Raw genomic sequence first — 57,671 nt, 5'->3', positions numbered from 1 at the left:
GAAAGACGTCCACGTGATAGGTGGGAAAGCGCTTGAGCAAGGCTTGAACGCCTGGCGACAACCGGTCGGCGTACTGGGCCATGTTCTTGCCCGTAATGGTGTAAAGCGGCTTTTCGTCCTTGAACGGATCGGGAATCAAGCCGCTCTTCGGATCGAAGTCGGCGGGTGCGGTAGTCAGTCCGCCGTTGTACGCCGGGATCGTGCCGTCCGCACTAGCCTGCTTCTCGGCACCGAACTCCGTTAGCGATGTGCCCAATGCCTTGGCCTCCTCTTCAGAGACAGCCGCCAGTGCAGTCGCTGAATGCAAGGCGATGACCATCACGCCCGCCACGAATCCAAATTCCTTCTTCATCATCTCTCCTCCAACGTGTTTTCTTAAAACGAACTCTGCAGTGTGAGCGAAACCCAATTACGGTCGTTGTTGCCGTACAGTCCGTTGCCACTGGAATAGAAAGGCAAGCCGCTTGGCGTATACGAGATTCGATTGGCGTGAGCGTGGTATCCGTTGTAGGCGAGTGCCACCGTCGTCTTCTGCCGGATCGTGGCCTGCAAGCCGATCGAATAAGAGTTGGTCCCCTGTCCGTTCGGTGCCGTGCCGACCTGCGAGTTATTACCGTAGATACCGAATACGTCTGAAATCGGCATGCTTAAATCGACGCCCGGAAAAACCTGCAGCCATTGGGGCTGGAACAGGATCGACGCCGCCACGTAATTGCGGGTCGAACAGCCATCCCATTTACTGCCGGTGCTGCACCCCGCGTAGCCCCCGCCGTTGTACAGGGCCTGATTCGCGGTAACCGACAAAAGCCGGGTATAGGCCAACTCGGCCGTCAGCGTGCCGGTATTCCAGAGGGCCGATCTCGACAAAGGGAAAATTGCATTGGCGATCAGATTCAGCGTATTTCCCTTTGCGCCTTCCGGTTCAGAAGGAACCATCGGGTTCGGGGAGCTGTTCAGTGCGGTGTTTTTGCGGAATGACGCTTCGAAGCCGGTGCCGACATTACCAATCGTCGTATCGAGAGAATATCCGAACAGTTGGACACCCCGGTTGTACGAGAGATGGTAATCGGTGGGAATTCCGCCGGCGCCGAAATCCAGCAAGGGTGCCCAGGGCTGCGCTTCGTCGAAGCGCCGGTAATAGAAACCCATGCCGCCGTTCAAGAAGGACGGCGTCCAGCCTAGTTTCAGGCCGAAGTTGTTATCCAGGTTCCGCGGTGTATTGTTCGGCCCGGCGGGCACATTGACGGGGACGAACCCCCCGGGCGGCAAACCCAGCAGAGCGCTGGGGACGGCGCCCGCGAAGAAATTCGATGGTCCCTTGAAGAGAAAGTCCGCGGGCGCAAGGAAGGTGCCCCCCTCTGGCAAGCGGTTCGCATTGAAGACGAACGCGTATTGGCCGGACAGAGAAATCTCGGGTGTCAGATGCGCGGTCAGACTGACTTGCGGGCGGGGCAGGAATAGCTGTTGAACCTCGGCACCGGGACTTGCGGCCAAGGCAATGGCATCGATCGCACCCTGAGAGTACGAGATTCCCTCAAGCGGAAAGAACAGGGCGTTGCCCCAGTATTCCGTGAACTGTCCGACTTTCAACGATACGCTTTTGCCCGCCACATCGAAGTTATAGAATGCGAACGCATCGAGCAACTGCTCGCCCTGGACATAGTATCGACTCGTATATGAGGAATACTTACCGCCTGGGTATGAGTTGATCGAGTGGTACGTGATCGGGGGCAAGCCGCCCCCTGCGGGTGCGTAGATTCCGGGGTTCGACACGTCCCCGCCCCCATAGGCGAAATCCTTCCATATCGACCCGGAGATTCGGAAGCCGACGTGGTCCTGGTAGGTCACGTTCAATTCAGAAAGCAACGCCGCGCGGTTGGTGACGACGTTTCCGGCGTGTGAGAACTTGTAGTCGGATTCGTCATTGTTCGGATTGTTGCCAATCAGCGGATCGACGTTGTTGGCTCGCACGCCAATATTGTAGGTCAGCGTGTTGTCCCAACTGACCTGCCAGTCCGATGGCATGTTGAATGAAAAAGCCCAGGCCCCTGTGGGGAGTGCGGCCATCACCACTGCCGAGAGAACAATCGTTCCTTTCAGTCGCCCAGCCAGCGTCTCTTCCGGTCCCGCGCAAACCATTTGCCGTGTCTCCTGCTTCGCCTGAAGCGATGATTATTAGTAATCCTATTTCTTTGTGCCGTATGTCTGGAAATTCACCGATACCGCATCGTGGACAGCCGGCGTGGCACAGCTCATACGAACCGCTTCGTGAACCATTCGACGGCTGCACCTCACCACTTCTGCAAACCGCCACCCTTGCGGGCGGATGAGATTGCGTTGGCCGATTAGGAATAGCACGACCGTTAGATCCAGTATTGTTCACTCGATCAATTTTGTCAATGCACATGATCAGTTTCCTAAAGCTCTATCGAACAAGCCGAACGCGAGATCTTCAGGGCTACGTGCGTGCAAAAGACTATGTCTTAAGGAACAGTGGCTAGTTTTTTACCTGTCCGAAAGCAGCGCCATGGAATCGAGAAGCGGATCGACTCTGCCGACCGAAATTTTTATCGAGTGGCCAAAATATTTGGAGAAGTGATGGTCTGGGCAGCACGCATATATCCGAAGACAAGGGGCGGTTCCTCCGCCACCGCTGCTTGCGAAATGGCGGAATCAAGACCTCAATGGCCCCTCCGCCCCGCGAGACGACGGGCGGAGCCTGCCGCGAAGACGCGCCAACCGAGGCCGGTGCGCGCGCCAAGCACGTGCTGAGCGCGTGCACGGAGGCGTATTTCCCACGCCGTTCCGTCGAGCATCGTTTGGCGCACGGCTTTGGCATCAGCACCCGCGATCTCGCAGCACAGCACAACGCCTATACCTGCGCCGCGCCGCCGTCCGCAAAGATCTCGACACCGGTCACGAAGCTGGACGCGTCCGACGCAAGGAAAAGTGCGACGGTCGCGATCTCGGCCGGATGGGCTAATCGGCCAGCCGGAGCGAGATTGGCAAATCCGGCCTTCATATCGTCCGGCATGGGCGCAATGATCGGCGTATCCGTCGTCCCCGGGCTGAGCAGATTCACGCGAATCTTGCGATCCTTGAGCCCTGCCGTGCAAGTCCTCGCCAGCGAACGCAGTGCCGCCTTGGTCGCGCTATAGACGACCAGTTCGCCAAAGCCCTTTACCCCGGCGATCGAACCGGTAAGGATAATCGAGCCGCCCTCCCGGAAGAGCGGCAGCGCCTCCTGAACGGTGAATAGCGTCCCTTTCAGATTGACCCCGACGATATGGTCGAAGTGCGCCTCCGTGATGAAGCCGATCGGCGCAACATCACCAACGCCGGCATTGGCGAACAGCACATCGATGTGTCCCGCTTCGGCCTCGACCATCTCATAGAGGCGCCGGCGGTCGGCGGCACTGGCGATGTCGCCTTGGACCGCCCGCACACTACGGCCGATCTCGGATGTCGCACGATCAAGCTCGGACTGGCGACGACCGGTGATGAATACGAATGCCCCTTCCTCGACGAACAACTTGGCCGCCTCGAGGCCTATCCCGGAGCTTCCGCCAGTAATGACCGCGACCTTGCCTTGCAGACTTGTTCCCATCACGCTCTCGCTTTCAAGTTGGTAATGCCCTGCTTTGCCTTAGGATCGGCGCATTACCGTGATCGATTCCCGCGACAACCCGCGGGAGCCGCTCAAGCCGCGTACGGCCTGGACCGGTCAGAGTCTTCCGCCGCCATCCACCGCAAGCTCGGCACCGGTCATATAGCTGGCACCATCGGACGCCAGGAAGGCAACGGCTTCAGCCACTTCCTCCGGTCTCGCCATGCGTCCAAGCGGCACCATCTTCGCGAAGAACGCATTGGTCTCCGGGGAGTTGCCCGCGAGCATCGGCGTATCGATCAGGCCCGGACAAACCGTGTTGACCCGTATGCCAAGGCTCGCCAGCTCGACCGCGGCGTTGCCCGTCATGCCGCGAACGGCCCAATTTGTCGACGCATATGCGAACTGACCCGGAATGGCGCGCAAGCCTGAAACGGACGCAATGTTCACAATGGAACCTCCACCGGCAGACTTCATCGGCTCGATCACCGCGCGCATGCCGAGAAACACGCCGAGGTGATTGACCCGATAGTGCGCGTCGAGCTCGGATGGCTCCGTCTCGATCAACGGTTTCGGCTTGAACATTGCAGCGTTGTTGACCAGGATATCGACCCGTCCGAAACGGCCAAGCACCTGCGAAACCACGCGCTCCCAAGAGTCTTGATCGGCTACGTCATGCTTGACGAACAGAGCCGCATCACCCAAATCGGCGGCCAGTTGCGCACCGGCCTCCTGAATGTCTGCAATCACGACGCGAGCCCCCTCCGCCACGAACAGTCGAGCCTCTGCCGCGCCTTGACCGCTCGCCGCTCCAGTAATGATCGCCACCTTGCCTTCCAGCCGAGCCATGAGTCTTCCTCCAGATTTCAATAATTTAAAGATCGTCCAGCCGGACGTGAGCGCAAGCCAGACCACGCACAACGAACGACTCGCTTCGAATGATACTACTCGACTCTCAAATATCAATCAGTATTTTAACTAGAGTTTGCACGGGACAACCTGCAAGCAGATCACCCTGATTTCCAATTGAACGTGTGGCAGGCATGACGCCGTGGCCATCGACGCCTTCGCGGTAGGGGAGGCACAGCTAATGTCCGCCGAGTTGCCCGAGGCTTCGCAGTCCTGGTGCGCTCCATTTTCCTTTTCTGTATGATGTGAGCGACTTGCAACCCTTCGCGCCAAAATCCAATACCGCACAGCCTTCAAAATGCAAATGGAAAACAAGAGGCCAGTTCGACTATCCCGCGTCGAGAAGAATGCGCTCACCCGCGAGCGCCTGCTTGCGGCAGCCGAGAGTGTCGTCGCCCGGCTCGGCTACGGGGGTGCCTCTGTCGACACCATCGCCGCGGAAGCGGGTCTGTCGAAGGGAGCCATCTATTCGAATTTCGCGACCAAGGAAGAGTTGTTCCTGGAACTGTTGCGCGTCTATATGGAACGCGACACAGCGGAACTCGAAAAGATCGTGAAGCTCGAGCCGGAACATCTGTACAAGGCACTGACGCAGTGGCTGGCCACCATGCACTCCGATAGCGACTGTCCGTTGCTGGTTGCGGAACTTCAGTTGCATGCTCGCCGGAGTCCGGAGTTCGCCACTCACTACTATGAGCTTCAGAGCCGGCAGACTCGGACCATCGCCCGCATACTTCGGGCCTATTTTTCTGCGTCCGAAGTCGGCCTCCCCATCGACGCCATCGACCTGGCCGCGTGCATGACGGCACTCGCTCAAGGCCTCAGTCTTCAACGGCCACTGCCGAAGTCAAAGGCCAAGAATCAAGCGGGCCGTGTAATCGACGAGCTCCTGAAGGTGTTGATCAAGAAATGACCGACCGGCGGATCGGCGGCTTCAGCCTTTCGGGCGAGCAGGCGGCAACAATCGTCGCGACGCCGTTGCGCGATCGATCCACCGGGGCGACCCTTGGGCAATCGACGCGAGACAGATCGACGTATCCGTGACCTGAATCACCGGTTGTCTATCCGCCGAGCGCACTAAGAAATATTCCCAACAGCTTCGGCAAGGAAGGCTTCGCCTGGAACGCCACGATCCTGCGGGCCGTGGTGGCCGCAGTGCGGTTGGTGACGAACCATGGAGGTCGCGGCAGCATCGCGAAGCTTCCGTGCAGAAGACCGCGCGGGAACGGCCTGAAGGGTGCGCGGACGATCGAACGCTGTGGACGGTCGAACAGAAAGCCGTTGTGGACGAAACCTTTGCCGCTTTGAATATCGTTCAAAGGATGGCCGGGGAAGGCTCCCCACGGCGTATGCGCAAGCAGGAATCCAAGCGCGCTCCACGTGTTCACGGCAATGCAGCCATAGCGCAGTTCGGCCAACAGACGCTCGAAATTCCCGCCCAGCGCCTTTTCTGTCGCCGGATCGATGATGACGTTCGCGCCCAGGGTTCCGTGCAGACGGTCATTTGCAAAAGCAATCGCATTCCGTAGAAAGCTCGCGGCATTGCTCCCGTCGACGAACACCACGCCAAGTGCGGGTCCAAAAACCTCCGTCGAAAAAGTGGACAGTTCCCCGTGTGCTTCGGCATCGATAAAAGCGAGGATTCGGGGTGCGTCGGCGTCATTTCCAAGTTGCAGCGCCTCGGGATTCGTCGCCAGAAATCCCGCGAGCCTCTCCTGAGCGCCGGGGTAGTAAAGCGGCCGCGAGGGCGCGCCCGCAAGAGCGCGGCGCAATTCTGTCAGGAATGCTTCGGCTTGCGGCCAGTCTCGCGGCAGGACAAGTATCTGGCTTGCGATGCAGTTGAATCCGGAATTATGCAATTTTTGGGTGGCAACATGCTCGGCCTGGAAGCGCAGATCCGCCTTCGTCCAACGTCCGGGAACAACGATGGTCGGGCACACAGCACCGAGTTCACTCGTAATGGGCCGGCGATTGAGCGGCTCATTGCGCCCCTTGCGTTCTGCTCCCTCCTCGCCGATACCGAAGATGATGGCGTCATGTGAAGCGGCACTTCCAGTGATATGCAGCGTGTCGACATGGCGGTTCGTCGTCAGGTAGCTTCCGACGTCCACGCCCCCGCTAACGATCGCGAAGTAGCCTGCGTCGATCAACGGCTTGAATATCCCTTCGAGTATCGGCTGGAGATAGTCAGTCACCGGATTGAGCTTGACGATGGCGACGCTGTTTTCCGCGTAGAGCTTGTAAAGCGCGTCGAGCGGTGCAATGCTCGTGATGTTGCCCGCTCCGAGCACGAGGGCCAGCGTCCCGTCGTGCGAGGAGCGCGCAGCCGCATAAGTGCCGGCCGCCGATTGTCTCAGTGCCTCGGGGGAAACTCCCGGCTCCATCCACACTTCGGCGCTCACACCGCTCAGCAACAGCTTGTCGGACAGAGTAAGCGGGAAGACTTTCGCCGCAGTCTGGCCGTTGACCGTGCGGCGCACCTTCAGTCCATCGAGGTAGCGATGGCCTTCCATCTGTCGAAGTGTGCGCAACAGGATGTCAATCGCGGTCAGCAGTGCCCAAGGGCCCGATATCCACTCCTCGCCGGCGAGTGCCGAATCGACCGCCAGGCCTTTGCGCAAGGTCGCCAGTGTCGCCCATCCTTCCGCAGAGCTCACGACGCCGGTGCGTATCTGCTCGAGCAAGGCGATGCGGTCCGCGACCGGAAGTCTGGCCCAACTGCGCTTGTTGGCAGTGAGCCTGTCTATGACACGGTCGAGGCGAGCGTGATTGCTTGCCTCTTCCAACTCGTTGGCGCGCTCCGGGGTTTTCATCAAGATCCTTTGTATGACTTGCGGCTAACGCGCGCCACTCCCATCTGCACGCATAGCCGCAACACCTGACTTACCGTCTCTGCTGCCTCTATCCAAGGGACGAATGCGGCGATAGCGTCGTGCGCCTGTCGCGTTGCCTCCATGCACTCGATCGAGCGCCGCAGCGATGACGGCCTTCTGCGGTCACTGCGGGGCTTTCGGCTTTTGAATCGGAGCGGCAAGGATGCCACCGTCGACCATCAATTCCGCGCCGTTGACGTACGAGGCGTCTTCCGATGCCAGATAGACCGCCGCGCGGGCCACGTCTTGCGGTGTCCCGAGGCGCCCTGACGGAATCGCGGCAGCGAACATCTCGTCCAACCCCGTACCCCTTCCAAAACCGTAGAACGTTTCTGTCATCGGCGTATGGATCACGCCCGGATGAATGGAGTTGCAACGAATGGGCAGCCCTAAAGCCGCAGCCTCGGCCATGGCGCATTTCGTCATCAACCTGACCGCCCCTTTCGATGCCCCATATGCAAGCTGACCGGCTGCGCCGATCATCCCGCCGAGAGAGGACACGTTGATGATGGATCCTCCGCGCGTTCCCATCGAAGCGAAGCCGTGTTTGATGCCGAGGAATACGCCGTCGGTATTGACCGCGGAAACGCGGTGAAAGTCCTCGAGGCTGGTCTCCGCGATGGGCTGCACCGCCAGGATTCCGGCGTTGTTGACGAGGATGTCGAGAGAGCCGAGCTGGCGCTCCGCTTCGGCAACCACCGTCGCCCAGCTGTCGGGATTCGTGACGTCGTGCAGCATCGCGATGCCGATCCAGCCTTCGTTGCGGATGGCGTTGGCCGCGGATTCCGCCGCTTCCTGATCGATATCCGTAAGTACGACCTTGGCACCCTCGCTTGCCATGTCGTATGCGATTGCCGCACCGATACCGCGTGCGGCTCCAGTTACCAGTGCTACCTTGCCATTCAACTTGCCCACGTGAATCCTCCATTTTAAAAATTCGTCCATCACCCGACCGGTTGGCTGATGGGTCGCAAGCCAGTACACATACCGACTGGTATCCAACATCAAATTGGTATTTTCCATTACAAGCGGTGCGGAGCTGCCGACCATGAGGCGCGCTGCGTCCAGGTCCCGGCTTGCAGCCTATCGACCAGACTCCAGCGCTCGCGCCACCCGCTTTTCACGGCTGCTGGCCCTGATGAATGCCGTCAGGAAATTCATCTTGGGATCGGCAGGAAGCCCGTCGGCCAATCGAAGAAGTTGCTCGTTATACCAACTCATCGTGCCAAAGCCGTTGATCGCCTTGAGGATCTTGATCGGCGAGTGCGGGCCGAGAATTCCAGGCCCCAAGCGCAGTCGATGTTCCCATGCTTCGAACTGGTCGCGTTCACCGTTGAGCAACTCGGAGGGCGCCTCTGGATAGAGACACAGCGGACGGCCCAAGCCGATCAGATCCACGCCATCCTCGGTGATCGCTTGCGCCATGCCCGCCGCCGAGCGGAAGCCGCCGGTAACCATGAGCTTGGCCCGCTTGATGCTCCGTCGCATCTCGGGCGCGAAGCGTGCAAAGAACGCCTCGCGTTCCCGCGTCGATTTGCTGATCATGGGATCGAATGCGGGCTCGAGCCCCTCGATGTTGGCCATCTTCGGCTGTTCGTAGGTGCCACCGGAGATCTCGATAACGTCGACGCTTGCTTCGTCGAGCCAGCCCGCGACAATCTGGCTGTCCTCGAAGCTGAAGCCGCCGCGTTGGAAATCCGCGGAGTTGAGTTTCACGCCGATGGCGAAGTCCGCCCCAACCTTGCCGCGGATGCGCTCGACCGTCTTTAGGAGGAAGCGGGCCCGGCCCAGCAGGTCGCCGCCCCATTCATCGCTGCGCAGGTTCGTGCGTGGTGACAGGAACTGCGAAAAAAGATAGCCGTGAGCGGCATGCAACTCGACACCGTTGAACCCTGTTTCCCGAGCCACGCTCGCAGCGTGAGCGAAGCGCTCGATGAGGCCCTCGATCTCAGCTGAGGTCAACGCCACCGGCGTCCCGAAACGATCGCCGGGCAAGTTGACCTGAACCTCGGAGGGCGCCTGGGGCCTGGGATTGATTGACTTCTGGGTCTGCCGGCCGGAATGCGACAACTGCATCCAGACATGACCGCCCGCCTCCTTGGCTGCCGCGGACCACGCCTTGAGCGCAGCCAGGGCCTTGGGGTCCTGAACACCTTGAATCACGACATTCGAGCCGTGCTCCAGATGCAAGCGATCGACCTGGACATTTCCCGTGAGAAGCAGGCCCGGGCCCTTGCGCGCGAACGTTCGATAGAGCGTCTCATGCTTCTCCGTGGCGCGATTGTGTGTGTCGGCCAGCAACTCCGACATCGCCCCTTTGACCAGGCGGTTGGGCAGCGTCACGCCGCAGGGCAGGGTCAGAGGTTGACTCAAGATGCCCGAAGGGTTTTGCTGCGTGCTGTAAGTGTCGTTAGCTTGCATGTGAAGCGACTCCATGTCCGTGAAAAGTGCGGCGCGTGCAGCGCTTCGTGCGCGACTACGCTTGCTTCATCACCGCATCTCGACGGCGACCAGCACCCCCGGTGTGTACCAAGGGCGATTTACATATGATACCGATACGGTTTTAAATATCAATCGGTATTTTAATGTGCGGCATCGAGCCTCGGACATCAAGTGGAATTGCCTGCGACTGCGAGAACCTTCGGCGGCGCCGTGGTGCCCGCGGATGCAAGGTCCCCGCGCCCCAAGCTATGGATGCCGGGGCCCGCAGATGCGCTATCGCGTCATTTACGATACTACTTGATCTTTGTATTCTATTTGGTATCATTTCGAGACAGGATTACCCAAACCCTCTACCTCATTGCGGATGCGGCCGTTACGTCACCGCTATTGCGTAATCCCAAGGCAGGTTCGAACTCAACCATTCGCCGCATCCTGACGGCGGTTTTAACTCTCAGATCAAACAGATACGTATATGAAACAGCACGAAAGCACACCGACCCGCCAGGGAGAGACGCGATGAAGATTCTCGTGACCGGAGCGACCGGCTATATCGGTGGGGCTGCCGCCAAGGCACTCGTCAAACGCGGACATGAAGTCTTCGGCCTTGCGCGATCGGAAGATTCCGCCGGCCAGCTTCGCCTCGCTGGCATTACCCCTGTCGCTGGCGACTTCGCTGACACAGCTAGCCTGATCAGGGCGGCCGCCGAAGTCGACACGATCGTCAGCACGGCAAGCATCGGCTCGCTGGCGGGCAGCGCTGAGACCTTCGCGCAGGATCGAGACGCAATTCGCGCGATGCTCGGCGCGGTCGAAGGCTCGGGCAAGACCCTGATCTTCACCAGCGGCTCGGCGGTCCTCGGCATCGTCAACAGCGGCGAGGCAACGCATGAGGTATTCGACGAGGATGTGAGCCTGCCTTTGCCACCCTCGGTGTTTGCGCCCGCATCGGCAAATGTGCCGCCCGTGATGGCACAAATGTTCGGCGCAGCCATGGCCGCGCGCGTCGAAACCGAAAAGGAAGTAGCGAACGCCGCGGGAATCCGAGGCATCGTGATGCGTCCGGGCCTCGTCTATGGAAACGGCGGCAGCTATGACCTGCCCGGCCTCATCAGGATGGCTCGCGCCCGAGGCGTCGCGCCACACCTCGGATCAGGCGGTACGTTGCAGGGGTACATTCATGTCGACGAGCTTGCCGAACTGTACTGTCTCGCGCTCGAACGCGCGCCTGCGGGCGCCGTGCTGCACGGCGTGGCCGGTGAAGTGAGCCAGCGGGAACTCGCCGCCGCCGTAAGTCGCATGATCGGCGCTGGCGATCGCACGGTGAGTTTCCCGTTCGAAGAAATGTACGCTACCGGCGGCCCGATCGGCGTGAGTCTTTCGCTGAACAAGCGCATGTCTTCAGATAAGACGCGAAGTCTGCTGGCCTGGTCGCCGACCCGCACGGACATCCTGCACGACATCGAGTTTGGGTCGTACGCCGCCTGACTTTAGCTGCGGCCGGGCAGAGAAGCGCCCGGCCTACGTCATGGCCGCGACGGGACACAGCCTTTTCAATCCAATGCCTTTAACCGTTGAGCCCCATTTTGCCGCTGGCCACTGCCGCGAGGCGAACGACAAGCGATCGAGGAAGCAAGCGCGACGCCCAGGTAGCGGCCCGCACGCTCGTCCGCCCCGGATAGGCGACAGCTTTCCGTCGGTCGAACGCTTTCAGCGTATTTTGGACAACCGATTCCGAGCTGTCCATGTCATTGGTCGACACATTGGTCGACACGCCGTCGAAGAAGCTCGTCGCCGTCGGCCCGGGGCAAGCCGCCATCACGTGAACGCCCATGCCGGCGAGTTCAAATTGCAGCGCCTCGCTAAAGGAAAGAACGAAGGCCTTGGTCGCGGCGTAGATTGCCATATGAGGGAGAGGTTGAAAACTCGCGTTGGACGCGACATTGATAATGCCACCCCTGCCACGTTTTGCCATACGGCCGCCAAACAGGTGAGCAAATGCGACGACCGCCTGAACGTTGACCTGAATTGCCGACTGTTCTTTCTTGAGGTCGTGAGAAAGGAAGCTGCCGGTTAGCCCCAAGCCCGCATTGTTGACCAGCAGGTCTATCTGAATGCCCCTGCGCTCGACTTCCTCTCCGATAAGAATTGCGGCATCGGGACTGCCAAGGTCGGCGTTGAGCGGGGTGCATTGCACGCCGTACCTCTCGGCAAGGCTTTCCGCCATGGCATTCAAAACGTCGCCAGACCGGGCGACCAGCACCAGGTTCATGCCGCGTGCGGCAAGTGTCTCCGCGAAGACCTTCCCTAGCCCTTTCGATGCGCCCGTAATCAGGGCGGTCGAGCCGCGATAAACAAACATTTTATGCTCCTTGAATTAACGTGATTTGTGCTGGCGATGCGAACGTGTTGAACCCGGCCATGTTCCGGCCGGCGACGATGGTCGGCATGAAAAGCAGGGACGGAGTTGGCGATGCTTGCCGATCTCTGGATTCTGCGGCGATTGATGTCTGCTTCGCCTCGATCCGATCGACATCGGCAACGCCGGAACTCAGGCAAGGCTGGCAGTGTCCGGCACCCTGTCGGCAACATCCACTACCGGCCAAGCCGAATAGTCGCTGTAGCCACGCTCATCACCACCAAACAGCGTGCTGCCGTCGAAGGTGGCCAGCGGCAGGCCATCGGCGAGCCGGCGGGGGAAGTCCGGATTGGCCACAAACGGCCGGCCGAAGGCGACCAGGTCGGCGTAACCGCTCGACAGTACCCAATCGGCGCGCGCCTCGTCGTAGTTGCCGGCGACGATGATCGGCCGCGTGAAGCGGGCACGGATGGCCTGGCGGAATTCCTCGGTGAATTGCGGTGCGTCGTCCCAGTCCGCCTCGACGAGATGCAGATAGGCAATGCCGCGTGCCTGCAGGAATTCGGTGGCTTCAAGGATGGTCGGCAGGATGTCCGGACACGCCATCCCACGCGCGGTCAGGAACGGAGCCAGGCGAATGGCCGTGCGCTCTGCGCCAACTTCGTCCGCCACAGCGTTGACGACCTCCGTGAGAAAGCGCAATCGGTTCTCACGTGATCCGCCGTATTCGTCGGTCCGCACGTTGGATGTCGTACGCAGGAACTGGTCGATGAGGTAGCCGTTGGCGCCATGAATCTCGACACCGTCGAAGCCCGCAGTCATTGCGTTGCGTGCAGCCCGGCGGAAGTCCGCCACAACGCCCTTGATCTCGTCACGGGTCAGTGCGCGCGGGGTCGGACAGTCGACCATGGCACCCATGCCGGTGGCCGGATCGACCTTCCAGATCTGGGCGTCGAAGGGGACGGCGGAAGGGGCGACCGGCAACTCGCCGTCATGGAAATCCGGATGGGACATGCGGCCTACATGCCAGAGTTGCAGGAAGATCCGGCCGCCGGCGGCGTGAACTGCATCGGTCACGAGCCGCCATCCCACGACTTGTTCGCGGCTGTGAATGCCAGGCGTGAAGGAATAGCCCTTGCCTTGTGCCGAGATCTGCGAGGCTTCGGTCACAATCAGCGCGGCCGAGGCACGCTGGGCATAGTAGCGCGCGTTCAATGCATTGGGCACGTCTCCGGGCTGGGTGCTGCGCGCACGCGTCATGGGGGCCATGACGACGCGGTGGGCGAGCGTGTGACCGGCGACGACTGCAGGCGTGAAAAGCGGCGAGGCGATGGTAGACATGATTGCGGATCTCCGGACTTAATTGACGATGGTTGAAGCGAAGCTGTTTGCCTGGGTCACGAATTCGAGGACAACGCCCGGTGCCAACGGAACGAAGAGCTGAATTTCGTCCGCAAGCGGCACTTCGGCGAGTGTGTAGGGAACGTTGTTCGATCTCAGCCGATCGATGAGCGCCGTCCACTCCTCGGCGTCATCGACACGCAGTGCAATGTGGTCGATACGAGGGCAGGCTTTCACTTCGAGGGCGGGAAGAGTCGCTTCGACCAGATGGATGACCGGGCGACCGTCCGCGTATAGCCAGTAGCCGGCCACCTGGAAAGAAGGCCGCGGACCGTCACTCAGTCCGACGATGCCGCAAAGGATGCGCCGCGCATGTTCGAGGTCTTTGGTGACGATGGTGGCGTGATCGAGCTTCATGGGAGTTCGTGGCTGGTTGCTGATGCGACACATTCTGCATAGCCCCGCCCACCTTGATAATTGGCGTAGGATTTGAATAATTCTCAAAAAAAACCGAAATATCGTGGATAACCTCGGCGACATCCGGCTTTTTGTGGAAGCGGCAAACCTCGGTGGGCTGTCGGCAGCGGGACGCAAGCTCGGACTCTCTCCTGCGGCAGCAAGCGCACGTCTTGTCAAGCTGGAGGCGACCCTTCAGACGCGACTCTTTGAGCGCACGACGCGCCAGTTACGGCTTACGGAGGAAGGACGGCTGTACCTGCTCCATTGCCAGCAGGCGCTTCAGGCCCTTGACGATGCGCATGCGGCCCTGCAGGCCGGCCGAAGTATCGTTCGCGGAAAGGTGCGGATTGCAGCGACCTCGGATTTCGGCCGTCATGTCCTGAAGGGCTGGCTCGACGAGTTCAACGTGCAATATCCGGATGTCACCTTCTCGGTGGTGTTGTCCGACTCGCTATCGAATCTGGTGCTTGACGAAATTGACCTTGCCATCCGGTTTGGCGTGCCCCCGGATAGTTCGCTCGTCGCGCGGCGCCTCGCGCCGAATCGACGCGTGCTTTGTGCGTCACCGGAGTATGTGGCGACGCACGGAGCGCCTGAGCGCCCGCGAGATCTGGAACGCTTCGCTTGCATCGTCCTCGCGACCGCAGCGGGGCTTGCGAACGACTGGCAGTTCACGTGCCGCGGCGAAGTCGAAACTTATACCGTGCCGCTTGCGAATTCGCGAGAGACGAACGATGGCGCACTCGCCCGCGAGTGGGCTGTGGCTGGTTACGGCATCGCGATGAAATCCGTGTGGGACATCGGGTCCGATCTTCGTGCGGGAACATTGATGATTCTGATGCCGCAATGGCGATCTCCGGATGTTCCGGTCCATGCGCTGTATCAGCGTAGCCGATACATGGCGCCGCGCGTCCGGGCGCTCCTCGACTTCCTGGTTGAGCGCTTCTCCGCGGTCTCCGGTGACCTGGAGGTTTATTTGGGCGATAGCGACACGAGCCGTTGATTCGTGGCGTCCAGAGACGAAACTTGCTCACGCCGAAACATATTAATCAACTGAACAAAAATGCAGCGCACAAATGGCCAGAGTTCAAGCAAGCCCGCAAGCCCCGGACTTGCAGTCGAAGTTCTCCTGGCCAGCCCCCTAGCCGCGTTCAACTTCACTCGATTCCGATTTCCTGTTGATCCTTTGCAGCCAAGCTGTTAGGCTTGTTTTTATCAATCGACCAATATATTGGAGGCCCATGAGCATCTTGCAGCTTGACCACTTCACTTTGCGCACGGCCAAGGTCGAGGAGACCGCCGCATTCTTCCGTGACGCCATTGGAATGACAGAAGGCTGGCGCCCCGGATTCAGGTTTCCTGGCAGATGGATGTATGCTGGCGACCGGCCCTTGGTCCATATCGCCAACATCGAAGCGGACAATGCGGAGATGGCGGCATACCTGGGCGATCGCGCGGTGTCGCCCGGAGGCGGCTCGCTCGACCATGTATCGATGCGCTGCGTCGGTCTGGCGGACTATCAGAAACGCCTTGGCGCACTGGGTTTGCCATTTCAGGAACGAGTCGTTCCTGAACTGTCGGAGCACCAGCTCTTTGTCGAAGATCCGAACGGGATCAAGATCGAGTTACTGTTTCCCTACTCGCCCGACAACAAGATCGTGGGGGATAATCTGGGGAGAATGGATGTGCAGCACGCAGCATCGCCCTTACCATCGCCTGCCTCGCAGGGCTAATCAGGCGGCGTCCGGGCGCTGCGGCCGATGCGTTTAGTGCAACAGCAAGGAACCCAGCATACGGATGAAGCCTGACAATTCTTTCGCGGGGCCCGCGCAGGCGTCCGCGGCCCGCAAGACGCCTCGCAAGACCTCGGCCGCCGCCGCGCCGAAGGTGGACGGCACGACAGACAAGGTCAGGGCAAAGCACATGCTGGCCACGGACCGGGAAGCGCAGATCGTGCGGCGTGCGGTCGAGTATTTTTCGGCACACGGCTTCGGTGTAAGCACGCGTGAACTCGCGAAGCATATCGGTGTCACGCAACCTTTGCTTTACCACTACTTCGGCAGCAAGGAGAAGCTGGTTGAGCGGGTGTATCGAGAAGTCTTTTTTTCTCGATGGAATCCGGAGTGGGAAGAGTTGCTCAAGGACTCGACGAGGCCTCTCGATGAGCGGCTCATCGCTTACCTGGAGGACTACACGCACGCCATTTTGGGCAACGACTGGATCAGGTTGTTTGTGTTCGCCGCGCTCGACGACCCGTCCCTCAACAAGCGCTACATCGGCTTGCTGCAGGAGAGAATTTTCAAACCTGTCCTACGCGAATTACGGGCGAGCAAAGGCATGCCGCCCGAACCCACCGAGATAGACCTCGAACTGTTTTGGGGCTTCCATTCGAGTTTCTTTTATATGGGCGTGCGACGGTGGATATACCGGATGGAAGTACCCGACGATCTCACTCGTTTGATCGAGGCCCACGTTCACAATTTCCTGTTCGGGTTTTACGCGACGCTCGCCGCCGGACTGACGAGCGCCCAGGGCGAAGCGTGACGAGAGCGACGGCCTGATATCGCGCAAGTGCCATTGCCTTACCCGTCGACAAATTGTACGTTGCGTCTGTATTGGCTGGGCGTCACGCCTTGCTGACGAGCGAAGAAACGAGTGAAGTTTCCCGGCGAGTCGAAGCCCAGTTCGAACGCAATGTCCTGAAGGAAGAAATGCGGGCGCGATAGCCCAACCGCTTTCGCGAGTTCGTCGAAATCGGGCGTGGTGCCTCTCACCAGTTTCATTGCATCGATCGCGCGACGAATCCTGACGTCGTACGCTACTCCGCCAACAGGCCCTGCCGCCAACAGTCCGTTCGTTTGCGTCGATATACCGACCAGTTCGCCGGTCATGTCGGCCATCAGCCCTTGGACCGCTTGCAGCGACTGGTCTTTGCCTCCCACGATGCGCAGCTTGACTGCCAGCGCAGTCGCGCAGCAGGCGCATCGGCCTGATGGACTCGTCAATCCCGCTGCGGACCAGACCCAGATACGCCATCAGTTGGGCCGCGTGGGCATACCACGAGAAATCGCCCCGTTCCGCGGTCAGTGTCACCGCCGCGAGCGGACTGATACCACGTAGCGCCATTAAGGATCTCAATCACCGGCCAAACCGGACAGGTCTGCGTGGCAGTCGATTTCCATCAATGTCCGAAGTAAATCGATTTGTCATGGCCCAATGAAACGGGTGCGGCCGATGCGCCCGACTGCGACGAACCGCTCATTGCAACGCCGCCCACCGACATCTTGCCGGAAGCCGAATCCTGTGCGGCCACTTTCGCGTCAGCAGCCTGGATGTCGGCCGGATAGGACGGATCGGAACCGACCGGCCGGTAACCCGCCTGTTCGACACGCACGAGATCGGCGCGCACTTCGGCGCGCGTGACGGGAGCGGTGGTGGCTTGCGCAAATGCAAGAGCGGGTGCGGCGAGTGCGCAGGAAACGAGGACAGCCTTGAGCAGTGCTTTCATGATGATTCACCTATCGTTGAATAGCGGCTGCATTCACGATGAACGGAGCCTTGGCACCCTTCGTCGCCAGTCGTGAAGGGTTGAAGCCATTCTGCGCAATCACTGCTGACCCGATGCTGTCCGTCGCATTACATGCTTGTTATCTTTCAGCCTCTCGTCGAACCCCAAGCACCGCGTCAAGCCTCGGGCCGCGCTGGACTTCCGGCGCAGTCCTTGTCGAGATCGATACAACCGCCGGTTCTTGTTTTTCGTCATCTGCGCAGATATCAGACTTGTAATGTGCCCGTCACTGGCGAGTAAGTGCCCGCCAGCCAAACTGCCCCCATCAAGAAGCCCCAACGTGTCCTTTCGCACAGGGCATTCCGACCGACCACCGTCCAAAGGAAACGCCATGTGGATCGTCAAACTCGCGCTGCAGCGGCCTTACACCTTCATCGTGCTGGCCGTGTTGCTGTTCATACTCGGGCCGCTCGCGATCATGCGTACGCCCACGGACATCTTTCCGAACATCGACATTCCCGTCGTCAGCATCGTCTGGTCGTACAACGGCTTTTCCGCCGAAGACATGGCGCATCGGATCACATCGAACTACGAGCGCGCCCTGACTTCCGATGTCGACGACATCGAGCACATCGAATCGCAGTCGTTGAACGGCGTGTCGGTCGTGAAGATCTTCTTTCACCCGGGTGCCGACATCAATCGCGCCATCGCGGAAGCGGCGTCGAACTCCGCATCGATTCTGCGCGTGCTGCCGCCCGGCACGCTGCCGCCCAACATCGTCACGTACAACGCATCGACCGTGCCGGTGTTGCAGCTCGGCCTCTCCAGCGATACGCTGCCCGAACAGTCGCTCTACGACCTCGGCAACAGTTTCATTCGCACGCAGCTCGCCACGGTTCAGGGCGCGGCCGTGCCGTTGCCGTTCGGCGGCAAGATTCGCCAGATCATGGTCGAACTCGATCCCAAGGCGCTGCAGGCAAAGGGCCTGGCACCGATCGACGTGGTCAACGCGGTCAACGCACAAAACCTGATACTGCCGGGCGGCACCGCGAAGATAGGCTCGCGCGAATATAACGTCGAGATGAATGGCAGCACGGACACGGTCGCGAAGCTCAACGACCTTCCCGTCAAGACGGTCAAGGGCGGCGTGGTGTATGTGCGCGACGTCGCGCATGTGATCGACGGCTACGCGCCGCAAACCAACATCGTCCGCAGCGACGGCAAGCGCGCAGCTTTGCTGCAAGTCGAAAAAACCGGAAGCGCGTCGACGCTGACAATCATCCAGCAGGTCAAGGCCATGCTGCCGAAGATCGCGGCCGGTCTGCCGAAGGCCTTGAAAATCACGCCGCTGTCCGATCAATCGGTGTTCGTGAAGGCGGCGATTTCCGGGGTTGTGCGCGAAGCCCTCATAGCCGCATGTCTGACGGCCGCGATGATCCTGCTCTTTCTCGGCAGTTGGCGCGCGACGCTCATCATCGCCGTGTCGATTCCGCTCGCGGTATTGACGTCGCTGATCGCGCTGGCCGCACTCGGCCAGACCATCAATATCATGACGCTCGGCGGACTCGCGCTTGCGGTCGGCATCCTGGTCGACGACGCGACCGTCGCGATCGAAAACATCACGCATCACCTCGAAAAGGGCGAGCCGCTGCATGACGCGATCCTGAACGGTTCCGGCGAAATCGCTGTGCCCACTTTCGTATCGACGCTATCGATCTGTATCGTGTTCGTGCCGATGTTCCTGCTATCCGGTGTCGCGCGTTACCTGTTCGTGCCGATGGCCGAGGCCGTCGTCTTCGCGATGTGCGCATCGTACTTCTTCTCGCGCACGCTGATCCCGACGCTCGCCATGTACCTGATGCGCGCGCCGTCGAAAGCCAGCGGTTCGGCGCGGGGCCGCACGAACGTGTTCGCCCGTTTCCAGGCACGCTTCGAGCATCACTTCGAAGCGCTGCGCAATCGCTATCGCGCCATCCTTCAGCGTGCGATCGCGAACCGCCGGCGCTTTCTCCCGATCTATCTAGCGCTCTGTCTCGCTTCGCTCGCGCTGATCCCGTTCGCGGGCCGCGACTTCTTTCCCGCTGTCGATACGGGCGAAATTCGCCTGCATCTGCGCGCCCCGACCGGCACGCGCATCGAGGAAACCGCGCGCCTGACCGATCAGGTCGAAGCGAAGCTTCGCACGGTGATTCCGAAATCAGAGCAGGCCGCCGTGCTCGACAACATCGGCGTGCCGGTGAGCGGCATCAACCTGACGTATGACTCGTCGGACCCGATCGGCTCAGAAGACGCTGACATCATGATCACGCTGAAGCCAAACCACAAGTCCACCGCGCACTATGTCGCGCAACTTCGCAACGTACTGGGCACGGCATTTCCTGGCGTGACCTTCGCGTTCCTCCCCGCCGACATCGTCAGCCAGATCCTCAACTTCGGGCTGCCCGCACCGATCGACGTGCAGATCGTGGGCAACAAGCTCGCGGAAAACCGCGTCGTCGCCGACCGTCTGCTCGCGCAACTGCGCAGTGTGCGCGGCCTTGTCGATGCGCGTATCCAACAGCCCGGCGACGAACCGACCATCAATGTCGATGTCGATCGCACGAAGGCGATGCAGGCTGGCCTCACGCAGCGCGACGTCGCGCAGAACCTTTTGATCGCGCTCTCCGGCAGCTCGCAAACCACGCCGAACTTCTGGCTCGACCCAAAGAACGGCGTCAGCTATCCGCTGATGGCCGAAGTGCCGCAATACGATATTCATTCGCTGCAAACGCTCTCGAACATTCCGTTGACGACGAATCAAATCACCGTCGATCCGCAAAACCAGCTCGGCACGCTCGGCACGATGTCGCGCAGCTCGCAACAGGCCGTCGTCTCGCACTACAACGTGCAACCCGTGCTCGATATATTCGCATCGACTCAAGGACGCGACCTGGGCGGCGTCGCGTCCGACGTCACGAAGCTCGTCGATGATGCACGCGCGCAATTGCCACCCGGCTCGTCAATCGTGATTCGCGGGCAGGTGCAATCGATGAACGAATCGTTCGCCGGTCTCGGCGCAGGGCTCGTGTTCGCGATTGCGCTCGTCTACCTGCTGATGGTCGTGAACTTCCAGTCGTGGCTCGATCCGTTGATCATCATCAGCGGCCTGCCCGGCTCGCTGGCAGGCATTGCGTGGATGCTGTTCGCGACGCACACGACGTTGAGCGTGCCCGCGCTGACTGGAACCATCCTCTGCATCGGCATCGCGACGGCGAACAGCATCCTGGTGATCAACACCGCGCGCGAGTCGCTGCAAAGCGGCATTGACCCGCTCGTGGCCGCGCTCGATGCGGGCTTTGAGCGCTTCCGTCCTGTGTTGATGACCGCGCTCGCGATGCTGATCGGCATGCTGCCGATGGCGCTCGGCCTCGGCGATGGCGGCGAACAGAACGCGCCGCTCGGACGCGCAGTAATCGGCGGCCTCGCGATCGGCACGCTGTCGACGCTGATGTTTGTGCCCGTCGTGTTCGGGATGGTGCATGCGTGGCTCGCCACGCGCCGCGCCCATCGTGCCGCCGATGCATCGCTGACTGCACACGCTCGATAAAGGAACCGCCATGACCACACCCGATCTGCCGTTGAAGCGCGACACGTCCACACCCACGGACGTCGTGCCCGTTTCGCTCGCCGCTGCAAACGAGGAAGCCGTGAAGCGCCGCCGCTTCATATTGCCGGTGGCGCTCGCCGCAGTCGCCACCGCGTTGCTCGTCGTTGGCATCGTGCCGAGTCTGCACGCGAGCACGGCGCTCACGCAGCAAGTCGACGCGCAGCGCGAACTGACTGTCGAAACGGTCACGCCGACACGCGCGCCGGCTTCGCAAGAACTGTTGTTGCCCGGCTCCGTGACGCCGTACGCCGACGCCTCGATCTATGCACGTACGAGCGGCTATATCCAGCACTGGTACGCAGACATTGGCGCGAAGGTCAAGGCCGGACAGACGCTTGCAGACATCGAAACGCCTGAACTCGACGCGCAACTGAAGCAGGCACGCGCCGACGAGGCCACGGCAAAAGCAAACTACGCGTTCGCGAACAGCACGGCTCAACGCTGGCAAACGATGCTGAAAACTCAGTCCGTCTCGCAGCAGGACACCGATGCGAAGACGAGCGACAGCGAAGCCAAGCTCGCAGCGTTGCAAGCCGCGCAAGCGAACGTTGCGCGGCTAGGCGAAATGGTGTCGTATGAGAAAGTCACCGCGCCGTTCGACGGCGTCGTCACGGTACGCAACGTCGACGTGGGCGCCTTGGTGACGTCGGGCGGATCTCCGGGGCTCGCGGCCATGCCGGGTGAGCTCTTCCATATCGAACAGACCGACCGCTTGCGCATCTTCGTCGACGTGCCGCAGGACGACGCCAGCAGCATCTCGGCGGGCACGCAGGTGGTCCTGACGACCCAGCAATATCCTGGACGCCGGTTTGCAGCCACAGTGGCGCGCACCGCCAATGCGATCGATCCGGTCAGCCGGACGTTGCGTGTCGAGGTCGACGTCGACAATCACGACGGCGCGCTGATGCCGGGAGCGTATGCGCAAGTGCATCTCGTGCTGCGCATTTCGCATCCGGCGCTTGAGCTCCCTGTCAGCGCATTGCTGTTCAGGCCAGATGGCGTGACCGTCGCGGTGCTCGGCAAGAACAATACGGTGCAGCTGAAAACGGTAACGATCGGTCGCGACTTCGGCACGTATGTGGAAGTCGCGACCGGCGTCGATGCAACGGACCGCGTCATCAACAATCCCGGCGACGCGATCAGCAGCGGCGAAGCGGTACGCACCACCGCGTCCGCTGCGCTCCACAGTTAAGCGTTCCGTCGAGGCCGATCATGCTCGCCCTGCCCGCTCCGTTCATTCGCAAGACACTCGCCATCGGCGTCGTGTGCGCGCTGACTGCGTGCTCGACGCTGCCTGCGTACACGAAACCCGATGTCGCCGTGCCCGATCACTATGCGGGCACCTACGCAGGCACGGCAGCGTCCGGCTGGACCGTCGCCGCTCCCGCCGACGCGCAACCGCGCGGCGCCTGGTGGACACTGTTCAACGACGACGAATTGAACCGTCTCGAAGCCCGAGTCGACGTGTCCAACCAGACCGTGGCCAAAGCGGCCGCGCAGTTGCTGGCGGCGCGCGCCATGGTCGACTATCAGCGCTCGGGCTACGCGCCTACGATCACCGCCGGCGCCGCGCAATCGCGCACACGCTTGTCGCAGAATGTGCTCGGCCACTCGCTCGCGGGCAGGACCGTGCCCGATTATGCCGTGGGCGCATCCGCGAGTTGGGAGCCGGACCTGTTTGGCCGCTTGAAGGACGCGACTGTAAATGCGCGCGATAACGCCCAGGCAAGCGAGGCCGATCTGGAATCGGTGCGCCTGTCGATTGCAAGCGATCTTGCGCTCGACTATTTCGATCTGCGCTCGCTCGACCAGCAAAAACAACTGCTCGATGATTCCGTGACCGCGTACACCGATGCGTTGAACATCGTGCAAGAGCAGCTGAAAGCCGGAGCGATCGACGCCTCCGCCATCGCGCAAGCGCAGACGCAACTCGAAAGCACACGCACGATGGACAGCGATATCGACGTGCACCGCGCCCAGTTGCAACACGCGATTGCGACGCTGACCGGCGTACCCGCTTCGTCGTTCGCACTGCCGCTACAGGTGCGCGACATCGCGCTGCCGCGCATACCTACGGGCCTGCCGTCGCAACTGCTCGAACGCAGACCGGACATCGCCGCCGCCGAGCGGCGCGTCGCGGCGGCCAATGCGCAGATCGGCGAGGCACATGCCGCGTTCTATCCCGACCTGACGCTCTCTGCGACAGCGGGACTAGAAAGCACGTTCTTCGCACCGTGGCTCACCGCGCCGAGCCTGTTCTGGTCGATCGGCGCGCAGTTGGCCGGCACGCTATTCGACGGTGGCCGCCACGATGCCGCGCTGAAAGGCGCGAACGCACAGTACGATGGCGCGGTCGCCGATTATCGGCAAACGGTGCTGGTCGCGTTTCAACAGATCGAGGACAACCTCTCCGCGTTGACCGTGCTCGCGAGGGAAGCGGATAGTCAGCAGCGCGCGACATCGGCGGCAGAACTCTCGCTGAAACTGACAACGAACCGTTATCAGGCCGGTGCGGTCAGCTACCTCGACGTCGTTACTGCGCAGACGATCGCGCTCACCAATGCGCGCACGGCCGACCAGATCGACGCGCGCCGCGTCGATGCGAGCGTGCAGTTGTTGAAGGCGCTGGGCGGCGGCTGGGATCGCGCGACGCTTACCGACGCGCAAACGTCAGAATGAAGCGCGTGCTGGCCGCGTCGCTTTCGGCGCTTGCTGTGCCGCCATGCAGCTCCATGATCGTGCGGACGATCGCAAGCCCGAGCCCGGTCGAACCGGTCGACTTCGGATCGCTCTTGCGCGAAGGGTCGATGCGATAGAAGCGGTCGAAGACCCGCTCGAGCAATGAAGGATCGATCGGCGTGCCCTGATTCGCGACGGTCACGCGCATCCCGTGCGGCGTTTCGTCCGCCCTCAGTGTGATAGTGCCGTCACGCGGCGTATAGCGGATCGCGTTGGCGAGCAGATTGCCGAGCGCGCGGCGGAACAGTTCGACGTCCGCACGCAGACGGCCGCCGCCCGTCACCTGAAGCCGCACGCCCGCATCGTCGGCCACGCCTTCGAAGTACTCGGCGATGCGTTCGAGTTCCTTCGCGGCATCCAGTTCACTCAACGTCGTGACGAACTGCGGATGTTCGGCGCGCGCGAGAAAAAGGACGTTGTCGATCATTCGCGACAGGCGCTCGCATTCTTCGAGGTTCGAGGCGAGCAGCGATTGATACTCCTCGGCGGACCGCGGACGCGCGAGCGCCACTTCCGTCGAGCCGCGCAGATTGCCGAGCGGCGTACGCATGTCGTGCGCGAGATCGGCCGTGTATTGCGACATGCGTTGAAAACCGCCATGCAGACGGTCAAGCATCGCGTTCAGCGAGACGACGAGTGCCGCGAGTTCACTCGGTATGTTATCGGCCTGGATGCGCGTGTCGAGCTTGTCGACGGTGATCGCAGCGGCGCTGCCCGCCATGTCGCGCAGAGGCCGCAGCGATTCGCGCACCATCATCCAGCTCATCAGGAACGCGAGCAGCATCCCGGCAAAGCCCGCGCCATACAGACGTTCGCGATAGCGATCGAGCAGCCGCCAGCGGTCAGTCATGTTGCGCGCGACGACCAGCGCGACCGGCGTGCCATCGTGCAGCACGGCCTCGGATGCCAGCCCGCGCACCGGCACGCCCTGCGCGTTGTGCCATTCGACGATATCGCTCTCCGTAATGCGCTGCGACGCGCCGAGACGGCTCGCCAATGCAGGGGACGGCACCGCCGGATCGGCAATGCCCGCCATGTTGTGCTCGAACACAAGGTTGCGGTCCGGGTCGCGCACTTCCATCGACATCGCGGGATTGCCCAGTACCTGGCTCGTCAGCCGGTCCGCATGGCCGCGCAGATCGGCAAGCGTGCCGAGCTCCTGTGCGAGACGCCGGGTATGGCGTGCGATCAGCACGATGTCGAGATCGTCCTGCTGCTTGACCTGACGGTCGAGCGCGAAGTACAGCACGCTGCCCACCAGCGCGAACACCACCAGCGTCGTCGCGGCGAAGGCAAGCGCAAGCGTAGTGCTCAGCGAGCGCGCGGCCATCAATCGGCCTCTTTCACTTCGATGACGTAGCCGACGCCGCGGACCGTCTGAATCAGCTTGACCGGGAAGTTGTCGTCGATCTTCGCGCGCAGCCTTCGAATCGCCACTTCGACCACGTTCGTGTCGCTGTCGAAATTCATGTCCCACACATACGACGCGATCTGCGTGCGGCTCAGCACTTCACCCTGACGGCGCGCGAGCAGTTGCAGCAGCGAGAATTCGCGCGGCGTCAGATTGATGCGCGTATTGCCGCGCCGCACGCGCCGGCGGTTCACGTCGATCTCCAGGTCGCCCACTTTCAGCAGTTCGCTTTCGCGTGGCGGGCCGCGCCGCGCGAGGGTGCGCACCCGCGCAAGCAGTTCGACGAACGCGAACGGCTTCACGAGATAGTCGTCGCTGCCGAGTTCGAGGCCGCGTACGCGGTCACTGACGTCGTCACGCGCGGTCAGGAACAACACGGGCGTGGTGTGCGTGGCGCGCAGCGCTTTCAGCACGGCCCAGCCATCCATGGTCGGCAGCATCACGTCGAGCACGATCACGTCGTAGTCCTGCTCCTGCGCGAGCAGCAGGCCATCCGCGCCGTCATCGGCGACGTCGACGGAGTAACCCGACTCTTCGAGGCCCTTCTTCAGATACGCGCCCGTTTTCGGTTCGTCTTCGATAACCAGGATTCGCATAACAGGCTCCGGCGCCAATGGATCGACCGGTCAATTTTACGGGCATTGCGTATAGTCGTCCCGTAACGACTCCCAGGTCGGTCGCGCAGCACTCGCGTCGTGCCTGAGTAGCGCGTCGAGCACGTCGTTGCGAAGCATCAAATCGCGGCTGTCGGCAAAGATATCGATCTGCATGGTGGCCACACCGAAACATGGTTCGATCAAATCAGGCGGCGTAGCTCACTTCTTCGGATCGGCACGGGCGGGCGCACGTTATTCCCCCGGAAATGCGATGTGTGCGGTTTTGATTCACGACGATTGCCCGCACAGACCGCCCAAAGCGCCCCGACATGCCACCGCCGTCAACTACGCCTGATCCATCGACCCACGCCGGGGGCGCTCCAGCGAATGATGCCGGCTCCGGATCTACCCTCGGCCTGTGCTGCGACCCGCCCTCTTTCGAGGAGGCGTTACTGGTGCGGCCCTGCGCGGCGCGGGCTTAGCCGGCGGCCGCGCAGTTTGCACCGCGTTCGCGCTGACAAGTTCCCGCTGTGCGCGTTCGAGTTGCGCGCCGAGCGCCTGATTCTCGGCCCATCCGGCCGAGAGATTCCCTTTGAGGATACCCACCTGATGACGCAAATCGCCAACCTGCGCCTGCAGCGCCGCTTCCTGCTTCCGATATCGCTCCTCGCGCTGCTCTGACTTGCGCACCAGGTCGTCGAGCGCTTTTTGAGCGCGGTTCGCCCCGACCCCCTCGCGGTCGATCTTCAAACAGCTCGACGAGGCCAAGCAGCTCATTGGCGAGTTGGTCATGGAAGTCGAGATCCTGCGCAAGGAAAGGCAGGCGAAGCGCCCTTTGGTCGGGCGGAGGTCGTCGCGATGAGCGGCGAGACCTCCGCGGGCGCGGGCAAGCCCTACGGCCTGGAGCGGGTCTGCCGGGTACTCGAATTTGCCCGCTCGACGCTCTACGCGCAGCAGGCCCGCGAATCGGCCACGGTGCTGCCCCTGCGCCCGCAGCGACGCGGTCCCAAGCCGAAGCTGCCGGATGCCGAGCTCCTGGCCGCCATTCGCGCTGACCTGGCGGCCTCGCCCTTTACCGGCGAGGGCCACCGTAAGGTCTGGGCGCGGCTGCGCATCCTGGGCGGCATTCGGTTCTCGCGTGCCCGTGTGCTGCGCCTGATGCGCGAGAATGCGCTTCTGTCGCCGCATCGCGTCACCCGCCGCCCCAATGAGATGTGGGGCACCGACGGCATCCGTATCGAGACGGTCGACGAGGGCTGGGTCTGGGTGTTCTCGCCGGTCGATCACTTCGATGCCTGTTGTGTCGGCATCCATGCCGTCAAGACCGGCAACCGCTTCGCCGCCTCGCAGCCGATTGCCCAGGGACTCCAGGCCGAGTTCAGCGCCACCGGCGCCGATGCCGGCCGCGGGCTGACCATGCCGGCTGATCAGCGGGCGTCCTCGCCAGTTGGCGGTGATGTGGCAGAACATGCGGTGCTCGATCTTGTTCCATTTGCTGGTGCCAGGCGGAAAATGACAGACTTGTATCTGCATTTGCAGTTCATCGGCCAGGTGCTGCAACTCCCGGTGCCACAGGCGCACTCGATAGCCGTTGCTGCCGCCGCAGTCGGCGGTAATCAGCAGGCGGCCGGGGTGTTGATACACCGCTTGACCCATTTCCCGCCACCGGCGGCGAATGCTCTCGACGGCAAATTCTGCGGTGTCGTGATCGATGCCGACGTTGACCCATCCGGTGTTCGCCGTCAGGTCATAGACGCCATTGGTCGAGACGACAGATTCTCAATGACCGCCGTATAGGTCAAACCTTGGTGAGTCCCCCGGCAGAGCCAAGGCAGAGCCGGGGGCTTACCTCACTGAGTTATTTGTGCCGATTCCTAAGGGTTGCAGAAGAGGTCGGTGGAAACTATAACGTACTAATCAAACTGCCATGCGCCAATTTGCGAGGGCAGAACAACGTCAAGGGAAGGGCGGCGATCCCATGCGCGAGAATGGCGTCGAGAGCGAGTCAAGTGAAGCCGCTGCGCGTGCGTCCTCGCCGTTCGACGCTCCGCAGATATCACTGCCGAAGGGCGGGGGTGCCATTCGCGGCATCGACGAGAAGTTCACCGCCAACCCCGCCACCGGAACCGGCTCTCTTAGCATCCCACTTGCGCTAAGTGCGGGACGCTCCGGCTTCGGTCCCCGGCTTTCGCTGAGCTACGACTCCGGCCAAGGCAACGGACCCTTCGGTCTCGGCTGGAGCCTATCGCTTCCGAAGATCTCCCTACGCACCGACAAGGGATTGCCTTGCTACGGAAGGGCGGACGAGCGGCAGTCTCACTACCGACGGATCGAGGAGTCCGACATCTTCGTGCTTTCGGGTGCTGAAGACCTGGTACCAGTGTTGGACAAGGACAAGCAAGGCGCGGTGTTCGTGGAGTTCGATCGCGATAGTCATCGCGTTCGGCGCTACCGCCCGCGCATCGAAGGCCTGTTCGCCCGGATAGAACGCTGGACGTGTCTGGAGACCGGTGTGGTGCACTGGCGCTCGATTTCCCGCGACAACGTGCTCACCGTCTACGGGCTCGACGGCGCCTCGCGTATCGCTGATCCGGCAGATCCGACGCATGTCTTCAGCTGGCTGATCTGCCGCAGCTACGACGATCGTGGCAACGCGATCATGTACGACTATGCGACAGAAAACGACTGCGGCGTCGACACCGGCCGCCCAAGCGAGTGCTCGCGCTCGCATTCGGCAAATCGATACCTGAAGCGTGTTCGATACGGCAACCGCGTGCCGCTGCTGTTCAACCCGGCAGAGAGCGGATGTCGCGCTTCGCACGTCGAGCCTCAGGATCTCGACCGCGCGGGCTGGATGTTCGAGGCGGTGTTCGACTACGGCGAGGAACACCATTGCGAAACCGCGCCCGATGAAGCGGGTCGCGTGTTTTCCCGCGCGTCCCCCGATCCGCAAGCCGAATGGACGGTGCGTAAGGACTCCTTTTCCACCTATCGCTCCGGCTTCGAGATCCGCACACATCGTCTCTGCCGGCGCGTGCTGATGTTCCACCATTTCGAGCGCGAGCTCGGCATTCCCGCCGCACTCGTGCGCTCGCTGAGCCTTCAGTACCGCGAGAAATCCGTCGGCTCGTTCCTCGAGCGAGTCACCGCCTTCGGCCATCGCCATCTTGGCGAGGGCCGATATCTCACCCGCTCACTGGCGCCGGCGGACTTCTTCTATACCGACAGCCCGCTGGAAGACCCGCTCTTCGACGGGTACGAGCTGAAAGAAGTGCAGCCGGACAGTCTGGATAACCTGCCGGCCGCCGTTGGCACGGACGACTACCGCTTCGTCGATCTCGATGGTGAAGGCATATCCGGAGTCCTCGCCGAACAGGACGCCACCTGGTTCTACAAGCCGAATCGTGGCGAAGGGCGGTTGGGTGCCGTTGAGACCGTCTCGCTGCGGCCTGCGACCGCGAACTTCGCGTCCGGACAACAACTCATGGATCTGTCCGGCGACGGCACACTCGACCTGGTGGCGCTTTCGCCTGACGGCGGGTTCTTCTCGCGCACCGACGATGCGAAATGGGTGGGATTCCAGCCGTTCCGCTCGTTGCCCGTGCAGAACTGGGCCGACCCCAACCTGCGCTTCGTCGACCTGACCGGCGACGGCATCGCGGATGTGCTCGTCACCGAAGATGAGGCATTCACCTGGCATCGCTCGCTGGGCGAGCAGGGCTTCGGCCCGGGCATTCGAGTCGCCGTGCCGCTCGAAGAGGGCCGCGGGCCGTGCGTCATCTTCGGCGACGGCACGCAGTCGATCTATCTCGCGGACATGACCGGCGATGGGCTGGCCGACCTCGTGCGCATCCGCAACGGCGAGATCTGTTATTGGCCCAATCTCGGATACGGCCGCTTTGGCGCGAAAGTCGTCATGGAAGATGCGCCGTGGTTCGATGACGCGGACCTCTTCGACCAGAAGCGCATCCGCCTCGCCGATGTCGATGGCTCCGGCACCACGGACATCATCTATCTCGGTGGCAAACACGTTCAGATCTATCTCAACGAGACCGGAAATGCCTGGCACGGCGTCCGCAAACTAAAAGCGTTTGCGCGCATCGACGATCTCTCATCGGTCACCGTGGCGGATTTTCTCGGCCGCGGTACGGCATGCCTGCTGTGGTCGTCGTCACTGCCTGGCGATTCCGGCCGCCACATCCGATACGTCGATCTCATGTGCGGCGTAAAACCGCACCTTTTCTGCCGAACCGTCAACAATCTGGGCGCGGAAACACGCATCACGTATGCGTCGTCGACCCGCTTCTATCTCGCTGACAAGGCGGCCGGAACACCGTGGATCACTCGCCTTCCCTTCCCCGTTCACGTCGTCGATCGAGTCGAGACATACGACCATGTGAGCCGCAACAGATTCGTCACGCGCTACAGCTATCACCATGGCTTCTACGACGGCAAGGAGCGTGAGTTTCGCGGCTTCGGCCGTGTCGATCAGCTCGATACCGAAGAGATCGGCTCGCTCGCGAGCAGCAGCGATCAGTCCGAAACCACGAACGCGGACGCCGCTTCGAGCGTTGCACCCGTTCTCACGCGCACCTGGTTCCACACGGGCGTGTTTCTTAAGGGCGGTCGGGTCTCGCGGCATCTTGCTCGCGAGTACTACAGCGAATTCTCGGACGCCATGCTTCTGGAGGACACCGTTCTGCCCGCAGGGCTGTCACCCGAAGAAGCGCGCGAGGCGTGCCGCGCACTCAAGGGCTCGATGCTCAGGCAGGAGGTCTATGCGTTGGATGCAAAGAAGGAATCCACTCGCCCGTATTCCGTCACCGAGAGCAACCTCACAGTGCGGCTGGTTCAGGAACGTGGTCCGAATCGCCACGCAGTCCTGTTCGCGCACGCACGCGAACAGGTGATTTGCGCCTACGAGCGAAGGCTGTACGAGATCGACAATTGCCTGCGCGCCGATCCGCGCGTCTCCCACAACGTGGTGCTCGAGGTGGACGGCTACGGCAACGTCCTGAAGTCAGTCGCCATTGCCTATGGGCGACGTCTGACCGAGAACGCTCAGGACTTCCAGAAACGGGTGCTGCTGACGCTCACGGAGAACGATCACACCAACGCCGTCGACTGCCCCGACGCCTATCGTGCACCGTTGCCGGCGGAGCAGCGGCTCTTCGAGCTCAGAGGCCTGACGCCCGACAACGGCACTCGCGGCGTGACGAATCTGTTTCTATTTCGGGAGATCGCATCGAAAGTCGCCCTGCTGGACGACGCTTGCCGCGACATCCCATTCGAGGAGTGGCGCAGCGACGATGGCTGCGTCGGGCGACGGCTGCTGAAGAAGACGCGAACCCTGTATCGGTCGAACGACCTCGCCGAGCTTCTGCCGCTCGGCCATTTGCAGTCGTTGGCTCTGCCGGGCGAGAACTACGGACTCGCAACGCCTGCCCAGTGTCTTCGAGACAAGTTTGGTCCGGACGAGACCGCTCTGCGGGTGGAAGGTGGATACGTCGACCTCGACGGCGACAACGAATGGTGGGCGCCCTCGGGCCGGGTCTTCTATTCGCCCGAAGCCGGAGCGCATCCCGCACATGGGCTGCGCCACGCCGCCGCCCACTTCTTCATCCCCCGCCGCTATACCGATCCGTTCGGCAATAGCACGAACGTGGTTCTGGACGCCCACGATCTGATGCCGGTCGAGACAACCGATGCGGCGGGCAACGTCACGCGCGCGGAGATCGACTATCGCATGTTGGCACCGCGGCTGCAGATCGACGCGAACGGCAATCGCTCCGAGGCGGCGTTCGATGCGCTCGGCCTCGTTACCGGAACAGCGGCGCAGGGGAAGGACGGCGAGGCGCAAGGCGATTCGCTCGAGGGGTTCGACCCGGACCTGGATCCGCGAACCGTTCGCGCGTTCTTGCACGATCCGCGCGGTGCGTCGGGTCGACTGTTGGGCCGCGCGACGACGCGAATGGTCTACGACGTCGAACGGTATCTTCATTCGAACGGGCCGGCCTTCGCCGCAGCAATCGTTCGCGAGACGCACGAAAGCGATCTCGAGGCTGGGCAGCAGACCCGCACGCAGGTGCACATCGCCTTCTCCGACGGCTTCGGGCGTGAGATTCAGAAGAAGGTGCAGGCCGAGCCGGGGCCGGTGAAACCAGGCGGGGATGTCATCGCACAGCGCTGGATCGGCAGCGGCTGGACGATCTTCAACAACAAAGGCAAGCCGGTCCGCAAATACGAGCCGTTCTTCAGCGCCGTACCTGACTTCGAGTTCGCTGCGGTGGAGGGCGTGAGCCCGATCCTGTTGTACGACCCGCTGGGTCGCGTGGTCGCCACGCTGCATCCGGATCACACCTTCGAGAAAGTCGTGTTCGATCCCTGGCAGCAGCTCAATTGGGACGCGAACGATACGGTGCGCCTGAACCCGAAGACCGATCCCGACGTCGGCGAGTTGGTCTCGCGGCTCCCCGATCCGGACTATCTTCCCACGTGGTATGGCCCACGCGTCACCGGTGCACTCGGTGAAGGCGAAAAGACCGCCGCGCTGGGCGCCGCTCGCCACGCCGGCACACCGAGCGTCGTCCACTTCGACTCGCTCGGGCGATCGGTCCTCACGGTCGTGGACAACGGCGTCGACGACGCCGGCAGGCCCCGCAAGTACGCCACGCGGGCCGCGCTCGACGTCGAAGGCAATTCGCGAGAGGTGATCGACACGCTCGGTCGGTGTGTGATGCGTTACGACTACGACATGGCCGGTCGACGCGTGCATCAGTCCAGCATGGAGGCGGGCGAGCGGTGGACGCTCAACGACATCTCAGCCAAGCCGATTCGTGGGTGGAACAGCCGGCTCTTCATGTTCCGCACCGAGTACGACCCGCTTCGCCGCCCGGTTCGGCAGTTCGTGCAGGGCGGCGATCCGTATGAGCGCAATGGCGGCGCGAACGCCTGCGAGATGCTGTTCGAGAGAACGATCTATGGCGACGAGCCGGACAGCGGGTTGACGGAGCATCGCCAGCGCGCTGCGAATCTGCGCGGCCGGGTCTTCCGACATTTCGATACGGCGGGCGTGACGACGGCCGACCTGTATGACTTCAAAGGCAACGTCCTCCGGACGTCGCGCCAGTTCGCCCGTGACTATCGAAGCGCGCCGGACTGGTCGAAGACGCCTACGCTCGAATCACGCCGATTCGAAGGGTGCACCGCGTACGACGCTCTGAATCGACCGGTGACCAGCAGCACCCCCGACGGCAGCATCTATCGTCCGGCATATAACGACGCCGGCCTGATCGAGCGGATCGATGTGGCGTTGCGCGCGGCGCATTGCAAGGCGCCACCGGCCTGGACGCCTTTCGTCCGAAACATCGACTACAACTCGCGTGCGCAGCGTAACCGTGTCGACTATGCCAACGGCGTCACAACCTCGTTCGAGTACGACCCGGCGACCTTCCGGCTGGCGCGGCTTCGAACCACGCGCCCCCCCGATCGCGATGCGCGCGCCGCCGAGATCTTCGGCGACGCGGCGTGCATTCAAGATCTGCACTATCACTACGACCCGGTCGGCAACATCACGCAGATCGTCAATCGCGCACTGCGGACAGTCTTTCACGACAACCAGCGGGTCGACGCGACCTGCCGATACACCTATGACTCGCTTTATCGGCTGACGGCGGCAACCGGCCGCGAGCATGTGCTTCAGTCGGCGTTCCGACCGGCACCGGCGGATGACAACTATCGGGACTATCCGTTTGCCGGAGCCTCGGCACAGGGCAGTCTGCAATCACTGGACGCCTATTCGGAGAGCTACGAGTACGACCCCGTGGGGAACTTTCTGCGTGCCGCTCACCGCGCGCCCCACAATAACTGGACCCGGCACTACGCCTACGAAGAGGCAAGTCTGGTCGAGCCGCAGCAACGCGGCAACCGGCTGAGCCACACGCAACTCGGCGCCGAAAGCGGTTCGCCACCCGAGCGCTACCTTCACGATGCGCATGGCAATATCGTCCAGATGCCGCATCTGCCAGTGATGCGATGGGATTTCAAGGATCGTCTCGCCGGTAGTGGGCGTCAGGTGGTCAATTGCGGCGTGCCGGAGACCACCTATTACGTCTACGACGCTGGCGGCAAACGCGTGCGCAAAGTGACTGAGCGCGCCAACGGCAGCCGCAAGAACGAGCGGCTTTATGTGGGCGGGTTCGAGCGCTTCCACGAGTTCGGGGCCGACGGCGAGACGCTTGAACTGGAACGCGACACATTGCACGTGATGGACGAGCAGCAACGCGTGGCGATCGTGGAAACCTTGACTCTGGAACGCGACCACCCTCTGCTCTCGATTGCGCCGCTGCTGCGCTTCCAGCTCGCCAACCACCTTGGCTCCGCCAGCATGGAGCTGGATGAGGCCGCCAGCATCATTTCCTACGAAGAGTATTCGCCGTACGGCAGCACAACGTTCCAGACCGGCCGCAGCGCGAGCGAGGTAAAGCAGAAGCGCTATCGCTACACGGGCAAGGAGCGCGACGACGAGAATGGATTCACTTATCACGACGCGCGTTACTACGCGCCGTGGCTGGCACGTTGGACGGCATGCGATCCGTTAGGGCTTGAGGCGGGTGTGAACGCTTATCAGTACACGCACGGCGATCCTGTGCGGTATCGAGATCCTGATGGCCGCGATGACGAAGACACCCTTAACAAGAATCTTGACCGGGCTGGCCGCTTCCTCGCCATCATGGGTGGTCCAACGACAATTGGCGCGCGCAGTCTCAGCAAGGCGATTGGCGACAACATCGCCACCTACATCAAGAAGGGTTCAGACGCAGGAAATAAAGAGCTGGAACAAAACGCGGACCAGCTCATTATTTCGAATATCCCTGTCGTCGGGACGGTTGCCGCTGTGCGTAGTAGTGCCCGAGAGGCCGCGGCATCGGTGGCAAAAGCAGAAGCATCCAAGAGCAAACTTGATGCTGCCGGGCATTACGTTGATGCGGGTCTGACGTTCACCGAGACTGCGGTGCTGGTAGCGGCCGACGTGATCACGCTTGGGCACGCTGTTAAACAAGGCAAATTGTTTTCGAAGCCAATTGAGAAGAATAGCCCGAAATTTGTGCCGCCGGAGTCAAGACCGCAAGCGGTTTCTCCCGCAAAGCCGGCGCCGGAACTCCCTGCCGATTCAGCTGCCCGGCCGCCGGCCGGGCCAAAGACGGCACCCCTAAAAGCCGATGCTGGTCTTATCCATGGTGTTGATCAATATAGAGGCGGACAGACACTTTTAACAGCGAAGGTAGAGCTACCTGGCGGAGAAGTCATCAAAGTCGCAGTGCCGAATGAGGGCGGAGGTTGGCGTCCGGAACAAAAAGCAATGGCAGAGAAGCTTGGCTATCAGCCGCTTGAGGCCAGTGATCCGGGCTCAAAAATGCACGCTGAAGGGGAATTGGAAGTCTTCCGCGAAAAGAACAAAGCAAAAGTACTGGAGTGGGCGATTAGTCGCGGAACAGAAGGTAACAGCATCGTCTGCAACGAAGGTTGCCGCAATTTTACGAAGAATTGGGGAACCCAACAGCAATGATGGAGAAGAGATGTGTTGCACGCTGATGAGTCCGGTTTCCCAAACACCACTGACCAGAAAAAAGCAATGGTTCCCACCCTATCCCGCTACTTGAACAAGACTGTCCTCGTTTCCATTCCCGCCCTGTTCGAGGACGGCACCGGACGGCCATACACGCTGCTCGGCGCAGAGATGAACGGCCTGTGGCTGCAGTCGGACGCATTGACTGACCGGTTGTTGCGAGACGAAAGCCGCGAGCTCGCAAAAATGAACCCGGCCGTGTTCGTTCCGTTTGCGCAGATCGCAGGTGTGCTCATCGCGACGAGCATGCCAGCGCCGTCAGCGGACGAACACGATGCGCTCGATCCACCCGAACGAAGTCCAGCCACGAGATCGGACACGCGAGAACGTCCGACGGAATCGACGACACCCGCACCGCCGAAGAGAAGCAAGAAACGCTGACCCGATCCACGCGAAACGAAGCACGCAGGGAGAACCCAGATGTCGAGCCTGATCGTCATTCGAATCATCCCGCCGCAGCCGCTAGACCCGGCAACGTTCAGAGACCACCACCTGAATCCGGCACTCGGTCCGCTGCAGATCACGGCCTTCGAATTGTCCTTCAGCGATCCCAGCGTCGGGCGCAATCTAGGCACCGCGAAGTACGTGAAGGCGTCCGCCGTTCCTTCGCCGTTGGACTTCTCCGTCCTCCTGCCGACGGTGCTCAAAGCGCCAAAATACCTTCCGGCTTCGCCCACCAGCGGCATCGTTCAGCACTACGACGTGGATGGGTCGGTTCCGCCGAACGACTCCGCCTTTTTCCAGCTCGACGCGGCGGCCACCGCAATCATCGAAATTCCCGCGGGGGCGAAGATCGAGAATCTGCGACTGGTCGCACAATGGGGAAGCGGCGCAGGCGCGACACCGGTGCCGGTCAGCCAGCTCTACTACGACGTGCAACTGAGCGCCGGGCCCACGCTCGACTTGAACACGTGGACTCCATCGTCTACTGATATCCATCCGCAAGTCGATCCGTGGATGGAGCTTTCGCCTGGCGCGTACCTGCATTTGCCGGCGGCACCGGGTTCCGCCAATCCCTTTTCGTTCTCTCTTCCCACGGACGGAACACCACCGCCGTTCGATGACTTGCGGGCCGCAGTCGAGCAGATTCTCGCGCTGGATCCCGGTCTGTCACCGGGCGTCGCCACGACGGCTGCCGCCGTGGCAGGCTCTTCGACGCTGAAACTTCCTGCGGGTACGTTGGGAATCGCGCCCGGGATGAGCGTGTCCGCCGCCGCCGGCATTGCTACGCGCACCACCGTCCTCTCGATCGATGCGAGCGGGCTCGTCACGCTGAGTCAGGAAGTCGTACCGCCGGGCGTGCCGTCCAGCACGAACATTACCTTCAAACCGAATCTTGGCGCCCTGTCGGCCGAGCAATGCCGCAACATCGCGCGAGAAATCGTCTGGAGCCAGCAGCCACCGCCACCGCAACCGCCGGATTCGGTGGGCCAGCTATACAGCAATCCGCCGAATGCGGGACCGATGCTGAGCGGCACGACGCCCAACCAGCACGAAGCCGATCGGCAACAGTTCGAAGCCTTGCTGATGAGCTACTACGCTCTGGCCGACACGGCGGCGGATCGGCTCACCGGCTTCGTGTATGCGCTTTCTGCGGCCATCGCTTGCGAACAGCGCTCGCTGACATCCACGCAGGCGATGCTCGAGCTTCCTGCGAACTCGGCCGCCGCGGGTGGCGGACCCGTCAGCGGCCACCAGCTCCTTCTCACGGGCGTCGACTCGGTGAATTCGCCGTCGAACTTCGGTATTCCCGCCGCCTATTTCTACGGCCTGGGCGCGATGCTGCCGCTGCAGATTCGCGCGGACAAGCGCTTTCAACTCGCCAGCGGCGATCACATCGAGCGTCTGCTGTCTGAGCTGACCACCTCAATCGAAGCGGGCACGATCACCGACTCGGAAAAGTTTGTCGCGCTGCCGCTCGAGGCCATCAATGCTGCGCAAGCCGCGCGGCGAATCGCTGCGCTCGGCATTCCGACTTCGTCGAGCACGCCGCTCGCGCCGCTCGGCGCACGCAGGATCCAGACGGCGAGCGATGCGCCTTCGGGCACGGCGTTGCCATTCGCTTCCACCGATGGCCTGAAAGCGGGAATGTTGGTCAGTGGGATCAACCTTCCGGTCAACACGACGATCGCTGCGCTCACGCCGACGGCCGTCACGCTCACCTCCCCGCTGCTGGGTGATATTGCGGCCGGCAGCACGATCTATTTCGTTCCGCCGTATTCCGCGAAACTCGTCACGCTCGTCAAATCCTGGCTTGCGTTTCCGCCGAGCACAACGGGGACGCCAAGCAGTCAGGCGTATTTGCCAGAGGACGATGCCGCGAAGTTCTGGCCTGGAGCCAGGAGCACACTGCCGGAGGCCTATCTCAACCTGGTCCTGTCGGCGCTGACCGAAGGGTTCATCGTGCCCGCGCCGTTCAACACGGCGCTCGGCGAGTTGATCATTGCCAATCTGCTGCAGCCGACGCCGTCAATCGAAGCGCTGGCGGCCGTGACGCGTGCACAGTGGATCAAGTTCTTCCAGACGAATCCCACGTGGCTGCCGCCGGGAACTGGCAACATCCAGGCGCGCATCGACGCATTCATGCGCCGCGCGCAATCGTTCCTGGTGATCGGCGGCGGTGGACCGACTGCGTCATTCGTTCTCGTCACGACCTCGGGCGCCCCGGTTGGCGGCACCACGCTCGATTTCGCCCCGAGCCCGCAGCTCGCAGCCGGCATGCTCGTGAGCGCTCCGGGCATTCCGGCGGGCACTGTCGTCGTGTCAGCCGTCCCCGCGGGCGGCAAGACCGTAGTCACGCTGAGTGCAGCCGTAGCGACACCCATTCCCATCAACGCGAACATCACGTTCAGCATGAACGTTTCGACCGGAAACGCGCCGGATCTTCCGCAGCTCTCCGCGCCGACGCAGGACTGGCTGACGCTGTGCCTCGGGTCATACGGTGCCTTCACGCTCGGCACCGGCTTCGATCCGGTGAAGCTCCGCGCCGCTGCGGCAACCGTATTCACAGATGATGCACGTGCACAGGAATGGGTCTGCGACGCACTGACGACGCTCGACGCCCTCTATCAGGTGATGAAGCCTGTGCCACTTCCGGCGCCGGGCACACCGGCGTTCGAGTTCTCCGTCATCGAAGCTCTGTACGCGCGCGGCTTCACGTCAGCACAGTCGATTACGGCGATCAGCAGCGATCAGTTTCAACAGGCGCTCACCGGCACGGTGGCCTTCGACCTCGCGGCGCAGATCTACGCCTCCGCGTCGGCCATCGCGCCTCCCGCTCCTGCAGCCGGCGCTCCGGGGGGCTTCGTCCCCGTGAACGCCGACGGCGCGCTCACGAACTGTGTGCCATCGCCCTGCGCCTCGCCGCTGGGACCGATCGCTTATCTCAGCGAGTTGCTGGAGCTGTCCGCGCTATCGACGTGCGACGCACCCATCGCCAGCTCACTATCCGTACCGACGAACGCCGATACGCCCGCTGGCCAGACGCTGCCGTTCGCATCGACTGCAGGTTTGATCTCCGGCATGTCGGTCAGCGGACCCAGCATTCCGAACGGCACGGTCGTCAGCAGCGTCACGCCGACGTCGGTCACGCTCGGCGTAGCGGTTTCCGCAAACGTTCCCAACGGCTCGATGATCACCTTTTCCGCCCCCACGTTGCAGGTTGCTCTGAGCCAGCGTCGCGGCCCATTGGGCGAACTCTCGGCAAGCTGCGCCAATCTCGAGACACCGCTGCCGCTCATCGACATCGTCAACGAAAACCTCGAGTTCATGGGCGCGTCCGCCGTGCCGATGAACGGCACGGTATACGACACCTCGGCGGACAAGCTTGCCGGCCACCTGCTTTGTCGCGACGAGCCGTGCCCACCCGACGAATGCGCACCGTTCTGCCACGAGCCGGCACGCATCTTCGGTGCCCTGCCGGAATACTCGACGCCCGCGACGCCCGTCGCTGCGAATGGCAGCGTGGAGCCGGCCGTCTTCAACATCCTGAAGAAGGACTTCTCCGCGTGCCACCTGCCCTACTCGCAGGCGCTGGACGTCTCCCGCACCTATCTCCGGCATTTCGGCAGCTGTCGCGTCGAGGAGATGCGTACGTTCCGGAAGTGCATCACCGAGTTCGTGCTCGATCCGGCGAAGGAGCCGGCGGGATTCCAGGATCATCTGTGGCGCTTTCCGGTGCGCATCGACATCGCGGCCGAGTATCTCGGCATCACGCCAGAGGAATATGCGGCGCTGTTCCACGGAACTGAGACGCCGCTCTGCGGGCCTCGCGCGGAGCCCTCGCCCGATCCGAACGGGCTGCGGGATCCGGTGCTGCCCGGACCGAACGATCAGGTCAACCCGAACAACCCGCGCGCCAATCCCAATCAGATCGTGGTCCGCGACCAGAACCTCGGCCCGCCGGTCTGGGCACTCTATGGCTTCGCCGAGCGCGGCGACAACGACAACTGGATCGACGTCGTCACCAGCGTGCCCGAGTTCCTCGCCCGCACCTGCCTCAGTTACTGCGAGTTCCATGAGCTGTGGAAGTCCGGCTTCGTGAAGTTCGCGAACCGCGGCCGGCGGGACGGCGTGTTCCCGGAATGCGAGCCCTGCTGCTTCGACGACATGGTTCTGCTGTTTCCGGAACAGCAACGCGGGCGCGCCGGCGCGCTGATGCAGTTGATCGTGTTCATTCGCCTCTGGCGCAAGCTGAAGGAGTCCTGCTGCTTCTGCTATTCGTTCGCGCAGATCCGCGACATCTGCAATGTGCTGCACCTGTTCGATGGCAGCGGCGCCATCAACCCGGAGTTCATCCGCCAGCTTGCCGCATTCCAGATGCTGCGCGACCAGTTCTGCCTGGATCTGTTCGACAAATCGGAGAAGCCCGCCGCGACCGCCGTCGACGCGGAGCGCACACACTTGCTCGCGCTCTGGGCGGGCCCGACTGCCACGAAATGGGGCTGGGCAGTCCGACAGCTCTGCGAGAGAGTGTTGCATCACGCGAAGCTTCACTATCGCTGCGAGCACCATCGACCGGACGTGGTCGAGTGGATCCTGTCGAAGCTTGATCCGCTCTCGCGCCTCGCCGGCTTCGATCCCGCATCGGCGACGGACAACTGGCACGCGCTGCCGACGCACGCACTGCGCTTCGCCGAGATCCTCGCGAAGCTCTCGGCCTCGAAATTCACGCTCGCGGAAGTGCTGTATTTCTTCACCGTGGACGATCAGCATTGCGGCGACATCTTCCCGTTGCAGGATGAGTGCGAGGCGGGTGAGCTGCCTCTCGCCTTGCCCGCCGACGAATGCGGCTTCTCACTGTGGGACCTGCGTCGGAAGTTGCTCGGCACACCGGCGCCCGAGCTCGCGCCGGACTCGAACTGGCGTATCTCGGTTGCGGTGGACAGCACGCTACCCGCCGATGGCTGCGCCCCTTTCGAAGAGCCCAGGAAGGCCGTGCACGTCGAGACGACGATCTTCGAAGAATGCACGGACGACTGGGACTGGCAGCGTGTTTCGAAGATCCTCACCGCAGAGCTCGGCTTCGCGCTCGACGACGTGCTCGATCTCGGCCGGCACCTGTTTCCGCAGTTGCTGAAGAAATCCGGCTTCGTGGTGGATGCCACGCGCTTCATCGCTTCCCTCCCCGCGGCCAAGACGACAGCAGCAATGTGGAGCGCAAACGCCGATGGACCGCTTCAGTACGATGCCGCCGCCGAGAAGCTCTGGACGCACATCCCGCTCGCGGACGACTCCCTGACTTCGCAACTGGTTCGCCTCAACGCGCTCAACGCCGATGAGCAGACCGCGGTACAGGATCTGTACTTCCAGCCTCGCGCCCTGCTCGCGCTGTTCGCTGTGCTCTTTCCGGATTTCGCGCGCGCCGAGCGACACCTGATCGAGGCTCGCGACGAATGCGAGCGGTGGGACTACTTCCGCCGGCACGTCGCGCAGTGCCACCAGCGGTGCCGGATCATCGCCTGCCATCTCGCGGCGCATGTGGCCGCAGTAACCAGGCAGCCGTGCCCGGAAGGCGAAGCGGTGGCGCTGCTGATCCTGCGTGAGCTGCTCGGTGACGAGAACGCCGCGACGACCGACTGGGAGAGCGACGACGGTACGGAACCCGCGGTTACCTGGACGCCGCGTCCGAATGGCAGCGGCTTCGCCGCGCTGCTCGGCCTCCTCGGCACCGGGCTCGTCACCGAGTACAAGGCCGACGGCGGCGGCCTCGCCTGGCGCAACGTCACCGGGGCACTGGATGGATTCGGGCCACAACACGATCGCGTCAACGCGCCCATCCCCACCGTGCTGCCGTCGCTCGGCGCCACGATTACACCGGCGCAGAGCAAGTACGTGAGCGTGCGCAACGGCTTCCTCGTCAAGAACGCCGGCGGCGCAATGCTCGGTGGCGCGCAAGGATTCGAAGCGACCTGGTCCGGCGCGCTGCTGGTCGATGAAGAAGGACAATACGAGTTCTGGGCCGGCGCACCCACACCGGGTCACGAGAAGCCCGATTGCGGGGCTATCGATCGCTTCAAATGGCGCGTAACGCTGAAGCGAGGCTCGCGCACCTGGGTGCTCCTCAGTCACCGATGGCCTGCGGAGGACGAGCGCCACACGGCGTGCCGGCATCTCAAGCGTGGCGCCTACGAGATCACAGTCGAGCTCGTTCGTCCGGCGTTCGAGTTCGCGACAGAAAATCAGGTTCACGCGCTGCTTGCTGGCCTGGAGGTCAAATACGCGGGACCGGACAGTTGTGGCGAATGCATACCCATCCCGCGGCGCCAGCTCTTCACGATGCTGAAGGACGCGCCGCTGAGCCAAGGCATCGCGACACAGAGCGCAAGTGCGACGCTGTTCCTGCAGCGTTACTACACGAGCTCATTCCGCGACATTCGGCGCACGTATCAGCGCGCGTTCAAGGCCTTGCTGTTTGCACATCGATTCGCGCTCTCGGCCGAGCGCAACTGCCACGGCACGTCGGAGCTCAGCTACCTGCTGGAGGAGAAGGAGCGCTTCGCGGGCGCTTCTTACTTCGGTCCCGCAGGCGCTTTCGTACGCCACGCCGCGAACTTCGATTTCAACTTCCTGCCACTTCTGGATGACTACCACCCGCCCGCCGCCGACTCGCGCACCAAGCCGTCGGCGAAGCGCACTCAGGCCATGTTCGATTGGTGGGAACGAACGTTCGACTACACGTTTGCGCGTGACGACGTTCGCTGCCGGCGCCATCACGAGCTGTGGCACCTTTTCGCCGAAGCTCGCGCCACGAATCCCGCGGACCCCGCTCCGCTCATGGACCATCTCGGCGCGGATTCGCGCTTCTGGAAGCTCGAGCTGCGTTATTTACAGAGCCAGGGCGCGCCTCCGTACGCGGTCTCGAGCGACGATCTGAAAGACGATCGCTGGACGGTGCGCGCTTGGCACGCGGACCGCTGGCTTGCCGCGCTCGACGAGCACTTCGCCGCCAAGGACATCACGATGGCCCGACCAGACCTGTGGGCATCCGACGACCCGAGCGCACTGCTCCCCGGCGCAACACAGACCGGCAACGCAAACCTATCCGCCTTCCTGTGTGACGGCTGCCTCGAGCACGGCGATCCACGTCGCTATGACGACCTGCGTCGTCTCAACGACGGCCTCCGGCAGCGCGGTCGCAACGCGCTCGTGACCTATCTCTGCCACAGCAACCGCGTCGCGCTGCCGTGGGCACCAGGTCAGTTCGCCACTCAGGCGCGAGAGCTGGGCGAGCTGCTGCTTCTCGACGTGGAAGCAGGCGTGTGCGAGAAGGCAACGCGCATCGAAGAAGCCATTTCAGCCGCCCAGTGTTTCATCCGCCGTGCGCGACTGCTGCTCGAGCCCGGCTGGATCGTGACGCGCGAGTTCGCCGAGCTATGGGACCGCCAGTTCGCGACGCTGTCCCTCTGGCAAGCTTGCAAGCGGCGCCAGTTGTACAAGGAGAACTGGATCGACTGGAGCGACCTCAAGAAAGCTCAAGGAATCGAGGCTTTCCGGTTCCTCGAAGACAAGCTGCGAAGTGCGAAACTCACGGCCGCGGTGCATGGCGGCACCGAATGGTGGCCCGACGCACGGCTGCCCGCGCCGGAGCCGCCAGCGCTTCAGCGTCGCGAGCTGTCCTCGATCCACGCGCTCGATGCGCCACGAGAAGGTCTCATCCTCCTGGGCACGCCCGAGCGCGACGCCCGACCATCGTGGCTCGCCGCCGTACATGGTGAAGTCCGGAGAAACCCGGCGCTCGCCAGTCCAGACTCCAAGCCCCTGCCGCTGTGGATGGAAGCCGCCATCAAGGTGGGCACCAAGTTCCTGCGCGTCGCGGCCGCGGGTGTGCCTCCTGCGTCGTCTGCATTCGAACCACACACGCGAAGCGGAGCCGAGGATTGCGTGACCTGCTGCCAGGAATGCGGCTGCTCGCATCCCGCGCTCGTCGATGAGTATTTCTTCTGGCTCATCCCGGCGGAAATCTACGAGCCGCCGGCGCCCGCGCCACTCAGCGGCGCGCCCGGCGCAGGCACGACCACCGACTATCAGAACGGCTTCCAGGACGACTACTACGATGCAGTTCAGCAACAGTCCGCGGTCTGGCACGACGTCGACAAAGTGCCACGCCTGCTCGACTGGCCCAGCAAGCCCGCCGTCCGGCTGGCGTGGTGTCGCATTCACAACGGCGAGTTCCAGCAATCGCGTCGATCCATCCGCGCGCTTCAGGTGGATCTGAATGTCGCCAGCGATCTCGTGTTCCTTGGTCGCACCGCCGATTCACTAACGTTCTCCGTACCGAGCGGCATCGCCCCTGCCGGCTATCTCGATCCGGCGCAGCCGGGCTTCCGGTTCAACCTGGCTCAAGACGATGTCAGCGTGCTGCCGCAACTTCTGATCCCCAATCCAGCAGCAGTGCCTGCTTTCCTGGGCTCGGCGAAGCTTCCGGCGTATCCGTGGATGCTGTTCGTTACGCCGGGAGCGTCGCTGTTTCCCTTATCGCCCTTCGCTCCTGCGCTGGCCGTCGCGCAGGCCCTGCGAGCGCATTGCCGCTTCGAGGCAGCCCTTGCGTGGTATCGAAGCGCGTTCAATCCGTTGGTCAATGACTGCACGTGGATCGACTGTCACCCGGATGATGACGGGCAAGATGGGGGAAACAACGACGGCAACCCCGGTGACGGAAACGACGGCGGCGGGAACAACGCTGGCGATAATGCCGACGGCAACGACCCCCGGTTGCACGCCATTCGCGGCTTGGTGCCGCGGGAAGCCTGCTGTGACAGCACGGATATCTCGTGCGACCAGGGGCGCACGCGGTCCATCCTGCTCCACTACCTTGAGACGCTCATCGAGTGGGGTGACGCGGTGAGACGCCACCGGCATTCAGCGGAAGCGGAGCAGGATGCACTCACGATTTTCGAATCCGCCGCGAAGATCCTCGGCCGCATGCCGCGCACGGTCATGCTTCCCGATCCGATCTCCGTGCCCAAGGTATCCGCATTCGTGCCGCAGTTCCCGCCGCTGAATCCGCGCCTCCTCAACGTCTACGAGGTCGTGCGCGATCGGCTCGAGAGCATTCGCGCCTGCTCGAACGACCGCCGCCTGCGAGACGGCCGTCGCAAGGTCGAAGCGGATTACTTCGGCGATTCGCCACTGCGCGAAGGTTGGCGCAACAGCGTCACTCCCTGCGACGAAGAAACCGAGTGGTGCTTCCTGCGAAGCCCGTATCGTTTCTCTTTCCTCATCCAGAAGGCGTACGAGTACGCGTCGCGGGTACAGGAGCTGGGCAATGCCCTGCTCAGTGCGTTCGAGAAGGGTGACGCAGAGTTCCTCGCATCATTGCGTGCCGGTCAAGAACGTGAAGTGCTGATCCTCGGACTCGAAAGCCGGAAGAACGCGTGGCGCGACGTCGATTGGCAGATCGAGTCACTGCAGAAGACGAAGGCGATGAGTCAGGCCAACCTGCAGTACGTCGCCGACCTCAAGCGGCATGGCCTGATCTCCGGCGAGATTCTGTACGGGTCATTCACCATCGCATCGACCCTGCTGCGCACCGGCGGCAACGCCATCGAAGCGATTAGTGGTGCGATGAGCAGCGCCGGCAATTTCTTCGCTGGTGTCGCCGGCTTTGGTGGCACACCGCTCATCTACTATCAGCTCCCCATCGGCCAACCGCTTGCCGGCGGGTTCGCATCCGCCGCGCGCGTACTCGTCGCACTGTCCGACATCGCGAGCACCACGGCAGGACTCGAGCTCACGCAGAGCGGCTGGGATCGCCGGCTTGCCGAGTGGACACACCAGATCGATGTGCTCGCCATCGAGATCCAGCAGATCGATCGGCAGATTCTCGGCGCGCAGCGTCGCCGCGACCAGACGCTGAACGACCTGAACATCCAGCAGCGCCAGCTGGAGCATTCCACCGAAGTGCAGAACTTCCTGCGCGACAAGTTCACCGCGCACGACCTGTACCTCTATCTTCAAAAGGAGACGGCGGCTCTTCACAGCAGAACCTATGAGCTGGCGCTGGCCGCTGCGCGCCAGGCGCAGTACGCATTCAACGTCGAGCGCGGGCACTCGTCGCGCAAATTCATTCCGGAGTGCGAGTGGGACTCGCTGCACGAAGGGCTGATGGCAGGCGAACGCCTGTCCGCTGCACTTCGCCAGATGGAGAAAGCCTATCTCGACGAGAACGTCCGGGAATACGAGCTCACCAAGCAGATCTCGCTGCGGCTGCATTTCCCGGCCGCATTCCTGCAGCTGCGCACGACGGGACGTTGCGAGATCGAGATTCCGGAATGGATGTTTGATATGAACTTCCCGGGCCATTACATGCGCCGGATCAAGAACGTGTCACTGACCATCCCGTGCGTCACGGGACCGTACACCGGCGTTCACTGCCGGCTCACGCTTCTCGGTAGCACAACTCGCGTCGATCCGCGATTGTCCACGCCGCCTCACGAGTGCTGCTGCCCGAAGGGATGCTGCGACTCTTGCGACGACGCGGATCGCCTGGCACACGAGTACGCCACGTGCCCGGACGATCCCCGCATCGTGCGCCAGTTCGGCGCACGAGAGGCCGTCGCCACATCCACGGGACAGAATGATGCCGGGCTCTTCACGCTCGACTTCAACGATCAGCGTTATCTGCCGTTCGAGTATGCGGGCGCTGCGAGTCGCTGGCGCATCGAGCTGCCTCGCGAGAACAACTACTTCGACACGAGCACGCAAACGGATTGCATCATGCGCCTCGGCATCATGTCGCGCGAGGGCGGGCCACTCCTCCGACGAGCCGCCGAGGCGGCCGCGCGCGGCCGCTTGCCAGGCGACGGCTGGCGGCTCATCGACGTGCGCCATGAGTTGCCGGACGCGTGGCAACGGTTCAAGGGCCGCGCGGAGCATGACCCCAATGGCCGCCGCATCGATCTGCGCCTCGACCGCCGGATGTTCCCGTTCGTGCCGGATGGCCGGGAGATCGTGATCGGCGGCATGGCGATTCTGCTCGGCAAGCCTGCGCACTCGCACCACCACACCGATTGTGGCTGCGACTGCGAAGGGTCGCACGGGTGCCCGTGTCCCGAACATCGGGAATGCGCGCGCGAGGTCGTGGAGTTCCATCATGGCGACAAGGAGTGTAGCGAGGGAATACGCGTGGAATGTCTCGCAAACGAGGCCTGGCCAGAGTTCTACTTCGGCACCGTCAAGGCACGCATTGGGCCCATCGGGGCGAGGCACCGTCATGCCGACGCTCAATTGCGCTTTGACGGATGCGAGAAGGATCCGGAACAGCTGTTTCTGTTGTGCCGATACGCGCCGATATCGACCTCCACCTGCGGATGCAATAGCTACGAACAACAGTCTGCACCGCCGTAGTAGCGAGCTAAGCCCGCCGCGGCGCTCCAAGGTGCCGAAATTTGCTAATTCAGGCTCGCGCAGACACCGCAGCCGCCGCGGAGCCAGCGCTTCGTCCTCGCCGTCGAGCGCACTGAAATTGCATTCGCGCAAGCTCCGCGGCAGGTTGGACGAATGGAACTGTCCAGCGTCTTCCACCCCTCGGCGTCCGGTCCCCTCAGATAGCTGCCATACCTCTTTGCAAGCTGGATCGTCTGGTGTGGGGTCGCCAACGAACTTTCGATTTCCCCCACAGCGGCCATTCACGATCGACAAATTCAACCAGCCACTGAATGACGGCAATGGGGTCCTCACCTGCCGCTGTCATGTCGCTGAACCAGCGACCGCAATGGCCGATGAAGCAACATTCGTCTTCGTATCGCACGGCCGCTGCGTGTTCGGCTGAGCGGCAAGGTGCTGGACGGCGGCAGCGACTGGCAGACCGTACGCAGCGACGGCAGCACGACGCTCGATGTGCGCCTGATCCTGCAGACCGACGACGGCACGAACATTACGATGGCCTACCGCGGCGTGCGCCACGGCCCGCCCGATGTCATCGCGCGGCTGGAAAGCGGCGAAGGAGTCGACCCGCCAGCTACTACTTCCGCATCAACCCGATCTTCGAAGCGCCTGCCGGAAAGTATGAATTTCTAAATCGGATCATTGCGGTCGGCACGGTTCACCGCTTCAAGTACGGCCCGGTTATAGCGTGTTTGAGGTTCTGTAAGCAGAAGAGCGACACTATCACACTATCGCGATCAGCTTGAATTGAGAGTTGCAACAAGGCATCGCGTGGGTTGCGCTTGCCGGTGTTGCCGGCGCGATTGCGCCGCCCATTGCATGCCGGATTGCCAACAAGGCCTGAGCCACTGCCATGCTGCTGGCCGGCAGTGGTTCAGCCAATCCGTTGCGGAAAAACGCGAGTGCGTCAGATCTGCGCTCTGCCGCCATCGACAAAGAGCTCGATGCCCGTGACGAAACTCGAGTCATCCGAAGCGAGAAACAGGGCGGCTTTGGCAACTTCGTCGGCTTCCCCCATGCGTCCCATCGGGATGGTAGATAAAATCCTCGCAATAGCATCCTGAGGCTGCTGATCAATGACCGGGGTATCGATTGGGCCCGGGCTAAGGACGTTTGAACGGATGCGACGGTCCTTCAGCTCCACGGTCCATCCCCGCACAAAATTGCGGATGGCCGCCTTGGTCGCGCCGTATACCCAGAAGGCAGGCGTCCCTTTGACGCTCGCGACGGAGCCCGTGAGAATGATCGACCCGCCATCATTCAAGAGCGGCAGGGCCTTTTGGACGGTGAAGAGCACGCCTTTCACGTTAGTACTGAACAGGTTGTCGAAATGCGCTTCGGTGATATCGCCCAGGGCGGCGAACTCAGCGATGCCGGCGTTGGCGAAGACGATGTCGATTCTTCGCCCTGTCGCGTTGACATTCTCATAGAGACGATCGAGATCAGCCAAATTGGCGACGTCTCCCTGGATACCAGTCACATTGTCCCCGATGACCCTCACGGCTTCGTCGAGCTCCTTCTGGCGACGGCCGGTGATGAAGACGTAGGCGCCCTCGGCGACGAAGAGCTTCGCGGCGGCGAAGCCTATCCCCGACGAGCCGCCGGTGATGACGGCTACCTTTCCCTGCAACTTACCCATAGCAATTACTCCGTTGATTGATAATTCCGACTGGCAGTGCCTCTAGGCTAGCGGTCGGCTGCCAAAAATAAGGCAGCGCCCAGGCTCCGCTGCATTCGAGGATCGTTTGCACATACCGACCAACGCTGGTCGGCCCATCGATCATCTCCTTGGCCGTCCGGCCCGCTAGACCTCGAACCGGAACGCCGCCCCGTCGCGCTTCACGCGTCCGGCTGTCGGTGTGGCATAGTGGGTGCCGATGACCAGAATCGGCTGGTCGGCCCACTCGGCGAACAACTTCACGCGGGTAGCCGTCGCGGCCTGAGTGTCGCTGTCGAGGCTCGTGGCCCACTCGGGGTGGGCCATTTGGCAGGGATGGTGGGCAATGTCGCCTGTAATCACGGCGCTCTGCCCTTCCGATTCGATCATCACGCTGACATGGCCTGGCGTGTGGCCGGGGGTTGGCCTTAGACGCACCTCAGCCGAGATGCGATGATCCATCTCCACCAGGTCGACCAGGCCGGCGTCGAAGATCGGCCGCACGCTGTCACCCATGATCGTCTGCTGCTCCTCGTCGCCCTCGTTGCTCCAATGCTCGAATTCACGCTTGCCGATCAGGTAGCGCGCCTTGGGGAAGGTCGGGACCCACTTGCCGTCCACCAACATGGTGTTCCAGCCCACGTGGTCCACGTGCAGGTGAGTGCAGATCACGGCGTCGACATCGTCGCGGCTCCAGCCCGCATCCGCGAGGTGTTGCAGGAACCGCGTCGCCAGCGAGTTTCCGCCCACCAGACGGCGCGGCTTGTCGTTGCCGATGCAGGTATCGACCATCAGCCTCAGCCCCGGCGCCTCCACTAGCAGGGCCTGGACGGACACGTTGAGGGAACCATCGGCGTTGGCGAAGTGCGGATAGAGCCATGGGCTGGCCTCCAGTGCTTCCGGCGTCGCGTCCCGCAAGAAGAAGCTCTCCGGGTCGTAGGGGAGCGACATCAACATCTCGAGCACACAGGTTATCTTCACCGAGCCCACCTGCCAATTCAACATAACGACCTCCTTAGGGTTGCATCGCGTCGCGGAAACCTCGAACGCTCATCGTCTGACACGCTCGAACTAAGGCACCGAGATCGCGGCGGGAGCTGTGAATGTCCGCTTGTCACTTCGGTCACATCGTTAGAATGACTTTGCCAAAGGGCCGATCCTCGATCAGGTGACGCAGGGCTTCGCCTGCTTCGACGAGGGGGTAGACCCTCTCGACGATCGGCTTGACGGATCCGCCCACGATCAGCGGGATGATGTCCCGCCACGCGGTAGCAACCACACTCGGTGACTGGGAGAACAGAGAGAAGCCCTCGATACGCGCGCGCTTCCAGATGAGGTCCGTCACATCGATCGTGGTTTTGCGTCCAGCGGAGTAGCCCAACGTGATCACGACACCACCGGGACCAAGGCTAGCTAGCGCCTCACTGGTCACGCTCCCGCCGATGCTCTCGATGACGATATCGACGCCCTTGCCGTCCGTTATCCGGCGAACGCCGTCGGCGAGACCTTCTGCGCTCAGGTCGACCACATGCTCGAACCCAAGCTCGCGCGCCCTGGCGGCTTTCGCCGCACTGCCGGCCGTCGAAATCACCGTGCCGGCGTCCTGCGCCCGCGCGAGTTGATAGGTCGCGTTGCCAACCGATCCGCCGATCCCCGGAGCCAGCACCCTCATGCCTGGCTTGAATCCGGCCAGCGTCAGTGCGATCTGCGCCGTCAGCCAGGCCACTGGAAGGCTGGCCGCGACTACGTCGTCGATCGCGTCGGGCACGAGCGCGAGATCATCGGGCCTCACCAGCATCCATTCTTGCCACGAACCATTCTCACGAACGCCGTAGGGTCCTGTGAACATCACGCGACTGCCCACCACAAGCCCCGAATCACCAGCATCCTCGATGACACCGGCGCCCTCGTTGCCAGGCACCAGCGGCGCTTTGGCCCGAGGGTGTCCACCTGAGACGATCGTGTGATCGAGCGGCGTCACGCCGGCGGCTGTAACACGGACCAGGACCCTGCCCGCTGTCCGTTTCGGCTTCGGCAAATCGGTCTGTAACAACCCGTCATAGCCCGAGAAAGATTTCGCCTCGATCGCACGCATCGTCGCTCTCCATAAAGTAACAGGTCTGTAACTTGAAGATTAGTTACAGACCTGTTACTTTGTCAACCAGAAAATCGACATGAATGGAGCTTGCGAATATGAAGGCACGAGCCCGACCCCGGCGGGGCGCCCCGCCAAAGGGCGAAGTGAGTGCGCGCGAGCGTATCCTCGCGACGGCAAGCGAGTTGTTCTACCGCGAGGGCATCCGTGCCATTGGTGTCGACACGGTCGTCGAGCAATCCGGCGTGTCGAAAACGAGTCTCTATCGCCTGTTTGACTCCAAGGACGCGTTGATCGCCGCCTTCGCCGCCGAAAAAGATCGCTCATTCTGGGTGTGGTGGGATCGCACTGAAAAGCTGCACGCTGATAACCCGCGCGCTTTGCTGGTGGCGTTGCTGTCTGGAATAGCGGAGCGGATCGGGCGCCCCGCTTATCGCGGCTGTCCGTTCCTGAACCTGGTGGCGGAGTTTCCTGACGACAGCCATCCTGGCCGGGTCATTGCCCGGAACAACAAGGAGGAAATGCGGGCGAGGCTCGCAACCATCGTTGCCAGGCTGGGCGTCGGTGATCCAAACCGCACCGCGTCTCAGATAGCGCTGCTCATCAACGGCGCGTACGTCTGCGGCCTGATCGCGGAGCCAGATGATCTGCGTGCCGACCTCGTCGACGCCGCCATCAAGTTGTTGGCCTAGTGGTTCGGCGAAGTGCCTCGAAGACGAGGTGACGCGTTGCCGTAGATTCCACAGTCGGCGTGTTGGACTCTCGATCGCAATGATGCACATCAGGCAATGCGCAACCGCGCAGTCTCATCGAGCCACTGCGCGATGTTGCGCACGGAATCGCCATAGAACCTGCGATACAGTTCGTTTGAAACGTAGCCGATATGCGGCGTCGCAAGCACGTTCGGCAGTGAGCGAAACGGATGAGCAATGTTGAGCGGTTCCTCGTCGTACACGTCGATCGCAGCGCCAGCAAGCCGTCTGCTCCTGAGTGCCGCGAGCAACGCCGCCTCGTCCACGACCGGCCCGCGCGAAGTGTTGATGAGCCGGCTTGTCGGCTTCATCTGTGCCAATTCAGCTGCGCCAACGAGACGCAGCGTGCGTTCACTCAGACGCACATGGATCGACAGGAAATCCGAGGTCGAGAACAGGGTGTCCTTGCTGACGAGCTGCACACCTTTTTCTTGCGCGCGCTCGGCAGTGAGATTCTGGCTCCAAGCGATGACGTTCATCCTGAAAGCGCGACCGATCACGCCCACCCCGTCACCCACGGAACCGAGACCAAGCAGGCCGAGCGTCTTGCCCGCGAGCTCGGTGCCGAGCGATACCTGCCAGCTGCCGTGACGAAGCGATTCGTTTTCCTGCCTAATGTTGCGTGCCAAGGAGAGAATCAGCGCCCAGGTGAATTCGATCGTTGGCACCGACGAGTAGCCGGTGTGGCGGACTTCGACGTCATGTTCTGCGGCAGCTTCCATATCGATCGATGTAACCCCCGGTCCGGTCGACGCGATCAGCTTGAGTTTCGGAAGACTCTCGATGATCGTTCGCGAGAACGGCGTGCGCTCGCGCATCGCACAGACGACGTCGAACGGTTTCAAACGAGCGACGATTTCGGCTGGCTCTGAGACATGGTTGTCGAACACGGTAATGTCGGCACGATCTTTCAACGGCGACCAGTCTGCCATGCTCAGCGCGACGTTCTGGTAATCATCGAGAATCGCGATCTTGATCAGGGATGAAGCAGACATTGCAACGGCTCCTTGCATGGAATCATGACAGAGGATACAAGGCGTCCCCCATTCAAAAATGCGGATTGCTGCGCAAGATATAGCTCGAAATATACGAGATGGCGATCAGGCTAACGGGAAGAGGAACGACCGCAGTTGTACGAGTGCGAGCCGGCGCTACTGATATTGAAATACTAGTCGCGCTCAAACACTTCGCGCATGTAAGCCGGGTTGTAATTCATCGCGACGAGCTGAGCGGATGCCATTACGTCCTTCAGGTCGGGCAATGTCCAGGTCAAGCTGAACTCCTTCACGTTGGACAACCCAAGCAAAGGCGCCAGCGGCCGCTCAAGCACCAGGTCTTCCGAGTAATATCGCTCAATGGAATTATCGTAAGGGGAGAATACAGCCAGATTTGGTCGCCCCGTGATAGCCCGGGCGACTACGGTTCTCTGGTGAGCGATCGATATCTCGAACACACCCTCGGAGTTGAGCGAACCGATTGTGTATTGATCGTGTGTCCATGAAACATCAAGGCCGTTCGTGTCAAACCGCGAAGCATGCGAATAAGTACATCCACGATACGCCTTGTAGGGGCCGCCTGTGTAGTGACTGCCTGCGGCAAAGCCATAGACTTGCATGATGCCGGATCGCTTTAGAAAGCTGTTTTGAACTGGAACCAGAAAGCCCACGTATGGAGGGGCTTGAACTAAGTGGGGCGTATCGTCGGCATGTGAAGTGTGTAGCCAATCGTTGAAATGCACCATGAGATGAAATTCAGGCTCGGCGGTGATACGAAGAACCCAGCCGTCGGGCAAAATTGCCTGGACCGCCGTCGGATCGCATATGAAAAAGAACGTGCGCCTCGTGCCGTAGTTCCTTTCCGTCAAGTGGACTTTGCTTGCGACGGTACAGCCATTCTCGTAGTAGTATCCCTCGGCGAGGGCGAAAGATGGGGCGCTGTTTCCTTTGGTCGCTGACATGATGGGCTTGTCTCCTTTAATTTGCATAACTGATAAGCCAGGACATGAACTCGCATAGACATAGTGTCACGATTCCCTCAAATCAAGAACGCCCATTTTCCCTCGTTAACGGACACGGTCATGCTTGGCGTCTTGATTTCCCTGATCATTAACTTCCGTTCACAGCATCCCGTCAGGCGGCAGACTCGCCACCAGGTCCGGCATCATCCGGTGAATCGCCGGCATGCTCACCGCGCCGTCAATGGTCACCGCCGCGCCAATGCCCCTGGGTCCAAACTCTCGCGCGATCGCCTGCCTTAGCCCTTCGCAACACCCTGTCCTACCGCAACCTTCCTCATCACTTCACGGACCACGGTGCACGCCTCATTTGCAAATTTGGATCATTGAACTATTATAGGTGTGCACACACCCAAATGCTAGGAGACTCTCGCCATGAACACCCGCCCAAGGTCTCGCTCATGATCGGCGTCCTGGTGTATCCTGATTTTCAACTTCTTGACGCGTCCGGTCCAATCTCGGTCTTTGAAACCGCCGCCCGTCTGTTATCGACACGCATCCCGATCACGGTGATGTCGGAAGGGTCAGACAGCATTCGCAGTTCGGCAGGAATCGAACTTCGAACACAGGGATTTGATGACCGGATTACGACCCTGTTCGTTACTGGCGGCGTCGGCGTCATTGCCGCATCCAAGTGCGAAAGAACGATTAAGTTCATCCAGGCAGTGGCCGGCCGCGGTTGTCGAGTCGTGAGCGTTTGTTCCGGAACCTACCTACTTGCGGAAGCAGGACTTCTTAACGGACTGCGCGCAACGACGCATTGGCGACGATCTCGGCATTTCAGCGAGCAATATCCTGACGTTAAGCTCGAACCTGACAGAGTCTTCATACAAGACGGCCAAATCTGGACTTCCGCCGGCGTTAGCGCCGGGATTGATATAGCGCTCGCGATCATAGCTGACGACTATGGTGAAGATCTCGCTCGCGAGATAGCGCAGGAACTCGTGATCTACTATCGCCGGTCCGGAGGACAATCTCAGTTTTCGGAACTATTGAAACTCAATTCACCGACGGGACGATTCAGACCTTTGCTCCGTTGGATCCGGCAAAATCTGAACATGGACCTGACAGTGGAAGTCTTGGCTGCGCAGGCGAACATGAGCCAGAGGCATTTCACGCGCGCCTTCTTGTCTGAAACAGGCGAAACGCCGGCAAAAGTGGTGGAGCGCCTTCGGCTGGAAGTCGCAAGTGAGCGCATCCGTGGGTCAAGGGAGCCAATCGAGCTGGTTGCATATGCAACCGGATTTGGCGATCCGGAACGAATGCGACGAGCATTCATGCGCGTATTTGGACGTCCCCCTCAAAGCCTCCGGGAGCGGCTAAGCGTATCGCGCTGATGGCTGGTGACCAGGAACGCATATACCGATACGAAATAAACTTCGCCACGACGAAGTTGAGATTGAAAAATCAGAATCGCGTCAATTCAACACAAACGATACCGCGCGACCCGACAACACTTCGCGTCAAGCGCCATCTTCTCCGTGCTTCGCTTTATCGCAAACACCTCAGTTGCTGGAACTGGTTCTTGCCTCGAGTGCGCAGAGGACGGCCGCGATGTCGGATTGGCCGTACCCCAACGCCTGCGTCTCACCAAATAGCGCATGGCAGACATCCAATAGCGGCGAGGCGACTCCGGCTTCCCTGGCCGCTTCCGCAATCAATTGATTGACTTTTAACACATTGGTGATCGACCCCTGGACATCGAAGTCACGCATCACCAGCTTGAGAATTTTCGCGCGTGAAATGTCGCTTGCCATTTGACCGGCGTCCACGATGGCGCGAAACTGCTGCATGTCCAAACCATGCCGCTCGGCAAAATGAGTCGCCTCCGCAAGGCCGGTGACCGTGGTCATCAGAAACAGGTTAGCCGCGAGCTTCATGAGGAGCCCGCTCGGAACCGCGCCGCACACAATCGTCTGGTGGCACATTGGCTCGAGCAGAGCGCGAACGCTTTGGACGGCCGCGTGTTCGCCCGCCAGCATCGCCACGAGCTGGCCTGCCTCGGCGGGCTTGCGCGAGCCCGAGACGGGCGCTTCCACGTAGGTGCCACCGGTGTTGCGAATGTCGGCTTCGAGTCCACGCGAGTAGTCGGGCGAGGTCGTCCCCATGTTGATGATCGTGTGGTGCGCGACGTTCCTGTTGAACTGCGAGGTGCCGCGGCCGAGGACGGCGTCGATTGCGTCGCCGTCGACGAGCATCAGGAATGCCACGCGGCTCAGTTTAAATATCTCGGCGGGGTTCGTCGCGACGGTAGCGCCCACCGCTCGCAAAGACTCGCTTCTGTCAGCGGAGCGATTCCAGACAATGAGTTGTGTGCCTGCGCGGGCCAGATTGAGCGCCATGGGCTGCCCCATGACACCCAAGCCAATAAAACCGATGTTCATAGTCACTCCGATCCCAAGGGGCGTGCCTCTTGCGGCGGCACGGTCGGATTCATTGCCGCGAATTCGTCCCGCTTTGCGGTGTCAACTCGAATGTTGATTCCGGCGCGGCACGACGAGGTTCACGACGTGGACCAGCACAGCCTCGCCGTCCTGGTTCAAGGTGGTCGTTCGGAGTTTGATCAGGCCCTGCTCCGGACGGGACTTTGACGGTCGCACCTCGAGCACCTCGCACTCGACACGCAATTCATCACCGGGGCGCACCGGCCGGGGCCAGCGGCACTCGTCGAGGCCAGCGCCGATAATGCCGCCGGCCGGCTTGAGTTCGCTTTCTGTCAGCAGCCGCATCGTCACGGCAGCTGTGTGCCAGCCGCTGGCGGCCAGTCCACCGAAAATCGAGCGGCGGGCCGCCGCCTCGTCGAGGTGAAAGGGCTGTGGATCGAATTCGGCAGCGAACGCGAGGACCCGTTCCTTGTCGATTTTCAGCCGCCCTGAACCGAACGTCTGTCCCACTGCAAAATCTTCCAGATAGCGCTCGCTCAACTGATTCATGATTCAGTCCCAGCGTTACGCAATGGATTAGAGCGCGAGCGCGATGTCTTCGCCGCCACGGATGCCCCGTTCGAAACCAGCACGGCGCATCCGATGAATAAAGCGGACGGTGAGTACGATCTCTGTCGCCCCGACCGGCTGGCCACGGGCAGTGGCGCCCCCTTCCACTTTGACGATGTCCTGGGACAGCCTGAGTAAGTCGCTCCTCCTATAACGCGCATCGCTATTCTCCACAAAGTAACTGACCTGTAACTTTCTTTAATGGTAGGAACAGCTCTGTTACTTTGTCAAGCGAGAAATAGGAGGAGGGAGCATGCGGATATCGAGGCACTAGCGCGCGCCCACAGGGTAGTCCGGCCAAAAAGGGGCCCGAAAGTTGGGGACCAGGTGAAACGTGCAAGGCCCTGGCAAGGTGGAACAAAGGGAACTCATCATCACCATTCCCCCTCTTCTCGAACAGTCCGAATCACGCCAATTTCTTCGCAACGCCTGCGTCAACGCATCCATTTTCGAGAGCAACAGCTTCAGAATCGGAGAGGTATTTGTCCTCTTGTAGCCAACAACCAAGTCCATCGTCGGCACCTGACGATGGTGGCCTGCGTGCTGCTGCTGCGGTACACGCGCGCCTTCGGGCGATTCAAATCGATGACCCGCTGGCTCCTCACCGGAGTCATTGCCATTCCGACTGGCTTCTTCGTGGGGCACCAGTTTGCCTTCCTGTTCCTGGGCGAGCCGCTGCGCGTGGTCGGCTACTTGAGCGTCAGCCTGATCCCGATCCTCTTCACCCTGGTGGTGGGTGGTCTGGGCCTGCACTCGTTT

General features: G+C 61.8%; 37 protein-coding genes and 4 pseudogenes (1 of these 41 running past the window's edge). 16 read left to right on the top strand and 25 right to left on the bottom strand.

All coding sequences use genetic code 11. From position 1 onward, the window contains the following. The 4 genes from AWB68_RS04200 to AWB68_RS04185 all read right to left on the bottom strand — a co-directional run. Positions 1-352, bottom strand: the start of a protein-coding gene (locus tag AWB68_RS04200; RefSeq protein ID WP_160109961.1) for a DUF1329 domain-containing protein. 1,031 nt of this gene lie to the left of the window's left edge; only the first 352 of its 1,383 coding nucleotides appear in the window; its start codon is at positions 350-352; its stop codon lies off the left edge, out of view. A gap of 23 nt (positions 353-375) precedes the next feature. Beyond that, positions 376-2,139, bottom strand: a complete 1,764-nt coding sequence (locus AWB68_RS04195; protein ID WP_087643100.1) for a DUF1302 domain-containing protein — start codon at positions 2,137-2,139, stop codon at positions 376-378. A 733-nt stretch (positions 2,140-2,872) separates the two neighbouring features. Further along, complete coding sequence (locus tag AWB68_RS04190; RefSeq protein ID WP_087643099.1) at positions 2,873-3,607, bottom strand: SDR family NAD(P)-dependent oxidoreductase; 735 nt, start codon at positions 3,605-3,607, stop codon at positions 2,873-2,875. 117 nt (positions 3,608-3,724) lie between these two features. After that, positions 3,725-4,456, bottom strand: a complete 732-nt coding sequence (locus tag AWB68_RS04185; RefSeq protein ID WP_087643098.1) for an SDR family NAD(P)-dependent oxidoreductase — start codon at positions 4,454-4,456, stop codon at positions 3,725-3,727. A gap of 364 nt (positions 4,457-4,820) precedes the next feature. Here AWB68_RS04185 and AWB68_RS04180 point away from each other — a divergent pair, with 364 nt between their 5' ends. Continuing rightward, positions 4,821-5,429: a TetR/AcrR family transcriptional regulator gene (locus AWB68_RS04180; RefSeq protein WP_160109960.1), complete on the top strand. Its 609-nt coding sequence runs from the start codon at positions 4,821-4,823 to the stop codon at positions 5,427-5,429. Between the two features lie 148 nt (positions 5,430-5,577). Here AWB68_RS04180 and AWB68_RS04175 read toward each other — a convergent pair whose 3' ends face one another. The 3 genes from AWB68_RS04175 to AWB68_RS04165 form a co-directional block, all read right to left on the bottom strand. Further along, positions 5,578-7,329: an aldehyde dehydrogenase family protein gene (locus tag AWB68_RS04175; protein ID WP_087643096.1), complete on the bottom strand. Its 1,752-nt coding sequence runs from the start codon at positions 7,327-7,329 to the stop codon at positions 5,578-5,580. 183 nt (positions 7,330-7,512) lie between these two features. Then, entirely contained in the window at positions 7,513-8,412 is a 900-nt protein-coding gene (locus AWB68_RS04170; protein ID WP_235028196.1) for an SDR family NAD(P)-dependent oxidoreductase, read from the bottom strand. A 60-nt stretch (positions 8,413-8,472) separates the two neighbouring features. Then, on the bottom strand, positions 8,473-9,810 hold the full coding sequence (locus tag AWB68_RS04165; RefSeq protein ID WP_087643094.1) for an NADH:flavin oxidoreductase/NADH oxidase family protein: 1,338 nt from the start codon (positions 9,808-9,810) through the stop codon (positions 8,473-8,475). Positions 9,811-10,128: 318 nt separating this feature from the next. Between AWB68_RS04165 and AWB68_RS04160 the strand changes: the two genes are divergently transcribed. Continuing rightward, positions 10,129-11,316, top strand: coding sequence for an NAD-dependent epimerase/dehydratase family protein (locus tag AWB68_RS04160; protein ID WP_160109959.1), 1,188 nt, complete (start codon positions 10,129-10,131; stop codon positions 11,314-11,316). Between the two features lie 79 nt (positions 11,317-11,395). On the opposite strand, the gene AWB68_RS04155 is transcribed toward AWB68_RS04160, so the two are convergent. The 3 genes from AWB68_RS04155 to AWB68_RS04145 form a co-directional block, all read right to left on the bottom strand. Further along, positions 11,396-12,190, bottom strand: a complete 795-nt coding sequence (locus tag AWB68_RS04155) for an SDR family NAD(P)-dependent oxidoreductase (protein WP_200828625.1) — start codon at positions 12,188-12,190, stop codon at positions 11,396-11,398. Positions 12,191-12,379: 189 nt separating this feature from the next. After that, positions 12,380-13,528, bottom strand: a complete 1,149-nt coding sequence (locus AWB68_RS04150) for an alkene reductase (protein ID WP_087643092.1) — start codon at positions 13,526-13,528, stop codon at positions 12,380-12,382. An 18-nt stretch (positions 13,529-13,546) separates the two neighbouring features. After that, entirely contained in the window at positions 13,547-13,945 is a 399-nt protein-coding gene (locus AWB68_RS04145; RefSeq protein WP_087643091.1) for a VOC family protein, read from the bottom strand. A gap of 103 nt (positions 13,946-14,048) precedes the next feature. Between AWB68_RS04145 and AWB68_RS04140 the strand changes: the two genes are divergently transcribed. The 3 genes from AWB68_RS04140 (at position 14,049) to AWB68_RS04130 (ending at position 16,531) form a co-directional block, all read left to right on the top strand. Continuing rightward, positions 14,049-14,990, top strand: a complete 942-nt coding sequence (locus tag AWB68_RS04140) for a LysR family transcriptional regulator (RefSeq protein ID WP_200828624.1) — start codon at positions 14,049-14,051, stop codon at positions 14,988-14,990. A 238-nt stretch (positions 14,991-15,228) separates the two neighbouring features. Next, positions 15,229-15,720 (top strand): VOC family protein, encoded by a 492-nt coding sequence (locus AWB68_RS04135; RefSeq protein ID WP_087643089.1) that lies wholly within the window; start codon positions 15,229-15,231, stop codon positions 15,718-15,720. Positions 15,721-15,910: 190 nt separating this feature from the next. Further along, positions 15,911-16,531, top strand: coding sequence for a TetR/AcrR family transcriptional regulator (locus AWB68_RS04130; RefSeq protein WP_235028195.1), 621 nt, complete (start codon positions 15,911-15,913; stop codon positions 16,529-16,531). A 38-nt stretch (positions 16,532-16,569) separates the two neighbouring features. Here the strand turns inward: AWB68_RS04130 and AWB68_RS04125 are convergent, their stop codons facing one another. The 3 genes and pseudogenes from AWB68_RS04125 to AWB68_RS04115 all read right to left on the bottom strand — a co-directional run bounded on the left by AWB68_RS04125 (position 16,570) and on the right by AWB68_RS04115 (position 17,495). Next, entirely contained in the window at positions 16,570-16,887 is a 318-nt protein-coding gene (locus AWB68_RS04125; RefSeq protein ID WP_125482866.1) for a helix-turn-helix domain-containing protein, read from the bottom strand. Positions 16,888-17,056: 169 nt separating this feature from the next. Then, positions 17,057-17,113: pseudogene (locus tag AWB68_RS49265) on the bottom strand (hypothetical protein); the annotation flags it as partial. Between the two features lie 55 nt (positions 17,114-17,168). Continuing rightward, positions 17,169-17,495: a DUF4148 domain-containing protein gene (locus AWB68_RS04115; RefSeq protein ID WP_087643086.1), complete on the bottom strand. Its 327-nt coding sequence runs from the start codon at positions 17,493-17,495 to the stop codon at positions 17,169-17,171. A gap of 391 nt (positions 17,496-17,886) precedes the next feature. On the opposite strand from AWB68_RS04115, the gene AWB68_RS04110 reads away from it, so the two are divergent. The 3 genes from AWB68_RS04110 to AWB68_RS04100 are packed head-to-tail and all read left to right on the top strand — an operon-like array spanning position 17,887 to position 23,820. After that, on the top strand, positions 17,887-21,081 hold the full coding sequence (locus tag AWB68_RS04110) for an efflux RND transporter permease subunit (RefSeq protein WP_087643085.1): 3,195 nt from the start codon (positions 17,887-17,889) through the stop codon (positions 21,079-21,081). A 10-nt stretch (positions 21,082-21,091) separates the two neighbouring features. Beyond that, complete coding sequence (locus AWB68_RS04105; protein ID WP_087643084.1) at positions 21,092-22,333, top strand: efflux RND transporter periplasmic adaptor subunit; 1,242 nt, start codon at positions 21,092-21,094, stop codon at positions 22,331-22,333. 20 nt (positions 22,334-22,353) lie between these two features. Continuing rightward, positions 22,354-23,820 (top strand): efflux transporter outer membrane subunit, encoded by a 1,467-nt coding sequence (locus tag AWB68_RS04100; RefSeq protein ID WP_087643083.1) that lies wholly within the window; start codon positions 22,354-22,356, stop codon positions 23,818-23,820. Here AWB68_RS04100 and AWB68_RS04095 read toward each other — a convergent pair. The 4 genes from AWB68_RS04095 to AWB68_RS46290 form a co-directional block, all read right to left on the bottom strand. Further along, positions 23,795-25,210, bottom strand: a complete 1,416-nt coding sequence (locus AWB68_RS04095; protein WP_087643082.1) for a heavy metal sensor histidine kinase — start codon at positions 25,208-25,210, stop codon at positions 23,795-23,797. The genes AWB68_RS04100 and AWB68_RS04095 overlap by 26 nt on opposite strands. Next, positions 25,210-25,887: a heavy metal response regulator transcription factor gene (locus AWB68_RS04090; RefSeq protein ID WP_087643081.1), complete on the bottom strand. Its 678-nt coding sequence runs from the start codon at positions 25,885-25,887 to the stop codon at positions 25,210-25,212. Before AWB68_RS04090 ends, AWB68_RS04095 begins: the two co-directional genes overlap by 1 nt. Before the next feature lie 36 nt (positions 25,888-25,923). Beyond that, positions 25,924-26,061, bottom strand: coding sequence for a hypothetical protein (locus tag AWB68_RS48110; RefSeq protein WP_160109958.1), 138 nt, complete (start codon positions 26,059-26,061; stop codon positions 25,924-25,926). 231 nt (positions 26,062-26,292) lie between these two features. Next, complete coding sequence (locus tag AWB68_RS46290; RefSeq protein ID WP_125482865.1) at positions 26,293-26,679, bottom strand: hypothetical protein; 387 nt, start codon at positions 26,677-26,679, stop codon at positions 26,293-26,295. A 66-nt stretch (positions 26,680-26,745) separates the two neighbouring features. Between AWB68_RS46290 and AWB68_RS50760 the strand changes: the two are divergent. Next, positions 26,746-27,066, top strand: a pseudogene (locus tag AWB68_RS50760) (IS3 family transposase); the annotation flags it as partial. A gap of 243 nt (positions 27,067-27,309) precedes the next feature. Here the strand turns inward: AWB68_RS50760 and AWB68_RS48105 are convergent. Then, positions 27,310-27,645: pseudogene (locus AWB68_RS48105) on the bottom strand (ISAzo13 family transposase); the annotation flags it as partial. Between the two features lie 220 nt (positions 27,646-27,865). On the opposite strand from AWB68_RS48105, the gene AWB68_RS04075 reads away from it, so the two are divergent. The 4 genes and pseudogenes from AWB68_RS04075 (at position 27,866) to AWB68_RS49260 (ending at position 48,147) form a co-directional block, all read left to right on the top strand. After that, a complete protein-coding gene (locus AWB68_RS04075) occupies positions 27,866-35,455 on the top strand; it encodes a SpvB/TcaC N-terminal domain-containing protein (protein ID WP_160109957.1) in 7,590 nt (2,529 codons plus the stop codon). 12 nt (positions 35,456-35,467) lie between these two features. After that, entirely contained in the window at positions 35,468-35,896 is a 429-nt protein-coding gene (locus tag AWB68_RS04070) for a hypothetical protein (protein ID WP_125482864.1), read from the top strand. Positions 35,897-35,935: 39 nt separating this feature from the next. Then, positions 35,936-47,362, top strand: coding sequence for a Tc toxin subunit A-related protein (locus AWB68_RS04065; protein ID WP_087643076.1), 11,427 nt, complete (start codon positions 35,936-35,938; stop codon positions 47,360-47,362). Between the two features lie 432 nt (positions 47,363-47,794). Then, a pseudogene (locus AWB68_RS49260) lies at positions 47,795-48,147 on the top strand (DUF3237 domain-containing protein). 161 nt (positions 48,148-48,308) lie between these two features. On the opposite strand, the gene AWB68_RS04055 reads toward AWB68_RS49260, so the two are convergent. The 3 genes from AWB68_RS04055 to AWB68_RS04045 all read right to left on the bottom strand — a co-directional run bounded on the left by AWB68_RS04055 (position 48,309) and on the right by AWB68_RS04045 (position 51,153). Continuing rightward, positions 48,309-49,040, bottom strand: coding sequence for an SDR family oxidoreductase (locus AWB68_RS04055; RefSeq protein ID WP_087643074.1), 732 nt, complete (start codon positions 49,038-49,040; stop codon positions 48,309-48,311). Between the two features lie 165 nt (positions 49,041-49,205). Continuing rightward, positions 49,206-50,063 carry an MBL fold metallo-hydrolase gene (locus tag AWB68_RS04050; RefSeq protein ID WP_200828623.1) on the bottom strand — a complete coding sequence of 286 codons (858 nt, stop codon included), beginning with the start codon at positions 50,061-50,063 and terminating at the stop codon, positions 49,206-49,208. Between the two features lie 118 nt (positions 50,064-50,181). After that, positions 50,182-51,153, bottom strand: a complete 972-nt coding sequence (locus tag AWB68_RS04045; protein WP_087643073.1) for a quinone oxidoreductase family protein — start codon at positions 51,151-51,153, stop codon at positions 50,182-50,184. A gap of 98 nt (positions 51,154-51,251) precedes the next feature. On the opposite strand from AWB68_RS04045, the gene AWB68_RS04040 reads away from it, so the two are divergent. After that, a complete protein-coding gene (locus AWB68_RS04040; RefSeq protein ID WP_087643072.1) occupies positions 51,252-51,845 on the top strand; it encodes a TetR/AcrR family transcriptional regulator in 594 nt (197 codons plus the stop codon). Positions 51,846-51,934: 89 nt separating this feature from the next. Here the strand turns inward: AWB68_RS04040 and AWB68_RS04035 are convergent, their stop codons facing one another. Together AWB68_RS04035 and AWB68_RS04030 are read right to left on the bottom strand one after the other, a co-directional pair. Further along, the gene (locus AWB68_RS04035) at positions 51,935-52,900 is read right to left on the bottom strand and encodes a D-2-hydroxyacid dehydrogenase family protein (protein WP_200828622.1); all 966 of its coding nucleotides are present in this window, start codon (positions 52,898-52,900) and stop codon (positions 51,935-51,937) included. A 173-nt stretch (positions 52,901-53,073) separates the two neighbouring features. Next, positions 53,074-53,862 carry a hypothetical protein gene (locus AWB68_RS04030; RefSeq protein WP_087643071.1) on the bottom strand — a complete coding sequence of 263 codons (789 nt, stop codon included), beginning with the start codon at positions 53,860-53,862 and terminating at the stop codon, positions 53,074-53,076. Between the two features lie 458 nt (positions 53,863-54,320). Here AWB68_RS04030 and AWB68_RS04020 point away from each other — a divergent pair, with 458 nt between their 5' ends. Continuing rightward, complete coding sequence (locus AWB68_RS04020; RefSeq protein WP_087643176.1) at positions 54,321-55,256, top strand: GlxA family transcriptional regulator; 936 nt, start codon at positions 54,321-54,323, stop codon at positions 55,254-55,256. A gap of 168 nt (positions 55,257-55,424) precedes the next feature. Here AWB68_RS04020 and AWB68_RS04015 read toward each other — a convergent pair whose 3' ends face one another. Both AWB68_RS04015 and AWB68_RS04010 read right to left on the bottom strand, forming a co-directional pair. After that, a complete protein-coding gene (locus AWB68_RS04015) occupies positions 55,425-56,303 on the bottom strand; it encodes an NAD(P)-dependent oxidoreductase (protein WP_087643070.1) in 879 nt (292 codons plus the stop codon). Between the two features lie 81 nt (positions 56,304-56,384). After that, positions 56,385-56,852, bottom strand: a complete 468-nt coding sequence (locus tag AWB68_RS04010; RefSeq protein WP_087643069.1) for a MaoC family dehydratase — start codon at positions 56,850-56,852, stop codon at positions 56,385-56,387. 600 nt (positions 56,853-57,452) lie between these two features. Here AWB68_RS04010 and AWB68_RS04000 point away from each other — a divergent pair. Then, on the top strand, positions 57,453-57,671 hold a 219-nt coding region (locus tag AWB68_RS04000; protein ID WP_160109955.1), incomplete at its 3' end, for a hypothetical protein.

The organism is Caballeronia choica, from assembly GCF_001544535.1.
Lineage (GTDB): Bacteria > Pseudomonadota > Gammaproteobacteria > Burkholderiales > Burkholderiaceae > Caballeronia > Caballeronia choica.
This window is presented reverse-complemented; position numbering and strand designations above follow the sequence as displayed.

Coding starts and splice junctions, on each gene's coding strand:
- AWB68_RS04195 (WP_087643100.1), bottom strand. CDS start 2,139: ATGGTTTGCGCGGGACCGGAAGAGACGCTGGCTGGGCGACTGAAAGGA.
- AWB68_RS04190 (WP_087643099.1), bottom strand. CDS start 3,607: ATGGGAACAAGTCTGCAAGGCAAGGTCGCGGTCATTACTGGCGGAAGC.
- AWB68_RS04185 (WP_087643098.1), bottom strand. CDS start 4,456: ATGGCTCGGCTGGAAGGCAAGGTGGCGATCATTACTGGAGCGGCGAGC.
- AWB68_RS04180 (WP_160109960.1), top strand. CDS start 4,821: ATGGAAAACAAGAGGCCAGTTCGACTATCCCGCGTCGAGAAGAATGCG.
- AWB68_RS04175 (WP_087643096.1), bottom strand. CDS start 7,329: ATGAAAACCCCGGAGCGCGCCAACGAGTTGGAAGAGGCAAGCAATCAC.
- AWB68_RS04170 (WP_235028196.1), bottom strand. CDS start 8,412: ATGGAAAATACCAATTTGATGTTGGATACCAGTCGGTATGTGTACTGG.
- AWB68_RS04165 (WP_087643094.1), bottom strand. CDS start 9,810: ATGCAAGCTAACGACACTTACAGCACGCAGCAAAACCCTTCGGGCATC.
- AWB68_RS04155 (WP_200828625.1), bottom strand. CDS start 12,190: ATGTTTGTTTATCGCGGCTCGACCGCCCTGATTACGGGCGCATCGAAA.
- AWB68_RS04150 (WP_087643092.1), bottom strand. CDS start 13,528: ATGTCTACCATCGCCTCGCCGCTTTTCACGCCTGCAGTCGTCGCCGGT.
- AWB68_RS04145 (WP_087643091.1), bottom strand. CDS start 13,945: ATGAAGCTCGATCACGCCACCATCGTCACCAAAGACCTCGAACATGCG.
- AWB68_RS04135 (WP_087643089.1), top strand. CDS start 15,229: ATGAGCATCTTGCAGCTTGACCACTTCACTTTGCGCACGGCCAAGGTC.
- AWB68_RS04130 (WP_235028195.1), top strand. CDS start 15,911: ATGCTGGCCACGGACCGGGAAGCGCAGATCGTGCGGCGTGCGGTCGAG.
- AWB68_RS04125 (WP_125482866.1), bottom strand. CDS start 16,887: ATGGCCGACATGACCGGCGAACTGGTCGGTATATCGACGCAAACGAAC.
- AWB68_RS04115 (WP_087643086.1), bottom strand. CDS start 17,495: ATGAAAGCACTGCTCAAGGCTGTCCTCGTTTCCTGCGCACTCGCCGCA.
- AWB68_RS04110 (WP_087643085.1), top strand. CDS start 17,887: ATGTGGATCGTCAAACTCGCGCTGCAGCGGCCTTACACCTTCATCGTG.
- AWB68_RS04105 (WP_087643084.1), top strand. CDS start 21,092: ATGACCACACCCGATCTGCCGTTGAAGCGCGACACGTCCACACCCACG.
- AWB68_RS04100 (WP_087643083.1), top strand. CDS start 22,354: ATGCTCGCCCTGCCCGCTCCGTTCATTCGCAAGACACTCGCCATCGGC.
- AWB68_RS04095 (WP_087643082.1), bottom strand. CDS start 25,210: ATGGCCGCGCGCTCGCTGAGCACTACGCTTGCGCTTGCCTTCGCCGCG.
- AWB68_RS04090 (WP_087643081.1), bottom strand. CDS start 25,887: ATGCGAATCCTGGTTATCGAAGACGAACCGAAAACGGGCGCGTATCTG.
- AWB68_RS48110 (WP_160109958.1), bottom strand. CDS start 26,061: ATGCAGATCGATATCTTTGCCGACAGCCGCGATTTGATGCTTCGCAAC.
- AWB68_RS46290 (WP_125482865.1), bottom strand. CDS start 26,679: ATGACCAACTCGCCAATGAGCTGCTTGGCCTCGTCGAGCTGTTTGAAG.
- AWB68_RS04075 (WP_160109957.1), top strand. CDS start 27,866: ATGCGCGAGAATGGCGTCGAGAGCGAGTCAAGTGAAGCCGCTGCGCGT.
- AWB68_RS04065 (WP_087643076.1), top strand. CDS start 35,936: ATGTCGAGCCTGATCGTCATTCGAATCATCCCGCCGCAGCCGCTAGAC.
- AWB68_RS04055 (WP_087643074.1), bottom strand. CDS start 49,040: ATGGGTAAGTTGCAGGGAAAGGTAGCCGTCATCACCGGCGGCTCGTCG.
- AWB68_RS04050 (WP_200828623.1), bottom strand. CDS start 50,063: ATGTTGAATTGGCAGGTGGGCTCGGTGAAGATAACCTGTGTGCTCGAG.
- AWB68_RS04045 (WP_087643073.1), bottom strand. CDS start 51,153: ATGCGTGCGATCGAGGCGAAATCTTTCTCGGGCTATGACGGGTTGTTA.
- AWB68_RS04040 (WP_087643072.1), top strand. CDS start 51,252: ATGAAGGCACGAGCCCGACCCCGGCGGGGCGCCCCGCCAAAGGGCGAA.
- AWB68_RS04035 (WP_200828622.1), bottom strand. CDS start 52,900: ATGTCTGCTTCATCCCTGATCAAGATCGCGATTCTCGATGATTACCAG.
- AWB68_RS04030 (WP_087643071.1), bottom strand. CDS start 53,862: ATGTCAGCGACCAAAGGAAACAGCGCCCCATCTTTCGCCCTCGCCGAG.
- AWB68_RS04020 (WP_087643176.1), top strand. CDS start 54,321: ATGATCGGCGTCCTGGTGTATCCTGATTTTCAACTTCTTGACGCGTCC.
- AWB68_RS04015 (WP_087643070.1), bottom strand. CDS start 56,303: ATGAACATCGGTTTTATTGGCTTGGGTGTCATGGGGCAGCCCATGGCG.
- AWB68_RS04010 (WP_087643069.1), bottom strand. CDS start 56,852: ATGAATCAGTTGAGCGAGCGCTATCTGGAAGATTTTGCAGTGGGACAG.